The organism is Paraburkholderia bannensis NBRC 103871, from assembly GCF_000685015.1.
Classification (GTDB): domain Bacteria; phylum Pseudomonadota; class Gammaproteobacteria; order Burkholderiales; family Burkholderiaceae; genus Paraburkholderia; species Paraburkholderia bannensis.
In genome coordinates, this window is the sequence record NZ_BAYA01000014.1 from 1 (window position 1) to 56,446 (window position 56,446).

General features: G+C 66.3%; 49 protein-coding genes and 1 pseudogene. 35 read left to right on the forward strand and 15 right to left on the reverse strand.

The window, feature by feature from the left end; genetic code table 11:
* Positions 1–9 precede the first annotated feature (9 nt).
* The 4 genes and pseudogenes from hpnK to BBA01S_RS21120 all read left to right on the forward strand — a co-directional run bounded on the left by hpnK (position 10) and on the right by BBA01S_RS21120 (position 3,815).
* Positions 10–897 (forward strand): hopanoid biosynthesis-associated protein HpnK, encoded by an 888-nt coding sequence (hpnK, locus tag BBA01S_RS42050; protein ID WP_042297671.1) that lies wholly within the window; start codon positions 10–12, stop codon positions 895–897.
* Positions 891–1,934 (forward strand): annotated as a pseudogene (locus tag BBA01S_RS42055) (lysylphosphatidylglycerol synthase domain-containing protein); the annotation flags it as partial. The gene hpnK and the pseudogene BBA01S_RS42055, both read left to right, overlap by 7 nt.
* A 246-nt stretch (positions 1,935–2,180) precedes the next feature.
* Positions 2,181–2,741: a hypothetical protein gene (locus BBA01S_RS21115; protein WP_027818195.1), complete on the forward strand. Its 561-nt coding sequence runs from the start codon at positions 2,181–2,183 to the stop codon at positions 2,739–2,741.
* A 42-nt stretch (positions 2,742–2,783) separates the two neighbouring features.
* On the forward strand, positions 2,784–3,815 hold the full coding sequence (locus BBA01S_RS21120) for a patatin-like phospholipase family protein (protein WP_407668329.1): 1,032 nt from the start codon (positions 2,784–2,786) through the stop codon (positions 3,813–3,815).
* 2 nt (positions 3,816–3,817) lie between these two features.
* Here the strand turns inward: BBA01S_RS21120 and BBA01S_RS21125 are convergent, their stop codons facing one another.
* The gene (locus BBA01S_RS21125) at positions 3,818–4,429 is read right to left on the reverse strand and encodes a histidine phosphatase family protein (protein WP_027818197.1); all 612 of its coding nucleotides are present in this window, start codon (positions 4,427–4,429) and stop codon (positions 3,818–3,820) included.
* Positions 4,430–4,698: 269 nt separating this feature from the next.
* Between BBA01S_RS21125 and BBA01S_RS21130 the strand changes: the two genes are divergently transcribed.
* From BBA01S_RS21130 to BBA01S_RS21205, 14 genes are all read left to right on the forward strand, one after another.
* Positions 4,699–4,920 (forward strand): CbtB domain-containing protein, encoded by a 222-nt coding sequence (locus tag BBA01S_RS21130; protein WP_027818198.1) that lies wholly within the window; start codon positions 4,699–4,701, stop codon positions 4,918–4,920.
* 12 nt (positions 4,921–4,932) lie between these two features.
* Positions 4,933–5,676 carry a CbtA family protein gene (locus tag BBA01S_RS21135; RefSeq protein WP_027818199.1) on the forward strand — a complete coding sequence of 248 codons (744 nt, stop codon included), beginning with the start codon at positions 4,933–4,935 and terminating at the stop codon, positions 5,674–5,676.
* Between the two features lie 348 nt (positions 5,677–6,024).
* Complete coding sequence (locus BBA01S_RS21145; protein ID WP_027818200.1) at positions 6,025–6,714, forward strand: ABC transporter permease; 690 nt, start codon at positions 6,025–6,027, stop codon at positions 6,712–6,714.
* 28 nt (positions 6,715–6,742) lie between these two features.
* Complete coding sequence (locus BBA01S_RS21150; RefSeq protein ID WP_027818201.1) at positions 6,743–7,456, forward strand: ABC transporter permease; 714 nt, start codon at positions 6,743–6,745, stop codon at positions 7,454–7,456.
* Positions 7,457–7,495: 39 nt separating this feature from the next.
* Positions 7,496–8,308, forward strand: a complete 813-nt coding sequence (locus BBA01S_RS21155) for an ABC transporter ATP-binding protein (RefSeq protein ID WP_027818202.1) — start codon at positions 7,496–7,498, stop codon at positions 8,306–8,308.
* 177 nt (positions 8,309–8,485) lie between these two features.
* Complete coding sequence (locus tag BBA01S_RS42060) at positions 8,486–9,466, forward strand: GlxA family transcriptional regulator (protein WP_245641547.1); 981 nt, start codon at positions 8,486–8,488, stop codon at positions 9,464–9,466.
* Positions 9,467–9,698: 232 nt separating this feature from the next.
* Positions 9,699–10,916, forward strand: a complete 1,218-nt coding sequence (locus tag BBA01S_RS21165; RefSeq protein WP_027818203.1) for an aspartate aminotransferase family protein — start codon at positions 9,699–9,701, stop codon at positions 10,914–10,916.
* 59 nt (positions 10,917–10,975) lie between these two features.
* The gene (gene aruF / locus BBA01S_RS21170) at positions 10,976–12,076 is read left to right on the forward strand and encodes an arginine/ornithine succinyltransferase subunit alpha (protein WP_027818204.1); all 1,101 of its coding nucleotides are present in this window, start codon (positions 10,976–10,978) and stop codon (positions 12,074–12,076) included.
* Positions 12,073–13,200 (forward strand): arginine N-succinyltransferase, encoded by a 1,128-nt coding sequence (gene astA, locus BBA01S_RS42065; protein ID WP_084162421.1) that lies wholly within the window; start codon positions 12,073–12,075, stop codon positions 13,198–13,200. The genes aruF and astA overlap by 4 nt, the downstream gene beginning before the upstream one ends.
* Positions 13,201–13,214: 14 nt before the next feature.
* On the forward strand, positions 13,215–14,678 hold the full coding sequence (gene astD / locus BBA01S_RS21180; RefSeq protein ID WP_027818205.1) for a succinylglutamate-semialdehyde dehydrogenase: 1,464 nt from the start codon (positions 13,215–13,217) through the stop codon (positions 14,676–14,678).
* A gap of 9 nt (positions 14,679–14,687) precedes the next feature.
* Complete coding sequence (astB, locus tag BBA01S_RS21185) at positions 14,688–16,052, forward strand: N-succinylarginine dihydrolase (protein ID WP_027818206.1); 1,365 nt, start codon at positions 14,688–14,690, stop codon at positions 16,050–16,052.
* Positions 16,036–17,082, forward strand: coding sequence for a succinylglutamate desuccinylase (astE, locus tag BBA01S_RS21190; protein ID WP_027818207.1), 1,047 nt, complete (start codon positions 16,036–16,038; stop codon positions 17,080–17,082). Before astB ends, astE begins: the two co-directional genes overlap by 17 nt.
* A gap of 219 nt (positions 17,083–17,301) precedes the next feature.
* Complete coding sequence (locus tag BBA01S_RS21195) at positions 17,302–18,102, forward strand: ABC transporter substrate-binding protein (protein WP_027818208.1); 801 nt, start codon at positions 17,302–17,304, stop codon at positions 18,100–18,102.
* Between the two features lie 351 nt (positions 18,103–18,453).
* On the forward strand, positions 18,454–19,788 hold the full coding sequence (locus BBA01S_RS21205; protein ID WP_027818209.1) for an EAL and HDOD domain-containing protein: 1,335 nt from the start codon (positions 18,454–18,456) through the stop codon (positions 19,786–19,788).
* A gap of 75 nt (positions 19,789–19,863) precedes the next feature.
* On the opposite strand, the gene BBA01S_RS21210 is transcribed toward BBA01S_RS21205, so the two are convergent.
* Both BBA01S_RS21210 and BBA01S_RS21215 read right to left on the reverse strand, forming a co-directional pair.
* The gene (locus BBA01S_RS21210; RefSeq protein ID WP_042297677.1) at positions 19,864–21,306 is read right to left on the reverse strand and encodes an HDOD domain-containing protein; all 1,443 of its coding nucleotides are present in this window, start codon (positions 21,304–21,306) and stop codon (positions 19,864–19,866) included.
* Positions 21,307–21,360: 54 nt separating this feature from the next.
* On the reverse strand, positions 21,361–23,397 hold the full coding sequence (locus tag BBA01S_RS21215) for a putative bifunctional diguanylate cyclase/phosphodiesterase (protein WP_027818211.1): 2,037 nt from the start codon (positions 23,395–23,397) through the stop codon (positions 21,361–21,363).
* Positions 23,398–23,842: 445 nt separating this feature from the next.
* Here BBA01S_RS21215 and BBA01S_RS42070 point away from each other — a divergent pair, with 445 nt between their 5' ends.
* The 5 genes from BBA01S_RS42070 to BBA01S_RS21245 all read left to right on the forward strand — a co-directional run bounded on the left by BBA01S_RS42070 (position 23,843) and on the right by BBA01S_RS21245 (position 27,624).
* Positions 23,843–25,237, forward strand: coding sequence for an EAL and HDOD domain-containing protein (locus tag BBA01S_RS42070; RefSeq protein ID WP_084162423.1), 1,395 nt, complete (start codon positions 23,843–23,845; stop codon positions 25,235–25,237).
* 215 nt (positions 25,238–25,452) lie between these two features.
* Complete coding sequence (locus tag BBA01S_RS21230) at positions 25,453–26,013, forward strand: peroxiredoxin (protein WP_027818212.1); 561 nt, start codon at positions 25,453–25,455, stop codon at positions 26,011–26,013.
* A gap of 178 nt (positions 26,014–26,191) precedes the next feature.
* Positions 26,192–26,659, forward strand: a complete 468-nt coding sequence (locus BBA01S_RS21235) for a hypothetical protein (RefSeq protein WP_027818213.1) — start codon at positions 26,192–26,194, stop codon at positions 26,657–26,659.
* 113 nt (positions 26,660–26,772) lie between these two features.
* Positions 26,773–27,312 carry an outer membrane protein assembly factor BamE domain-containing protein gene (gene bamE, locus BBA01S_RS21240; RefSeq protein ID WP_027818214.1) on the forward strand — a complete coding sequence of 180 codons (540 nt, stop codon included), beginning with the start codon at positions 26,773–26,775 and terminating at the stop codon, positions 27,310–27,312.
* A gap of 60 nt (positions 27,313–27,372) precedes the next feature.
* A complete protein-coding gene (locus BBA01S_RS21245) occupies positions 27,373–27,624 on the forward strand; it encodes a YkvA family protein (protein WP_027818215.1) in 252 nt (83 codons plus the stop codon).
* Between the two features lie 41 nt (positions 27,625–27,665).
* On the opposite strand, the gene BBA01S_RS21250 is transcribed toward BBA01S_RS21245, so the two are convergent.
* Positions 27,666–28,301: a LysE family translocator gene (locus BBA01S_RS21250; protein WP_156966024.1), complete on the reverse strand. Its 636-nt coding sequence runs from the start codon at positions 28,299–28,301 to the stop codon at positions 27,666–27,668.
* A 150-nt stretch (positions 28,302–28,451) separates the two neighbouring features.
* Here BBA01S_RS21250 and BBA01S_RS21255 point away from each other — a divergent pair, with 150 nt between their 5' ends.
* Complete coding sequence (locus BBA01S_RS21255; RefSeq protein ID WP_027818217.1) at positions 28,452–28,904, forward strand: Lrp/AsnC family transcriptional regulator; 453 nt, start codon at positions 28,452–28,454, stop codon at positions 28,902–28,904.
* A gap of 76 nt (positions 28,905–28,980) precedes the next feature.
* Here the strand turns inward: BBA01S_RS21255 and BBA01S_RS21260 are convergent, their stop codons facing one another.
* From BBA01S_RS21260 to BBA01S_RS21275, 4 genes are all read right to left on the reverse strand, one after another.
* Positions 28,981–32,295, reverse strand: coding sequence for an efflux RND transporter permease subunit (locus BBA01S_RS21260; RefSeq protein WP_027818218.1), 3,315 nt, complete (start codon positions 32,293–32,295; stop codon positions 28,981–28,983).
* 4 nt (positions 32,296–32,299) lie between these two features.
* Positions 32,300–35,449, reverse strand: a complete 3,150-nt coding sequence (locus tag BBA01S_RS42075; RefSeq protein ID WP_042297644.1) for an MdtB/MuxB family multidrug efflux RND transporter permease subunit — start codon at positions 35,447–35,449, stop codon at positions 32,300–32,302.
* Between the two features lie 5 nt (positions 35,450–35,454).
* Positions 35,455–36,849 carry an MdtA/MuxA family multidrug efflux RND transporter periplasmic adaptor subunit gene (locus tag BBA01S_RS21270; protein WP_027818219.1) on the reverse strand — a complete coding sequence of 465 codons (1,395 nt, stop codon included), beginning with the start codon at positions 36,847–36,849 and terminating at the stop codon, positions 35,455–35,457.
* A 450-nt stretch (positions 36,850–37,299) separates the two neighbouring features.
* The gene (locus tag BBA01S_RS21275) at positions 37,300–38,154 is read right to left on the reverse strand and encodes an IclR family transcriptional regulator (protein ID WP_027818220.1); all 855 of its coding nucleotides are present in this window, start codon (positions 38,152–38,154) and stop codon (positions 37,300–37,302) included.
* A 744-nt stretch (positions 38,155–38,898) separates the two neighbouring features.
* Between BBA01S_RS21275 and BBA01S_RS21280 the strand changes: the two genes are divergently transcribed.
* The gene (locus BBA01S_RS21280; RefSeq protein ID WP_027818221.1) at positions 38,899–39,816 is read left to right on the forward strand and encodes a LysR family transcriptional regulator; all 918 of its coding nucleotides are present in this window, start codon (positions 38,899–38,901) and stop codon (positions 39,814–39,816) included.
* Between the two features lie 133 nt (positions 39,817–39,949).
* Positions 39,950–40,687, forward strand: a complete 738-nt coding sequence (locus BBA01S_RS21285) for an SDR family oxidoreductase (RefSeq protein WP_027818222.1) — start codon at positions 39,950–39,952, stop codon at positions 40,685–40,687.
* A gap of 70 nt (positions 40,688–40,757) precedes the next feature.
* Here BBA01S_RS21285 and BBA01S_RS21290 read toward each other — a convergent pair whose 3' ends face one another.
* Positions 40,758–41,960: an ammonium transporter gene (locus BBA01S_RS21290; protein ID WP_027818223.1), complete on the reverse strand. Its 1,203-nt coding sequence runs from the start codon at positions 41,958–41,960 to the stop codon at positions 40,758–40,760.
* Positions 41,961–42,399: 439 nt separating this feature from the next.
* On the opposite strand from BBA01S_RS21290, the gene BBA01S_RS42080 reads away from it, so the two are divergent.
* A complete protein-coding gene (locus BBA01S_RS42080) occupies positions 42,400–44,220 on the forward strand; it encodes a sensor histidine kinase (protein WP_084162425.1) in 1,821 nt (606 codons plus the stop codon).
* Here the strand turns inward: BBA01S_RS42080 and BBA01S_RS21300 are convergent.
* A complete protein-coding gene (locus BBA01S_RS21300; RefSeq protein ID WP_027818224.1) occupies positions 44,192–44,518 on the reverse strand; it encodes a hypothetical protein in 327 nt (108 codons plus the stop codon). The genes BBA01S_RS42080 and BBA01S_RS21300 overlap by 29 nt on opposite strands.
* Positions 44,519–44,664: 146 nt before the next feature.
* Positions 44,665–45,246, reverse strand: coding sequence for a DJ-1/PfpI family protein (locus BBA01S_RS21305; RefSeq protein WP_027818225.1), 582 nt, complete (start codon positions 45,244–45,246; stop codon positions 44,665–44,667).
* 59 nt (positions 45,247–45,305) lie between these two features.
* Here BBA01S_RS21305 and BBA01S_RS21310 point away from each other — a divergent pair, with 59 nt between their 5' ends.
* The 5 genes from BBA01S_RS21310 to BBA01S_RS42090 all read left to right on the forward strand — a co-directional run bounded on the left by BBA01S_RS21310 (position 45,306) and on the right by BBA01S_RS42090 (position 50,398).
* A complete protein-coding gene (locus BBA01S_RS21310; protein ID WP_084162427.1) occupies positions 45,306–45,857 on the forward strand; it encodes a GNAT family N-acetyltransferase in 552 nt (183 codons plus the stop codon).
* 2 nt (positions 45,858–45,859) lie between these two features.
* The gene (locus BBA01S_RS42085; protein WP_042297645.1) at positions 45,860–46,381 is read left to right on the forward strand and encodes a hypothetical protein; all 522 of its coding nucleotides are present in this window, start codon (positions 45,860–45,862) and stop codon (positions 46,379–46,381) included.
* A gap of 106 nt (positions 46,382–46,487) precedes the next feature.
* Positions 46,488–46,961, forward strand: coding sequence for an Rrf2 family transcriptional regulator (locus tag BBA01S_RS21320; protein WP_027818227.1), 474 nt, complete (start codon positions 46,488–46,490; stop codon positions 46,959–46,961).
* A gap of 85 nt (positions 46,962–47,046) precedes the next feature.
* Positions 47,047–47,691, forward strand: a complete 645-nt coding sequence (locus BBA01S_RS21325) for an NAD(P)-dependent oxidoreductase (protein WP_027818228.1) — start codon at positions 47,047–47,049, stop codon at positions 47,689–47,691.
* Positions 47,692–47,872: 181 nt separating this feature from the next.
* Positions 47,873–50,398 carry a mechanosensitive ion channel family protein gene (locus tag BBA01S_RS42090; protein WP_084162429.1) on the forward strand — a complete coding sequence of 842 codons (2,526 nt, stop codon included), beginning with the start codon at positions 47,873–47,875 and terminating at the stop codon, positions 50,396–50,398.
* Between the two features lie 20 nt (positions 50,399–50,418).
* On the opposite strand, the gene BBA01S_RS21335 is transcribed toward BBA01S_RS42090, so the two are convergent.
* Positions 50,419–51,024 (reverse strand): cysteine dioxygenase family protein, encoded by a 606-nt coding sequence (locus tag BBA01S_RS21335; protein ID WP_042297646.1) that lies wholly within the window; start codon positions 51,022–51,024, stop codon positions 50,419–50,421.
* Between the two features lie 125 nt (positions 51,025–51,149).
* On the opposite strand from BBA01S_RS21335, the gene BBA01S_RS21340 reads away from it, so the two are divergent.
* The gene (locus BBA01S_RS21340; RefSeq protein WP_027818230.1) at positions 51,150–51,608 is read left to right on the forward strand and encodes an Lrp/AsnC family transcriptional regulator; all 459 of its coding nucleotides are present in this window, start codon (positions 51,150–51,152) and stop codon (positions 51,606–51,608) included.
* A 116-nt stretch (positions 51,609–51,724) separates the two neighbouring features.
* Positions 51,725–51,916: a hypothetical protein gene (locus BBA01S_RS21345; RefSeq protein ID WP_027818231.1), complete on the forward strand. Its 192-nt coding sequence runs from the start codon at positions 51,725–51,727 to the stop codon at positions 51,914–51,916.
* A gap of 43 nt (positions 51,917–51,959) precedes the next feature.
* On the opposite strand, the gene BBA01S_RS21350 is transcribed toward BBA01S_RS21345, so the two are convergent.
* Positions 51,960–54,476 (reverse strand): FUSC family protein, encoded by a 2,517-nt coding sequence (locus BBA01S_RS21350; RefSeq protein WP_027818232.1) that lies wholly within the window; start codon positions 54,474–54,476, stop codon positions 51,960–51,962.
* Positions 54,477–54,590: 114 nt separating this feature from the next.
* Positions 54,591–55,274 (reverse strand): VC0807 family protein, encoded by a 684-nt coding sequence (locus BBA01S_RS42095; RefSeq protein WP_063750560.1) that lies wholly within the window; start codon positions 55,272–55,274, stop codon positions 54,591–54,593.
* 254 nt (positions 55,275–55,528) lie between these two features.
* Between BBA01S_RS42095 and arfB the strand changes: the two genes are divergently transcribed.
* Positions 55,529–55,933, forward strand: coding sequence for an alternative ribosome rescue aminoacyl-tRNA hydrolase ArfB (gene arfB, locus BBA01S_RS21360; protein WP_027818233.1), 405 nt, complete (start codon positions 55,529–55,531; stop codon positions 55,931–55,933).
* Positions 55,934–56,120: 187 nt separating this feature from the next.
* On the opposite strand, the gene BBA01S_RS21365 is transcribed toward arfB, so the two are convergent.
* Positions 56,121–56,381 (reverse strand): hypothetical protein, encoded by a 261-nt coding sequence (locus BBA01S_RS21365; protein ID WP_027818234.1) that lies wholly within the window; start codon positions 56,379–56,381, stop codon positions 56,121–56,123.
* Positions 56,382–56,446: the final 65 nt, after the last annotated feature.

Sequence of the window (56,446 nt, forward strand, 5' to 3'; positions counted from 1 at the left end):
CCGTCTGCGCTGCCCGAAGCCGCACGCGCGCTCATCTTCACCGCCGACGATTTCGGTCTGCACGAGCGCGTGAACGCGGCCGTCGAGCACGCGCATCGCGACGGCGTGCTCAACGCCGCGAGCTTGATGGTGGCCGCTCCTGCTGCCGCCGACGCAGTCGAGCGTGCGCGTCGCCTGCCGACGCTGCGCGTGGGCCTGCACCTCGTGCTCGCCGACGGCGCGTCGATGCTGCCGCGCGAGCGCATTCCCGCGCTCGTCGATGAAGCAGGGCGCTTCGGCGACAACATGGTGCGCGACGGCGTGCGCTTCTTCTTCCTGCCGCACGTGCGCGCGCAGCTTGCGCAGGAAATTCGTGCGCAGTTCGAAGCATTTGCGGCGACCGGCCTGGCGCTCGATCACGTCAATACGCACAAGCATTTCCATCTGCATCCCACGGTGCTGTCGCTGATCCTCTCGATTGGGCGCGAGTTTGGTTTGCGCGCGATGCGCCTGCCGCTGGAGGCGGGTGCGCCGTTCGCGTTGCGGCCGTGGCTGGCGCTCGTGCGCGCACGCCTCGCGCGGGCGGGCGTGGCGCATAACGACTACGTGGTCGGTATCGCCGATACCGGAGCGATGGACGAAGCCGTGTTGCTCGACGCCATCGCGAACCTGCCGGCGCATGGCGTCGGCGAAATCTACTGCCATCCCGCGCAGGCGCCGTTGGCGGGCGAAGGCCCGATCACGGCGTCGATGCAAACCTACCGTCACGCCGACGAGCTCGATGCGCTGCTCTCGCCGCGCGTGGCCGAAGCGCTCAAGCGCAGCGGCGTGCGTCACGGCGGCTTCACCGATGTGTTCTTCGCAGCGCAGGCGCAGTCCGCAGCAGCGGGCGTGCGGGAGGCGCGGGCGTCATCATGAAGTGGCTTCAATGGCTGGGCCTGCCGGTCGGAATCGCCATTCTGATCGGCCTGGTGGTGCACGACGGCGCGCACGACGTGATGCGCGTGATCGGCACGGCCGGGCCGGTGCTGCTCTGGCTCGTGCCGTTCCACGCGCTGCCGCTGCTGCTTGATGCTTACGCGTGGCATCTGCTGCTCGACAAGCGGGCGCCGCTGAGCTTCCTCTGGTGGATCGCGACCGTGCGCGAAGCGATCAACCGTCTGCTGCCCGCCGTGGGCGTGGGCGGCGAGATCGCCGGCGTGCGCCTCGCGCGCTGGAAGGTGCGCGGCCACGACAAGGACAGCGAAGCGCAGGCCACCAGCGAAGTTACCGCCTCCGTGATCGTCGAAGTCTTTGTGACGATTGCGGTGCAGTACGCGTTTTCTGCGCTCGGCGTCGTGCTGATCGTCGCGGCGACGGGGCAGTCCGGCTCGTTGCGCACCATCGTAACGATTGCGCTCGCGTTGCTGCTGACCGCGCCGCTGCCGCTGCTCGCCGTGATCCTGCTGCGGCGCGGCGGCGTGTTCCACGCGATCGAGCGCTGGGCCGGGCGGCTGCTCGGCACGGATCATCCGGTCATCCAGGGCATCGACGGTCAGCGGCTCGACGCCGATCTCGACCGCCTGATGTCGCGTACCGGCCTGATGTTCCGCGCGTTCTTCTGGCAGCTCGGCGGCTATATGCTGGGCGCCTTCGAGACGTGGTGGGCGCTCGCGCTGCTCGGCCATCCTGTCTCGGTGGGAGACGCGCTCGCCATCGAGGCCATCACCCAGGCCGTGCGGCATGCGGCCTTCATGGTGCCCGCGGGCCTCGGCGTGCAGGAGGTGGCCGTGGTGCTGCTCGCGCAACTGTTCGGCGTGAGCCAGGAGGTGGCGTTCTCGCTCGCGCTCGTCAAGCGCATGCGCGAGGTCGTGTTCGGCGTGCTGGCGCTGCTGTCGTGGCAGGCCGCTGAGATCGTGCGCACGCGCCGCTCGTTGCGCGCGGCACGGCTGGCAGACCAGGCAAAGCTGGCAGACCAGGCAAAGCTGGCAGACCAGGCAAAGCTGGCAGACCAGGCAAAGCTGGCAGATCAGGCAAACCCCGCAGACGCCACGAATGGGGCGCCAGCCCACGCATCGCCGCGGGCGGCGCGCCACGACCGGGCCCTTTGAAGGTACATTGTGGGAAGTAAGTGCACGCTGAGCCTTGTGCTCCGCGTGCGCGCCACATTCAACCCGACGCGCTCGCCGACCTTTCACGCCATGTCGCCCACGCATCGTTTCATGCGGTCGCTGACCGCCGGAATCGCCATGCGGTCGGCGCTTGCGCTCTACGGCTGCGACGCTGTGCGGCTCGATTCGATGCTCGATACCCTGCGCCAGGCCTTCAAGGTCTTTTTCGATTCGGTGAAGCCCGATGTCTTGCTGCTCAAGGGGCTGACGCCGGGCGTCTCCACGCTCGAACAGGTGCGTGCGCAGATGGGCAAGCCCGAAACCGAGCGCGTGTTCGACGACGGCTCGCGTCGCCTCGAATATCCGCGTGGCCCGCAGGGGCTCAAGACGTACATGGTCGATATCGCACCGAACGGGCGGCTCGTGGCCATCACGCAGGTGCTCACCGCGGAGCACTTCGCGAAGGTGCACATCGGCATGAACCAGGACGAGGTGCGTAGCCTGCTCGGCAAGCCAGGCCAGGTGGCCGCTTACCGGCTCAAGCAGGAGACGGTGTGGAGCTGGAAGTGGCTCGAAGGGGGCGTCACGCCCGAGGCGTATTTCAACGTGCATTTCGGCCCGGACGGTCGGGTATCGACGACGTCGCGCTCCGATGTGATGCGCGGACATTGAACGCAGGATCTTCAACACTGGACGCAGGAGGCGCACATGGCAATGCATCGGCGACGTCCCCCGCGCGTGGGGCTCGTGCTGGGCGGCGGGGCGGCGCGCGGCTGGGCGCATATTGGCGCGATTCGCGCGCTGGAGGAAGCCGGCATCAAGCCGGATGTGGTGTGCGGCACGTCGATTGGCGCGCTGGTCGGTGCTGTCTACGCAAACGGCGACCTCGACTGGCTGGAGGACTGGGTCGGCAAGCTGACCTGGCAGACCGTGGTGCGGCTGCTCGACCTGCGCTTTTCGGGCGGCCTGCTGGGCGGGCGCAAGGTCATCGACCTGTTCGCGCAGCAGTTCAACGGGCGCGCGATCGACGACCTCAAGATGCCGTTCACGGCGGTGGCCACCGAACTCGATACCGGCCGCGAAGTCTGGCTGCGCGAGGGCGGCGTGGTGGACGCGGTGCGCGCCTCGATTGCGATTCCCGGCATTTTCACGCCGATCTGGCATGACGGCGTGTGGCTCGTCGACGGCGGCCTGAGCAACCCGGTGCCGGTGTCGGCGGCGCGCGCGATGCGCGCGGACACCGTGATCGCGATTGATCTCAACCACGACATTCTCAATGGCCGCGACCTGGGCGGCGCAATCGACACGGTGCCGCGCGAGACGCCGGTGGAAGCGCCGGGCGCCAATGCGACCAACGGGAGCAATGGGGCCAACGCAGCCAACCCGGCCGCCGATGCGATGCCCGCCGAGCCCGCGCCGCTCTTACGCCGCAACGGCAAGCGTTTCCCGAGCTGGCTGCAACCGGCGGGGCCTGCCACGCTCGGCAGTCCGGATGTGCGCGTCGCGCCGCCGCCCAGCACGCGCGTGCCGTCGATGCTGAGCTCGATCGCGCAGAGCATCGACATCATGCAGGTGCGCATCACACGCAGCCGCCTGGCGGGCGAGCCCGCCGACGTGCTGATCCAGCCGCGCCTGGGCGGCATGGGGATCTTTGACTTTCATCGCGCGGGGCCGGCCATCGCGGAAGGGCGCGCGGCGGTGCAGTACATGCTCCCGGCGATCAAGGCGCAGCTAGGGCTGGACTAGCCTCACGGCGTCGCTGCGATCCAGACCCAGCCGTTCGCGTTTCGTCGCAGCGCCGTGACCGACAGCGGCGCAATTTCCAGCTGGCGGAAGGTGGAAGAAGGCGCGCCGAGCGCGTGCAGTACCGCTGCGCGGATCACGCTCGCGTGGGTGAAGCCGACGATGGGCGCGTGGGTGCCGGCGGGCAGGGCGTCCAGCCAGGCGCTCACGCGCTGGCGTACATCGTCGAACGATTCGCCGCCGCCGGGCGGCCGGAACGCCGGGTCGCGAGTCCAGGCGGCGAGCGCTTCGGGGGTCTCGTTCGCAATGTCGGTCAGGCGGCGACCCGTCCAGGCGCCGAACGCCGTATCGGCCAGCGCTTGCTCAATTGCGGCGTCGAAGCCTGCTGCATGTGCGCTCGCCTGGGCGATGGAAGCGGGGCTCACCAGCGCGCGCGCAACATCGCCGTTTTCAGTCACAGTCGCGTACCAGCGCGTGCGCCATGCTTCGACCGCCGCTTTCGCACGCGTATCTAGCGCGTCAACAACCGCACCATCGTCCGCCCTCGCCGCAGCCAGCACCCCCGCCCGCAAGTCCGCATTCGCCGCGTGACTGACCAGCCAGACCTTTGTCGCCATCACCGTTTCCTTACTCGCCGTTTCATCGCGTACTACCTCTGCGTCGCGCCACTCTGACGCAGCGCGTAGAATACAGGCTCCACGTCACGCGGAAGCCGGTGCAAGCCCGGCACGGTCGCGCCACTGTGACCGGTTGTTTTTGCCAGCTAGCTGTTCTAGCAGCCCGCAGTCCCGCAAGAAGCAAACGGAAGTCAGACCCGCATGACGTGCGCACACCTGAAACACTCATCAACGACCAGACGGGGCGCGTAACCCCAGGAGAAGTCACCATGTCCGAAGCCGTCCTCAACACGGCCCACGTGCCGGCCGCCACGCCCGCACCCATCCCGCTGCGCGAGATCCTGCCCTGGGCGATTTTCGCTGGCCTCATGCTGCTGCTCGCGCTGTACTTCGTCGGCGCGGAACAGGGCGCGACCTCGCTGATTCCGGGCATGTACGTCCACGAATTCGTTCACGACGGCCGCCATCTGCTTGGCTTCCCGTGCCACTGACCGGGAGCTGACATGGTAGGCAAGCTGTTGGTACGCGGGATGCTCGCAGGCATCGCCGCGGGACTGCTCACGTTCTCGTTCGCCCGGATCGCGGGCGAGCCGCAGGTCGACCAGGCCATCTCCTTCGAGGAAAAGGCCGATGCCGCCAAAGGCGAAGCGCCCGAGCCGGAACTCGTCAGCCGCGCAGTGCAGGCGAGCTACGGGCTCTTCACGGGCGTGATGGTCTATGGCGCGTCGGTCGGCGGGCTGTTCGCACTCGTGTTCGCGTACGTGCGCGGGCGCACCGGGCCGGTCTCGGCGCGCGCGCTGTCGGCATGGCTCGCGCTTGCGGCCTTCGTTGCGATCTACCTGGTGCCGAACATCAAGTACCCCGCGAATCCGCCATCGGTCGGCGACCCCGACACGATCGGCTATCGCACCGGCCTGTTCTTCCTGATGATCGCGATTTCGATTGCCGTCACGGTGTTCTCGCTCAAGGTGCGCGGCGCGCTGGTTGCGAAGTGGGGCGGCTGGAATGCGTCGATCGCGGCCCTCGTGCTGTTCGTCGTCGTGATCGGCGCGATCCAGACTGCGCTGCCGACGATCAACGAAGTGCCTGGCGCGTTCCCGGCGGTGCTGCTGTGGAAGTTCCGCACCGTGGCGATCGGCATGCAGGCGATCCTGTGGAGCGTGGTGGGCCTGCTGTTCGGCGCGCTGGCCGAGCGGCTGGAGCGCGTCAACGTGCGCGGCGGTGCGCTGGCGGGACGCAGTGTCTAAGCGCGCATGAGGGGTACGTAAGGGTATCCCCGCAGACATCACGAAGACTTGCGGCGTCGCGCTTCTATCGAAAAAGCGACCCGAAACTTGTCAAAACCCACGCAACGCCCCGCTAGCCGGGGCGTTGTCTTTTCAGCTTTCAATTTCATCGCACCCCTGACAGCGCGGGCGCAATGCCCGCCTGGCTGCGCACAGAGCGCAACGCGGCCGCAATGCTGCGCCGCAACATCGCGGCCGCACCGGTTTGAGCAATCTTTTTGGCCTTGCGACGATCCGCGCCAATCCCCCAGGCACCACGCATGAGCGTTGAGCGCCCGGGGTCGAACAACGACTTTCCCGGAGACGCGCGTGATCCTCTATGGCTTTGGCCCGGTGCTGCTGGCCGGCACGATCCAGACGATCGAACTTTCGCTGCTCTCGCTCGGCGTGGCCGTGCTGCTCGGTCTCGCGGGCGCGGCGGCGAAGCTCTCGTTCAACCGGCCGCTGGCGGCCATCGCGACGGCCTACACGACGCTGATCCGTTCGGTGCCCGACCTCGTGCTGATGCTGCTGCTGTTCTACAGCATCCAGATCGGCGTGAACGAGGCTACCGACGCGCTCGGCATGGCGCAGATCGACATCGATCCGTTCGTCGCGGGCGTGCTCACGCTCGGTTTCATCTACGGGGCGTATTTCACGGAGACCTTCCGCGGCGCGTTTCTCTCGGTGCCGCGCGGCCAGCTCGAAGCGGGCCACGCTTACGGCATGAGCGGGGCGCGCGTGTTCGCCCGCATCATGTTCCCGCAGATGATGCGCTTCGCGCTGCCGGGCATCGGCAACAACTGGCAGGTGCTCGTGAAGGCGACGGCGCTGGTGTCGATCATCGGTCTCGCCGATGTCGTGAAGGCCGCCCAGGATGCGGGCCGCAGCACCTTCAACCTGTTCTTCTTCCTCGTGATTGCCGCAGCGATCTATCTGGCCATCACGACCGTCTCGAACCTCGCGCTGATCTGGCTCGAACGCCGCTATTCGGCGGGCGTGCGCCACGCGCAACTGTGAGCGCACGCAGCCAAGGGAGCCTCAAGCGATGAACGAAATTCTTCAGCAATTCGGCCGCGCGTTCCTCTACTGGGACGGCGAACATGTTTCCGGCCTGGCGATGACGCTCTGGCTGCTCGTGATCTCGGTGGCGTTCGGCTTTGTCTGCGCGGTGCCGCTTGCCGTGGCGCGCGTGTCGAAGCGCCGCTGGGTCTCGCTGCCGGTGCGCTTCTACACCTACGTGTTTCGCGGCACGCCGCTTTACGTGCAGTTGCTGCTGATCTACACCGGCGTGTACAGTCTCGCCTTCGTGCGCAGCGAGCCGCTGCTCGACGCGTTCTTTCGCAGCGGCCTGAACTGCGCGATTCTCGCGTTCGCGCTCAACACCTGCGCCTATACGACCGAGATCTTCGCAGGCGCGATCCGCGCGACCTCGCATGGCGAAGTGGAAGCCGCGCGCGCCTACGGCATGAGCCCCTTCACGATGTACTGGCGCATCATCCTGCCGTCGGCGCTGCGCCGCGCGCTGCCGCTGTACAGTAACGAAGTGATCCTGATGCTGCACGCCACCACGGTGGCCTTCACGGCGACGGTGCCCGACATCCTCAAGGTCGCGCGCGACGCCAACTCGGCCACGTATCGCTCGTTCGAATCGTTCGGCCTCGCGGCGCTGATCTACTGTGGCGTATCGTTCGTGCTGGTGGCTGCGTTCCGCCGCGCGGAAAAGCGCTGGCTCGGCTACCTCGCCGTGCGCTCGCGCTAAATCGATCCGTTTGAATCAAGCACATTTTTGGAGACCATCTTGCCTCAGACGACGACCCACGCCGCGACCCAGAGCGGCGACGCGCAAAGCAAACTGATCGCGCGCGATATCCACAAGCGCTACGGCGATAACGAAGTGCTCAAAGGCGTGTCGCTCGATGCGAAGAAGGGCGACGTCATCAGCATCATCGGCGCGAGCGGCTCGGGCAAGAGCACGTTCCTGCGCTGCATCAATTTCCTCGAAAAGCCCAACGCCGGCGAGATCGTCGTGGACGGCGAAGCCGTGCGCACCAAAGCGGGCCGCAATGGCGACCTCGACGTAGCCGATCACAAGCAGTTGCAGCGCATCCGCACCAAGCTCGCGATGGTGTTCCAGCATTTCAATCTCTGGTCGCACATGAACGTGCTCGAGAACGTGATGGAAGCGCCGCTGCACGTGCTGGGCGTGCCGCGCAAGGAAGCCGAGGAGCGCGCGCGCGAATACCTGGAGAAAGTCGGTCTCGCACCGCGCGTCGAAAAGCAGTATCCCTCGCATCTGTCGGGCGGCCAGCAGCAGCGCGTGGCGATTGCGCGGGCGCTGGCGATGCATCCGGACGTGATGCTGTTCGACGAGCCGACTTCGGCGCTCGACCCGGAACTGGTGGGCGAAGTGCTCAAGGTGATGCAAAAACTCGCCGAGGAAGGTCGCACGATGATCGTCGTGACCCACGAAATGGGCTTTGCGCGCAATGTCTCGAATCATGTGATGTTCCTGCATCAGGGCCGCACCGAAGAGCAGGGCGCACCCGCCGATGTGCTGGGCGCGCCAAAGAGCGAGCGCCTGCGCCAGTTCCTTTCGGGCAGTCTCAAGTAAGCTGCCGGCATCCGAGTTTTTGTTGTCCCGCCGATGAATCGCCCCGCAGCTCCCGCTTCCGTTTCAACGCCTGCGCCCGCCGCATCGACTGCGCCGGGCGCAGGCGCGCCCGCGCGCGCGACACGCGCTTCGCAGGCCACCACCCAGGTGGCCATCGTGGCGCTGCCGCCCGTGTCGATGTCGGGCGTCGGCCCGATCGTCGATGCGCTCAATCTCGCCAACGAGATCGATGGCCGCGCGCTTTATCGCTGGCAGATGGTCTCGTGGAACGGCCGCCCCGTGCCGCTCGCGGGCGGCGCGCAATGGCCCGCCGACGCCGCGTTCGGCGACGGCCTCGCCTGCGACTGGCTGATCGTCGTGACCGAGCGCTACCAGCAGTTCGCCGACTATCGCCTGTTTCTCGCGAGCCTGGCGCGCGTCGGGCAGCGCACGCCGCTCGTCACCGGCATTCACCACGGCGTGTGGTGGCTGGCGATGGCAGGGCAGTTGCAGGGTTACCGCGTGGCGGTGAACTGGGAGACGTACCAGCAATTCGCCGAGCAGTTCGAGCGCACCATCGTCACGCAGCACATCTATGAGATCGACCGCGATCGCGCGACCTGTGCGGGCGGCCAGGCGACGCTCGATTTCATGCTGGCGATGATCGGCCGCGAGCACGGCCCCGAACTGGTCGACCGGATCGCCGACGCGATGGGCGCGAGCACGCTGCGCAGCGGCGACGAGCGCCAGCGCATCCCGTTCGTGACCGCGCCCGGCGAGCGCCATCCGCGCCTGAACGATGCGCTCATGCTGATGGAGGCGAATATCGAAGACCCGCTCACGACCGACGAGATCGCCGGTCACGTGGGCGTATCGCGCCGTCAGCTGGAGCGCCTGTTCCGCCAGTACCTGAACGCGATGCCGTCGAAGTACTACCTGGGCCTGCGTCTTGCGAAAGCGCGTTCGCAATTGCAGCGCACGAGCAAATCGGTGGTGCAGATCAGCCTGGCGTGCGGGTTTTCGTCGGCTGCGCATTTTTCCAACGCGTATCGCGAGCGCTTTGGCGTGACGCCGCGCGAAGACCGGCGCAACTGGATCGAGCGCCAGCACGGCGGCACGCCCGGCGTCGTGCAGGAGCCGCGCGCAGGCGCGCTCGTGGAGCCGCCGGAGCGCGACTGAACGCAACTAGGCGCGACTGAATCTGCGCGGGCTCATGCCGCAGGCGAATCGAAGGCAAACCTGCAAAAAAGCCGCATCCGACGAAAAAACGCGTCGCCCATGCGCAAGACGTTTGCCGCAGGGTTGCCTACACTGCAAGCCATACGTACTCCATCCGCGCGCAGCGGCTTCCTGCAAGATGCGCGCCGTGAACGACACCATTCGAGCCAACTCGAGCCAAAGAGGATTCGCCATGAACGACCAGACTGTGAGCCGCCAGACTTTCGACGAAGTGATGGTGCCGTGCTTCTCGCCCGCGCCGTTCGTCCCCGATCGCGGCGAAGGCTCGCGCGTGTGGGACACCGAGGGCCGCGACTACATCGACTTCGCCTGCGGCATCGCCGTGACGTCGCTTGGCCATGCGCATCCGGAACTGCTCAAGGTGCTGCACGAGCAGGGCAGCAAGCTCTGGCACATCGGCAACGGCTACACCAACGAGCCGGTGCTGCGACTCGCGAAGAAGCTTGAGTCGCTGACTTTCGCCGACCGCGCGTTCTTCGCCAATTCGGGCGCGGAAGCCAACGAAGCCGCGCTCAAGCTCGCGCGCCGCGTCGCCTTCGACCGCCACGGCGAACAAAAAGCCGAGATCGTCTCGTTCACGCAGTCGTTCCACGGCCGCACCTTCTTCACCGTGAGCGTGGGCGGCCAGCCCAAGTACTCCGAAGGCTTCGGCCCGATCCCGCAAGGCATCATCCATCTGCCGTACAACGACATCGAAGCCGCGAAGCGCGCGATCGGCCCGCAGACCTGCGCCGTGATCGTCGAGCCGGTGCAGGGCGAAGGCGGTGTGATTCCCGCCGATCCGGCCTTCCTGAAAGCGCTGCGCGAAGCCTGCGACGCGCACGGCGCGCTGCTGATTTTCGACGAAGTGCAGACCGGCGTTGGCCGCACTGGCACTTTCTACGCCTACGAAGACACGGGCGTCACGCCCGACATCCTCACCACGGCCAAGGCGCTCGGCAACGGCTTTCCGATTGGCGCGATGCTCACGACCGAGGCGCTTGCCGCGCACTTCAAGGTGGGCGTGCACGGCACGACCTACGGCGGCAATCCGCTGGGCGCAGCCATCGCGCACAAGGTCGTCGAGCTGATCAGCGATCCGGCGGTGCTGGCGGGCGTGCGCACGCGTGGCGAAGCGATCCGCGCGAAGCTCGCGGCCATCAACGAGCGTTTCGACGTGTTCCGCGAGGTGCGCGGCAAGGGCCTGCTGATCGGCGCGGAACTCCACGCGCGCTACGCGGGCCGCGCGAAGGACTTCAACACGGCGGCGGCCAACCGCGGCGTGATGATGCTGATCGCCGGCCCCGATGTGCTGCGTTTCGCGCCGTCGCTGATCATGCCGGAAGCCGACCTGAACGAGGGCTTCGCGCGCCTCGAACTGGCCTTCGAAGACGTGCTGGGCAAGCGCTGAACCAGTCTCAAGCCAGCATCAAGCCAGCGCAACGCCACTCAAACGATTCAGGACTGACGATGCTATTCGTTCGCCCCGCAAGGCTCTCCGATCTCGATGCGATCGCCCACATGGCGCGCACCGCGCAGCCCGTGCTGCACTCGCTGCCGCACGACCGCGCGGCGCTGGAAGCGCGCATCGCGCTGTCCGAGGACTCGTTTCGCGCCGATGTCGATTTTCCGGGCGAGGAGTTCTATCTCTTCGTGCTCGAGGATTCGACGACGGGCCGCCTCGTCGGCACGTCGAGCATCGTCGCGGCAGCGGGTTACGCCGAGCCGTTCTACGCGTTCCGCAATGACGCGCTGATTCACGCCTCGCGCGAGCTGCACGTGAACCGCAAGATCCACGCGCTCACCATGTCGCACGAACTCACGGGCAAGAGCCGCCTCGCGGGCTTCTATATCGATCCCGCGCTGCGCGGCGACGCGGCGGCGCACCTGATGTCGCGCGCCCGCATGATGTACGTGGCGATGAACCGCCGCCGCTTCACGCCCGAGGTGTTTTCGCTGCTGCTCGGCGTGACCGACGACCAGGGCGTGTCGCCGTTCTGGGAGGCGGTGGGGCGCAAGTTCTTCGGTCGCGATTTCAAGGACATCGAAATGGCCTCGGGCGGCAGAAGCCGCACCTTCATCGCCGAAGTCATGCCCGCGTATCCGATCTATGTGCCGCTCCTGCCCGAGGCCGCGCAGCGCGTGCTGGGCGAGCCTGACCCGAGCACCTTGCTTGCCTACGAGATCCATCTGGAAGAGGGCTTCGAGCCGGACGGCTACGTCGATATCTTCGACGCGGGCCCGGTGCTGACCGCGCAGGTCGATCGCACCGCATCGGTTGCGGGCAACCAGACGCGCACGGTGCGCGAGAGCGCCGCGCAGGCGGTGGAAGGCGTGGCGTGCCTGGTGGCGAGCCAGCAGGGCGGCGAATTCCGCTGCGCGCTGGCGACGTTGCCCGCAGCGCCGGCGGCCGCCGCGCCGCGCGGCGCGCATGCCGTGCACGGCGACGCACCGCTCGACGCAGCCACGCGCGCCGCGCTCAATGTGCAGGATGGCGAAACGGTGCGCTGTGCGCCGCTTTATCGCCAGGACGAAGACAACGAGGATGCATCGATGGGAGAGACGCAATGATCGTAGTACGCGTCGTGCAGACGGGCGATGTGGACGCGCTCGTCGCGCTTGCCCAGGAAACCGGCCCCGGCCTCACCACGTTCAAGCCCGACCGCGACGCGCTCGCCGCGCGCATCGAGCGCACGCGCCGCACGCTGGCGGGCGAGGCGAGCGCCGCCGAAGCCGGCTACTTCTTCGTGATGGAAGACACGGCCACCGGCGACGTGGCGGGCGTATGCGGCATCGAAACGGCGGTAGGCCTCACGCAGCCGTTCTACAACTATCGCGTGAGCACGGTGGTGCACGCGAGCCAGGATCTCGGCATCTGGACGCGCATGCGGGCGCTCAACATCTCGCACGACCTGACCGGCTATGCGGAAGTCTGCTCGCTGTTTCTCTCGCCGCGCTATCGCACGGGCGGCATGGGCGGCTTGCTGTCGCGCTCGCGCTTCATGTTCATCGCGCAGTTCCGCGACCTGTTCCCGGAGCGTATCTGCGCCGAGCTGCGCGGCCATTTCGACGCGGAAGGCACTTCGCCGTTCTGGCGCGCGGTCGGTTCGCACTTCTACCAGATCGACTTCAACGCCGCCGATTATCTGAGCGCGCATGGCCGCAAGTCCTTCCTGGCCGAGCTGATGCCGCGTTACCCCGTCTACGTCGAGCTGCTGCCCGACGAGGCGCAGGCCTGCGTGGGCCTCACGCACTCGGATACGGTGCCTGCGCGCCGCATGCTCGAAGGCGAAGGGCTGCGTTACGAGAACCACGTCGATATCTTTGATGCGGGCCCGGTGCTCGAATGCCATATCGCCGACTTGCGCACGGTGCGCGAGAGCGTGCTGGTGCCGGTGCGAATCGGTACAGCGGGCACAGCGGGTACAGCGGGTACGGCGGGTACGGCGGGTACGGCGGGTACGGCGGCGGAGCAGGGCAACGTGCGCTCGCTGGTGTCGAACACGTCGCTCACCGATTTCCGCGTGGGCTTCGCGCCGGGTGTCGTGCAGGACGGCGCGTTCACGCTGAGCGCGCAGGAAGCGGCGGCGCTCGACGTCAAGGCAGGCGACCTGGTGCGCGTGCTGGACGCCACGCATGCATCGCAAACTGCGCGATCGTCGCAAACGTCACGCACGGCAGCAAAGCAAGGCTGAAAACAAGGATGACCATGAACGAGCTTTTCATCGATGGGCAATGGTGCGCGGCAAGCGGCCCCGCATTCGCTTCGCGCAATCCCGGCACCAACGAAACCGTGTGGAGCGGCAACGCCGCCAATACCGACGATGTCGACCGCGCCGTGAGCGCCGCGCGCCGCGCGTTTCCCGCGTGGGCGCAGACCCCGTTCGAGACGCGCTGCGAGATCGTCAAGCGATTCGCGGCCCTCGTGACCGAACGCAAGGAAGACCTCGCGCGCGCGATTGGCCGCGAGACCGGCAAGCCGCTCTGGGAAGCCCGCACCGAAGCCGCGTCGATGGCCGCCAAGGTCGCCATTTCGATCACGGCCTACGGCGAGCGCACCGGCGAAAAGCGCAGCGACATGGCCGACGGCGTGGCCGTGCTGCGCCATCGCCCGCACGGCGTGGTGGCGGTGTTCGGCCCGTACAACTTTCCGGGTCACCTGCCCAACGGTCATATCGTGCCCGCGCTGATCGCCGGCAATGCGGTCGTGTTCAAGCCTTCCGAACTCGCGCCGGACGTTGCGCGCGCAACGGTTGAGCTGTGGCGCGAAGCGGGCCTGCCCGCAGGCGTCATCAATCTCGTGCAGGGCGAGCGCGACACGGGCATTGCCCTCGCGAACCATCGCCAGATCGACGGGCTGTTCTTCACGGGCAGCTCGGACACGGGCACGCTGCTGCATCGCCAGTTCGGCGGGCGTCCGGAGATCGTGCTGGCGCTGGAGATGGGCGGCAACAATCCGCTCGTCGTGGCGCCGGTCGAGGATATCGACGCCGCCGTGCATCACACGATCCAGTCGGCGTTCCTGTCGGCGGGGCAGCGCTGCACCTGCGCGCGCCGCATCCTGGTGCCGTCGGGTGAATTCGGCGACCGCTTTATCGCGCGTTTCGTCGAGGTGTCCTCGCGCATCGCCGTGGGCGAATACAACGCCGAACCGCAGCCTTTCATGGGCGCGGTAATCTCGGCGCGCGCGGCGGCGAAGCTGATCGACGCGCAGACGCTGCTGCTCTCGCGCGGCGCGAAGGCGCTGTTGCCGATGCAGCAGCGCGACCCGGCGCTCGGCTTCGTCACGCCCGGCATCCTGGACGTGACGGGCGTGGCCGACCTGCCCGATGAGGAACACTTCGGCCCGCTCGCGCAGATCATCCGTTACGCCGGTTTCGACGATGCCATCGCCCAGGCGAACAACACGGCCTATGGCCTGTCCGCTGGCCTGCTGGCCGACGATGCCGCGCTCTGGCAGCGCTTCTCGCACGAGATCCGCGCGGGCATCGTCAACTGGAATCGCCCGACCAACGGCGCGTCGAGCGGCGCGCCCTTCGGCGGCCCGGGCCGCTCGGGCAATCATCGCCCCAGCGCCTTCTACGCCGCCGACTACTGCGCGTGGCCGATGGCCTCGGTGGAAAGCGCACAACTGCTTATGCCCGCGAGCGTCTCGCCGGGCCTTCAATTCTGAGGATCGACGATGAGTAACTCCGCCAAGCTGGCCGCAACGGCGCTCGAAGCGAATTTCGACGGACTCGTCGGCCCCACGCATAACTACGCCGGTCTGTCGTTCGGCAACGTCGCCTCACAGAACAACGAGAAGTCGGTCGCCAACCCACGCGCCGCCGCGCAACAGGGCTTGCGCAAGATGAAGCGCCTCGCCGACCTGGGCTTCGCGCAGGGCGTGCTGCCGCCCCAGGAGCGCCCGTCGATTCGCCTGCTGCGCGAACTCGGTTTCAGCGGCAAGGATGGCGACGCCATCGCACGCGCCGCGAAGGACGCGCCCGAACTGCTCGCGGCGGCCAGCTCCGCCTCGGCGATGTGGACGGCGAACGCGGCGACCGTGAGCCCGTCGGCGGACACGCCCGAGCGCCGCGTGCACTTCACGCCCGCCAACCTGTGCAGCAAGCTCCATCGCGCCATCGAGCACGAGTACACGCGCCGTACGCTCGGCGCGATCTTCGCGGATCCGTCGCACTTCATGGTGCACGACGCGCTGCCGGGCACGCCCGCGCTTGGCGACGAAGGCGCGGCCAATCACACGCGTTTTTGCGCGGAATACGGCGTGCGCGGCGTGGAGTTCTTCGTCTATGGCCGCAGCGAATATCGCCGCGGGCCGGAGCCCAAGCGCTTCCCGGCGCGCCAGACCTTCGAGGCGAGCCGCGCGGTTGCGCAGCGTCACGGCCTGACGGAAGCCGATACGGTGTTCGCGCAGCAAAGCCCCGACGTGATCGATGCGGGCGTGTTCCATAACGATGTGATCGCCGTCGGCAATCGCACCACGCTGTTCTGCCACGAGCGCGCGTTCGTCGATCAGCAGAAGGTCTACGAGGAACTGCGCAGCAAGCTGGGCGCGCACGGCACGCCGTTCAACGTGATCGAAGTGCCCGACGCGCAGGTGAGCGTGGCGAACGCGGTGTCGTCGTATCTGTTCAACAGCCAGCTGCTGAGCCGCGCCGATGGCAAGCAGGTGCTGGTCGTGCCGCAGGAATGCCGCGAGAACCCGCACGTGGCGATGTATCTCGACGAACTGACCGCGAAGACCGGCCCGATCGACGAGGTGCTGGTGTTCGACCTGCGCGAGAGCATGAAGAACGGCGGCGGCCCGGCTTGCCTGCGCCTGCGCGTGGTGCTCGACGAGGCTGAACGCGCGGCCGTCGCGCCGGGTGTGTGGATGAACGACACGCTGTTTGGCCGACTCGATACGTGGATCGAAAAGCATTATCGCGACCGCCTCGCGCCGCAGGATCTGACCGATCCGGCGCTGCTGGTGGAGTCGCGCACGGCGCTCGACGAGCTCACGCAGATTCTTGGCCTGGGGTCGCTCTATGACTTCCAGCGCTAAAGACGTGCTGGCGGATTTTCTCGGCGCGACACTCGCGGGCGTGCGGCCCGCTGAAAGCACGCAGGGCGTCTGCGCGAACGGGGCGGTGCGCTGGCAGTGGCAAGAAGAAGGCGTGCTGCTGCTGGAGCCCGCGCAGAGCGATGAGTCGACGCGCAGCGTGCTGCTCTCGGCAGGCGTGCACGGCGACGAGACCGCGCCGATCGAGCTGCTCTCGAAGATCGTCGCGGATATCGCGGCAGGGCGGCTTGCGCTGACGTGCCGCGTGCTGGTCGTGCTGGGCAACGTCGCGGCGATGCGCGCGGCCACGCGCTATGAAGACGACGATCTGAACCGTCTGTTCGGTGGCCGTCACGCGCGCGTGCCGCAAAGCCGCGAAGCGCCACGCGCCGTGGCGCTCGAAGCGGCGGCGCAGCGCTTTTTCGCCGCTGCGTCCACGGCGCCGGGCGCGCGCTGGCACCTCGACATGCATACGGCGATCCGCGCCTCGGCGTTCGAGCAGTTCGCGTTGCTGCCGTTTGTGGACAATACGACCGGCGGCGCGCCCACGCGCGCGATGTTCGACTGGCTCGCCGATGCACGCATTGCCGCCGTGCTGATCCACACGGAGAAGGGTGCGACCTACTCGTCGTTCACGGCCGATCATTGCGGCGCGACGGCGTGCACGCTGGAACTCGGCAAGGTGCGTCCATTCGGCGAAAACGATCTCGCGCGCTTCGCCCATGCCGATGCCGCCGTGCGCAGGCTGGTTGCGGGCGCAACGAAAGAGGCCGCACCGATGCCGCGCGTCTTCACCGTGATCGGCCAGGTCACGAAGCAGAGCGACGCCTTCGCGCTGCACGTGGCCGCCGACGTGCCGAACTTCACGCCGTTCGCGCGCGGCACCGTGCTTGCCGAGGATGGCGCGTATCGCTACGTGGTCGCGCACGACGAGGAGCGCATCGTGTTCCCGAATCCGGCCGTGAAGCCGGGCCTGCGCGCGGGCCTGCTCGTGGTCGAGACCACGGACGAAACGCTCGCGTCACTGGTTTGAAGCGCCGCGCACTTGCGCATCCACGACACCCAATTGCAACTTCGCGCCAGGGCCGTTTGACAGGCTCGCGCCGCGGGCGCGGTACAATCGCGCCCCTGCGGTTGCTGCGGCGCATCAGAAAGGGTGCGATCGTTTGAGCCGCATTTTTGGCGCAGCGATCCTGTGCCGCGCCCCGCATATCGACGGAGCGCACCGTATTTCGACTGGATAGAGACACTGATGAACATGAACTGGAACAAGCTGGCCACCTTCGCGCTCTGCACGGCCGTCACCTTCGGCGCGGGCGCGTCACTCGCGCAAGCCGCCGACCTCAAGGAAATCCGCTTCGGCGTCGAGGCGTCGTATGCGCCGTTCGAATCGAAATCGCCGAGCGGCGAGCTGCAAGGCTTCGATATCGACGTGGGCAACGCCGTCTGCGCGAAGCTCAAGGTGAAGTGCGTGTGGGTGGAAAACTCGTTTGACGGCCTGATCCCGGCGCTGCAGGCGCGCAAGTTCAACGCCATCAACTCGGACATGACCATCACCGATCAGCGCCGCCAGGCGATCGACTTCACCGATCCGATCTACGCGATCCCCAACCAGATGATCGCGAAGAAGGGCAGCCCGCTGCTGCCGACGGCTGATTCGCTCAAGGGCAAGCACGTGGGCGTGCTCCAGGGCACGATCCAGGAAACCTACGCGAAGGCCAAGTGGGCGCCGGCTGGCGTCGACGTCGTGCCGTACCAGACCCAGGACCAGATCTACGCCGATCTCGTTTCGGGCCGTCTGGACGCTGCATTCCAGGACGCCGAAGCCGCATCGAAGGGCTTCCTGAACAAGCCGCAAGGCGCAGGCTTCGCGTTCGCGGGCCCGCAGGTCGTCGATGCGAAGCTGCTCGGCGAAGGCGTGGGCTACGGCGTGCGCAAGAACGACGCGGCGCTCAAGGCAGCGCTCAACGGTGCGCTCAAGGACTTGAAGGCCGACGGCACGATCGACAAGATCGCCGCCAAATACTTCGACGTGAAGGTCGTGCTGAAGTAAGCGCACGACGCTGAAGAAGTCACCCGCAGGACACGATGCCGGCCAGTCTCGACTGGCCGGTATTTTTTACTGGATAAATAATTTGGCATCCTGATTAATGACGAAATAATCCCTGTATTGCAGGTCGTTTTCATCGTTCAGCCGACTGAAAATTTCTTCGAATTGAGTGTCCACTTCATATGCCGGACGTATCCGCCAGGATAGAATTGGAAAGATAGAAAGAGGCCGCAGCTGCAGCGTTTCAGCGTGAAATTGCACCTGAAAGCGCGCGCGGCGAGCAAGAACGAGTCGAACGAGAGACCAACAAACGACCTTGGCGCCGCTTCAGGCACGGCGCCTCGCGGGGGACCCATGAGCATCAGTGCCGCAGACCGGCAGGTCATGTCGGGCGTCGAAGGCGATCCATCCAGCGGCCAGTTGGCCGATCCCTACCAGGTATATTTCGCGCGTCAGCCGATGCTCGATCGCGACGGCATGCTGTGCGCGTACGAGACGCTGCCGCGTGTGATCCGTGGCGCCGTCGAAGGCGAGGTGGATCCGCGCGCAAGCGCAGGCGCCGCGCTCATCAAGGCGTTCAACGCGCCGGCCCTGCGCGCCTCGCTGAGCGGTCATCCCGCGTGGCTCGATGTGACGCGCGAAGCGCTGTTCGACGACCGGCTGCTGCGCCTCGCGCCCGATCGCGTCATGCTTGAACTGCCGGTCGGCATCGGCGCCGATCCTGAACTGATCGCGCGCCTCGTTACGCTGCACGCCAAGCGTTATCGCTTCGCGCTCGACAATGTGACGAAGGCCGACGAATCGTTCGCGAAGCTCCTGCCCTACGTGGAAGCGATCAAGCTCGATACCCAGGACATCGCGCCCGCGCTGCTGCCGAAGTTCACGAGCGTGCTCAAGTCGGCGGGCAAGATCCTGGTCGCGCTCAACGTGGAGACGCCCGAAGCGCACGATCGCGCCCATGCGCTCGGTTTCGACCGCTTCCAGGGCTATTACTTCGCGAAGCATCAGGGTGGCTCGCGCCGTGCGAGCGCGCCGCGCCAGGCGCTGCTGAACCTGCTGCAACTGCTCGCTTCGGAACCCACGGTGATGCAGCTCGAATCGGAGCTCAAGCTCAATCCGGTGCTCGTGATGCACCTGATGCGTCTCGCCAATTCGAGCAGCTACGCGCTGGGCCGCAAGGTCACGACGCTGCGCGAGGCGATCAACGCGACGGGCACCAATCGCATCGCGCGCTGGACGCAACTGCTGCTGTACGCCGACGGACGCAAGGTCAAGCTCGAAGACGATCCGCTGCTGCAGCTGGCCGCCACGCGCGCGCGCTTCATGGAACTCGCCACGGCCATCGTGCCGGAAGCCGGGCAGAGCGAAGAGGACGCGGCGTTCCTCGTCGGCGTGTTTTCGTTCGTCGATGCGGTGTTTGGCGGCTCGCTGGAGAGCGCGCTGGAAGTGCTGCGGCTAAGCAAGCCGATCCGTGCGGCCATTTCGCATCGCGAAGGCGTGCTGGGACGGTTGCTCGACGTGATCGAGGCGCTGGAGTATGGCGACTGGGCGGCTGTCGATATGGCGTGCGCGCAGCTAGCGCCGCTCGATGCGGGCGCAGTGGCCGCGCTTGCGCTCGCTTCGGCGGAGTGGGCGGGCATGGCCGACCGCAACGCCGAGGCGCAAGGACTGGAACGTATCGAAGATTGAGCGGCGAGGGCGGCTGAGGCCGCCCGAAGGTGCCGACGCGCGCCAGCGCAAAGCTGGCGCGGGCGGGCAGCAAGTTCAGGCCTTGACGGGATGCGCCGCGAAGAAGCGCGCGAGTTCGTGCGCGAGCCCGTTGAGCGCGCTCATTTCCTTCTGCGAGATGCGGCGCGGTTCCTGGCTCATCAGCCAGTCGCCGTAGACGAGCGCCACGGGCGCGTCGCCCGGCACCGCCACCGGCAGCAGCACGAAGGCGCGCGTATCGTCGAAGCGCGCGCGATACCAGCCCGGCAGGCGCGCCAGCATCTTCGGGTCGCGCGCATTCTCGATGAAAATGCCCACCGAATTCGCGATCGCCAGATGGAACACATCGGGCTGGAACGCCGCGCTGAACGACAGCTTCTCCAGCCCTTCTTCCATCTGCGGGCCGAAGCCGCGCTGCGCCTCGAACATGTTCGCGCCGCGTCGCACGAACACCACCGTGCGCGCGAAACCCAAACCGGCGAGCACGGTTTCCGTGGCCAGCGTGAGCGCCGTATTGAGCGAGCTATCGGGCGGCAGCGAGCGCAGGTCTTCCACGCCCGCCGTGATGCGCGCCTCGGGATCGAGCGCCTCGCGCGCGATCGCATCGGCGTTGGCGCGCAGCTCGACGATCTCGCGCATCACGCCGTCGTCGGCTTCCTCGCGCGCGAGCGCCAGACTCATCTGCACCAGTGTTTCCGGATCGGTCGACAGCGCGCGGCCATAGAAGTGCGCGAGGTCGGTGATGTGCTCTTCGCGCGTTTCCTCGGTGAGGCCGGGCGTGGTCAGCACGCGCGCGACTTCAGTCGAATAGTTGGTGATCGCGCGCAGCCACTGCACATTGAGCGGCTCATTGCCGGCCGGATCGAATTCGCCCATGCCTTCGCGGATCGCTTCGGGCAGACGCCAGCGCGAGGCCGCATCCTGGCCGATCTCGGCGAAGGTCACGCCCAGCACGTCGATGCAGGCTTCGTCCTCGCCCACGCCGTTGTCGCATTCGCGGCGGATCTGATCCCACTCGGGTTCGAGATAGAACACCACCAGCAGCTTGCCGACCTGACGCATCAGCGTGCAGACCACGGCTTCTTCGCCCGCGCGCAGGTCGCCGCGCTCGGTGAGCTTGCGCGCGACGAAACCCGACAGCATGGTGCGGTTGAGTTCGAGCTTGGCGTCGATGCGGCGCGGCGCGCTGTGATGGAAGTGATCGACGATCTTCAGGCCGACCACGAGATGGCCGACCGCGTCCATGCCGAGCACCATCAAGGCGCGCGTCACGGTGGTGATATTGCCGCCGAAGGCCATGTACATCGCCGAGTTGGCCAGACGCAGCACCTTCTGCGTGAGCGCGAAGTCCGACAACACGACCTTCACGAGTGCGCTGAAGTCGTAGTCGTCGTTCGTCATGGCGGCGACTGTGGTGCGCAGCGATTGCGACAGCATGGGGAAGTCCCCGCGCTCGTTCATGCGAGCCCAGAGCCGGTCGAGCAGGACAGCCTTTACCATCTGAACCATGTCAATTTCGCTAATGCCCAGCGTGTATCGATATCGGTGTCGGCATCAGTGCACGCGATGAACGTGCAGGGTGCGCGACTCGAAACGCTTCGAGAGCTCCTCGGACGGCAACGCCTTGCAGACGAGCCATCCCTGGATATGGTCGCAACCCATCTTCGTGAGCAACTCGCGCTGCGCCTCGGTCTCGACGCCTTCGGCGACGAGTTCGAGTTCCAGCGTGCGCGCAAGGCCCACGACCGCGTTGACGATCGCCTGATCGTTACGCGAGGTGAGCAGGTTCTCAACGAAGCTGCGGTCGATCTTCAGTTTCGAAAGCGGAAAGCGCTGCAGGTACGCGAGACTCGAATACCCCGTGCCGAAGTCATCCACAGCAAAGCGGATGCCCAGGCCCGTCAGTTCTTCGAGCAGCTTGACCGCGTGCTGCGGATCCTGCATCAGCAGGCTTTCGGTAATTTCGAAGACCAGCCGACGCGGATCGAGCCCGGTGAGCTGGATCGCCTCCTGTACGCTGTCCTTGAAACGCGGATTGCGGAACTGCTGCGGCGAGACGTTGACGGCGATGTACTGCAAGGCAATGCCTTGCTCGTCCCATTGCGTCAATTGCATGCAGGCCGCTTTCAAAACCCAGTTGCCGAGATAATTAATCAGCCCGACGGATTCCGCAAGCGGAATAAACGTTGAAGGCGGCACGAGACCGTGCAATGGATGTTGCCAGCGGATCAGCGCTTCGACCCCGACCACACCGCGCGTCGCGCTGCTGGTAATGGGCTGGAAGTGCAGCGAGAACTCGCCGTTGCGCACGCCGTCGTAGAGATCCGACTCAAGCTTGAGCAGCAGCGCATCGGTCGGATCGTTGTCGGGTACATGCAACATCAAGGTGTTGCCGCCGGCGGCCTTGGCCGTCTGCAGCGCCTGGTCGGCGCGGCGGATCAGCGGCGTCGTGTCCGGATGGCCGTCTGCCGGCGCATCGGTTGGCGCGGCTTCGGCGTTCGAAGCCGTGCTGGCCTGGATGCGCTGATCCGGATGGAAGGCAATGCCGATGCTCGCGGACAGATGCACGGGCTGGTCGCGGAACGTATAGGGCTGCAGCACGGAAGTGAGCAGGCGGCGCGCGAGCGCTTCGGCGGCCACGCGGATGTCGCCCGGTTCGCCGCGCAGTTGCGGCGTGATCAGGATGGCGAATTCGTCGCTGCCGATGCGGGCGATCAGTTCGCCTTGCAAGGCGAGATGGCTCAGGCGGCGCGCGGTCTCGCGCAGCAGTTCGTCGCCCGCGTCGTAGCCGAGCGCGCGGTTCACGCGCTGATAGTCGTCGAGGTCGAGCAGCAGCAGGGCGACCGGCACGCCATGCGCGTCGGCTTCGGCCTGGGCGCGTTCGAGCGCGGGGCCGAGCGCGGCCTGGTTCGGCAGGCCCGTAAGCGGATCGTGATGCAGCGCATGCGTGAGGCGCGCCTGCGCGCCTTGCCATGACGAGACGTCGAAGCCCGCAATCGCGAAGCCGTCCATGCCGGCGTAGGACGCGCGCTGCACGCGCAGCTCCACCGCCATCGGATAGGTCAGGGCCTTGATGAGATCGACCGTGGTTTTCTCGACGCCGCCGCTTTCCAGCGCACGCACGAACAGGGCGTCGAGGCGCGCGAGATGTTCGGGGGCGACCAGGTCATGCAGCGTCGCGCCGAGCAGGAACTCGCGGTGGTAACCGGCAAAGCGCAGGCTCGCGTCCGAAACGTAGAGGAAACGCAGGTTGCGGTCGACGTGCACGAGGAAGTCCACCGCGGCGGCGGTCTGCTCGAACGAGCGCGAGACGGCGTCGGAGTGCGGGACGGGCAGGTTCGGCACGGGTGCGCCGCCGGGGTTGGCCGGGGTGGACGGGTTGGACATGAGGCCCGCGTGTCCCGGATGGCCCGATGCCGCCTGGGCATAGGCCGTGCCGCCCATGTCAGAGGCGGCGGGCACGAGCGGCGCGCCATTCGCCGCTGCAAGCGGAACGCCGGGTGCGCCAGCGCGGCCGGCGCGTGCCCGCAGGCGGTCCATGACCGTGCGTAGCCAGCCCGGGCGGGGCGCGGTGATCCTGTTCGCTTCCATGTGTATCGCTGGCAACCTGTTTACTAGTCGGCGTGTATGCGTCGTTCGTGTCAGTCGCGCGGCGTGCGGCCACCGGCATGACACGCCCCATCAGACCAAGATATCGACCACTCGAACGAAATCTTTAGTGGCTGGACAGAAAAATCGCCCAGATGGCCAGCTCCCCGCCAAGCCCGATGCCAGCACGCCCAGATTCGGTTAAAGTGGCGCCGGTCGGACGTCCCCGGCGATGCAGAATGCATGCTCAGCGCCCCGCGCGCAAGAGTTTAGGTTAGTCTTTTGCTTCAGCCTGATACGAACCGGGGCGCCAGACCGGCCATTTTCCAGTACGTCAATTTTTGACCGGTTATTGTCCGATCAGGTTCGCGAAACCGGAACCCATGCAAGTGGGGGCCGCGCGCACCGGGTCTTCGAGACCGAATTTATTCGCCCGAGTCTTTTCGCCATGTCCGATTCATCGTCAGCGTCCGCACGACCGGAGCCTCCGGCCGAGCCAGGCGATAGTGGCTCCGGCACTCCGCAGTCCAGCCTGCCCGCGCAGTCGGATTCATCGTCCGCGTCGCAGAGTGCCGCGCCGTCTGCCCTGAGCGCCACGGTGCAGCCGTTCGTCTATCTGGGCCGCCAACCGATCCTCGACCGCAACGGCGCGCTCAGCGCCTATGAGCTGCTGTTCCGCAGCGGCCCGCAGAATCGCGCCGATGTCTTCGACGACGCGCTCGCCACCGCCCAGGTGATGACGCGCACGATGGGCCAGCTTGGCGTGCCTGCCGTGCTGGGACACCATTACGGCTACGTCAACATGAGCCGCGAGCTGCTGTTCGACGACATCGTCCATCTGTTGCCGCCCGATCGCTTCGTGCTCGAAGTGCTGGAGCATGTGGGCTTCGACACGGCCGTGCTGGAGCGTCTCGCGCAGTTGCGCCGCGCAGGCTACCGCATCGCCTTCGACGACGTGACCGCGCTCACCGACAGCCTGCGCCGCGCGCTGCCGTACGCCGACATCATCAAGATCGACCTGATGCAGACCGAGCGCGCGGCGCTGCCCGCGCTCGCCGCCGCCATCGCCGCCGAAGGCAAGACGCTGATCGCCGAGAAAGTCGAGACGCGCGAGGACTTCGAGTACACGCGCGACCTGGGCTTCGACCTGTTCCAGGGTTACTTCTTCGCGCGCCCGCAGGTGCTGCGCGCGCCGAAGGTGCGGGCCTCGCGTCTTGCGCTCGTGCGCCTGCTTGCGCTGGTGGCGGGCGACGTCGGCATCGCCGAACTCGAAGCCGAGCTGCGCAGCCATCCGGGCGTGGTGGTGCAGCTGCTGCGTCTCGTCAATTCCAGCGCCTATGCGCCGGGCCGGCCGATCTCGTCGCTGCGCGAAGCCGTGCTTGCGGCGGGCACGCGCCAGATCGCGCGCTGGGCGCAGCTGCTGCTCTATGCGAGCGGTCGCGACCTGCCGTGGAGCTCGGATCCGCTCGTGCAGCTTGCGGGCACGCGCTCGCACTTCATGGAACTGGCCGCGCGCAGCCTCGCGCCGAACGACGCCGATTTCGCCGATGCGGCTTTCATGACCGGCATCTTCTCGCTGGTGCACGTGCTGGTGGGCTCGACGCCCGCGCACACGCTTGAGCGCCTCGGGCTGTCGCGCGAGATCAGCGAAGCCGTCGATGGCCAGCGCGGCGAGCTGGGCATGCTGCTACGTGTGGCCGAAGCCGCCGAACAGGGCGACGACCAGCTCGCGCAGTCGCTTGTCTCGCAGGCGGGTGGGCGCTTCGAGGCGCTCACGCCGCCGTTGCTCGGCGAACTGAACCTGTGGGCGAGCGCGTGGTTCTCGGCCTATGCCGATGGCTGAAAGGCGCGTGTAACGTCCGTTTGGCACGCTTGAGGCATGTCTAAGGCACGCCGTTTGCGCATCGCAAGCCGCAATCGGCGCCGCCGCGCATGAGGCCCGCCGCCGCGTTCTGCGCGCGCGGGCCGAGTGTGATCCAATAGGGGCGCTCGCCGCGACGCAAGGTCTGTGCATCTGCACGTGCGGCGATCCGTTCAAGGACCACGAGGAAATCCGACATGAAACCGAGGTATTTCGCGGCCGCCGCAGCGCTCGTGTGCGCGGGACTTTCGCTGTTCGCGCTCAGTGCCCAGGCCACGCTCAAGCCGGGCGACCCGGCGCCCGACTTCACGACCCAGGCGTCGCTGGGCGGCAAGACCTACACCTATTCGCTCGCCTCCGAACTCAAGAAAGGCCCTGTGGTGGTGTACTTCTATCCGGCCGCATTCACGAAGGGTTGCACGATCGAAGCGCATGAATTCGCCGAAGCCGTGGACGAGTACAAGAAGTACGGTGCGACCGTGATCGGCGTTTCGCACGACAACATCGACACGCTGACGAAGTTTTCGGTGAGCGAGTGCCGCAGCAAGTTCCCGGTGGCCGCCGACGAGGATTCGAAGATCATCAAGTCCTATGACGCGTCGATGCCGCTGCATGCGTCGATGGCCAATCGCGTGTCCTACGTGATCGCGCCGGACGGCAAGGTCATCTACGAGTACACGAGCCTGTCGCCCGACCAGCACGTCGAGAACACCCTGCGCGCCGTGAAGGAATGGGCCGCGCAGCATCCTCAGCAATAGGCGGGCAGCGACTGCGGCGATATCGCGTCAATCGGCGTGCATGACGGCCTTGCGGTGAGACAAGTTCTCGCCGCCGCGCCGATGCCACGAGCATGAGGCGCTGGTATCGTGCGGTTTTTCCGCTCTGTCTCCCGGTTCGCGCGCACGCTTTGCCGCGTGCGCGCCGTCCGTTTCCCGTATGCCCATATTCGTCCTGCTGTTTGTATTCGCCGCGCTGGTTTATGGCGCGGTCTGGTCTTATGACGCCATCGCCGCGCAATTCGGCACCGGCGTCGCGATTGGCGCCGCCGTGGTGGCGGCGGCCATCGTCAGCGCGCTCATTGCTCACTGGCTGCGCCGCCGCCGCGACATCGCGCCCAACCTGCGCGGGGAGGGCGACTGGACGCATCGCGTCACCGGCCCGTGGGGCGAAGCGCGGCTGGCCGCCGACAAGCGCCTGTGCGAAATCACGCAAGGCGAGGAACACGGCGCCTACATCTTCGCGGATATGCAAGGCGCACAGCCCGAGCGCGATGCGAACGGCTGGCACGTCGCACTGCGCGTGGCGGACGCCCGCAAGCCGCTCTGGCAATTGCCCATGCCCGGCGAGCGCGAGGCGAAGCGCTGGTCGCGCATTTTTACGCTGGCGATCGCGCAGAAGCTTTGAACTGCCCATGAACTGACCAGCGAACTGACCAGCGAACTGACCAGCGAACTGACCAGATTTGTAACTGCCTGATTCTTATGCTTGATTTCTCACTGTTCGGTCATAGATCGCCCATGCTGCGCACCTGTTTTCTTGGCCTCGCGCTTGCGCTGAGCGCACCGCTTTTCACCGCCTGTGACCAGCAGAAAGTCGCGGATGCCGTCAACGCGATCAAGCCCGATTCGATGGCGTTCGGCGGCCTGAAGATCGGCGAGTCGACGGTCGAGGACGTGCGCCGCCAGGCCGGCAAGCCCGAGATCGTCTGGCAGAACGACGATGGCACGGAACGGCTCGAATACCCGCGTGGCCCGAACGGCCTGAACACGTGGATGCTCGACTTCGACGCCGACGGCAAGCTCGTCGCCATGACGCAGGCGCTGACTGCGCAGAATATCGCCCAGGTGGTGCCGGGCATGACCCAGGACGATGTGCGCCGCCTGCTCGGCAAGCCGGCCGAAGTCGCGAAATACGCGCTCAGCCACGAGGAAGTGTGGAGCTGGCACTGGGCCGAAGGCGGCGTGACCGGCGATGGCATGTTCAATGCGCACTTCTCGCCAGACGGGCTGGTGGTGCGGACTTCGCGCTCGGATGCGCCGGGGCATGGGACGCACTGAAGTTGCATTCAGGTTGCACTGAAGCGGTCGTGAGCGCTTGATTGCGCGGAGGGTGAAGTGATGAAGCGTCTGTCGTTGCTGTGGAACGTCGTGAAGGGCGATGCGCGGGTGCTGTGGTACGCGCTGCGCCAGCCCGGCAGGCCGGTGTGGCTGCTGCCGGCGACCGTGCTGCTCGGGCTTTATGCGCTCGATCCGTTCAATATCGCGCTGCCGGTGGCAGGCGTGATCGACGACGGCATCATCGTGCCGCTCGTGCTGCATCTGCTCGTCAAGTGCCTGCCGATGGAGATGAGGCGGGCGGGGCGGGCTTGAGGGGCTTGAGGAGATTGTGAGTGGACATGGCGCCCACGCCCTCAAGCGTGGCGCACCACCGCAAACACCTGTTCCGCGAACAGCACCAGCGCCACCAGGATCATCGCCGCGCCCGATAGCTGGCTGACGACGCGCGCGGCCTTCGGGCGCGTGCTGAGCACCGCTTTCGACCCCAGGCCGACGACCGAATACACCGACGCGCAATTGAGCATGTGCAGCGCGCCGAGCACCACGATCTGCACGGACACCGACCATCCCGCGCCGGGGCGCGTGAACTGCGGCAGGAGCGCGACGAACAGCAGGATCGCCTTCGGATTCAGCCCGCTGATCGCAAAGCCGCGCATCGCCCAGCCCTGGCGGCTTTGCTGGCCTTGGTCGTCGCCGGCCGAAAGCTGCGACGCGGGGCGCAGCAGGGTCTTGACGCCCAGCCAGAGCAGGTATGCGCCGCCCACCACGGTCAGCACGGAGAGCACCGCAGGCACGCTCGTCACCAACGTCCCGACACCTGCCGCGACCACCAGCGTGATCGCCAGATAGCCGAGCAGCATGCCGCCCACCGCAGGCGCGATCACGCGTCCGCGCAGGCCGGCGGAAATCGCATAGGCCCAGTCCGCTCCCGGCACCATGACGAGAGAGAACGAGACGATCCAGAACGCGGTCAACAGACTTGCTTGCACTGCTGTACTTCCCTTTATTTCCGATGATGCGCGCTGCGTCTATCCCCCTGGAGGACGCGCGCGCGGAGGTCGCAAATATTAGGGTTTTGGAGCAGGGAAGTGCTCCCTAAATCTTGTCAGCAGACGCTGAACGGCGCTAATATTTCGCGCATGGACGCCATAGACCGCAAGATTCTTGCTGAGATCCAGCAGGATGGACGACTTTCAATCACCGAGCTGAGCGAGCGCGTGGGCTTGAGCCTTTCGCCATGCCAGCGGCGGCTGCGCGCGCTCGAAAGCGCAGAGGTCATCAGCGGCTATCGGGCGACGATCGAGCCGTCGGCGGTCGGGCTGAATTTTTCGGCGATCGTGTTCGCGACGCTGCGCGAGGGCAGTAGCGAAAACGTTCACGATTTCGAGGATGCACTCGTCGACATTCCCGAGATCACGCGAGCCGAGCGCCTGTTCGGCGAACCCGACTACATGCTGCATGTCGTCACGCGCGACCTGAAGGCGTTCCAGACGCTCTACGACCGCCGCCTGTTGCCGCTGCCTTCGGTGCTGCGGCTCACGTCCACGCTCGTGATGAAGAGCATCTTCCAGGATCGTCCGCTGCCGCTTTGACGAAGGGCGCGCGCCATAAAAAAAGCGGCTGAAGCTTTCGCCCCAGCCGCTTTCGCTTCTTGCCGCATCGATCCGCTTATTCCACCGCTCGCGGCGGCGGCGCGATCTTGCCGCGTTTTGCGTCCCACCAGACGCGCAGGCGATCCATATACAGGTACACCACCGGCGTCGTATAGAGCGTGAGCATCTGGCTCACGATCAGCCCGCCGACAATCGAAATCCCCAGCGGCGCGCGCAGCTCGGCGCCTTCGCCGCTGCCGAACGCCAGCGGCAGCGCGCCCAGCAGCGCCGCGAACGTCGTCATCATGATCGGCCTGAAACGCAGCAGGCACGCCTGGAAGATCGCATCGCGCGAACTCAAACCCTGGCGCGACGCCTCGATCGCGAAGTCGACCATCATGATCGCGTTCTTCTTGACGATGCCGATGAGCAGGATCACGCCAATCAGCGCGATGATGCTGAACTCCGTCTTGAACAGCAGCAGCGCGAGCAGGGCGCCCACCCCCGCCGAAGGCAGCGTCGAGAGAATCGTGAGCGGATGGATATAGCTCTCGTACAGGATGCCCAGCACGATATAGACGGCCAGCAGCGCCGCCAGGATCAGGATCGGCTGGTTGTCGAGCGACTGCTGGAACGCCTGCGCCGTGCCCTGGAAGCTGCCGTGGATGGTCTGCGGCATGCCGATCTCGGCCATCGTGTCGTAGATGGCCTGGGTCGCGTCGGAGAGCGACTTGCCCGGCGGCAGGTTGAACGAGATCGTCGACGCCACGAACTGGCTCTGGTGATTCACCGACAGCGGCGTCGTGCCCGGCCCGAACGAGGCGATGGCCGACAGCGGAATCATCGTTTCCTTCGAGGTGGACACGGCAGCGCCCGACGACGCGCTCGACTTGCCGCTCGCGGCGAGCGAGTTGGTTGCCAGGTTGCGCGCCGAATCGGCGGCAAGGGCCGCGGCGCTCGAACTGGTGGTGCCGCTCGTGCCGCCCGTCGATGCGCTCGACGTCGCGGTCGTGGGGCCGCTCACCGTGCCCGCCGTCGCGTTGGTGCTTTGCGCGCCGCTCGCCGTGCCGCCCGAGGTGCTGACCCAGATCTGGTTGAGCATCTCCGGGCTCTGCCAGTACTGCGGCGCGACTTCCATCACGACGTGGTACTGGTTCAGCGGGTTGTAGATCGTCGAGACCTGGCGCTGGCCGAACGCGTCATAGAGCGTGTTGTCGATCTGCGAGGGCGTGATGTTCAGCCGCGCGGCGCTCTTGCGGTCGATCGTCACCATCGCTTCCAGGCCGCCTTGCTGCTGGTCGGAATTCACGTCGGCGAGCTCGGGCCGCGCCTGCAGGGCTTCGGTGAGCTTCGGCCCCCACTTGTAGAGATCGGTGGTGTTGTCGGCGAGCAGCGTGAACTGGTACTGCGCATTCGACTGCCGACCGCCCACGCGAATGTCCTGCACCGCCTGCAGGAAGGTGCGCGCGCCCGCTACGTCCGAGAGCGGCCCGCGCAACTGCGCGATCACCTGGTCGGCGGACAGCTTGCGCTCGCTCTTGGGCTTGAGCGAGATGAACATGAAGCCCGCGTTGGTCGCGCGCCCGCCCGTGAAGCCCGCCACCGAATCGACGGCCGGATTCTGCTGGACGATGCGCTGCATCTCGGCGAACTTCACCTTCATCGCCTGGAACGAGGTGGACTGGTCGGCCTGGATGCCGCCGATCAGCCGGCCCGTGTCCTGCTGCGGGAAGAAGCCCTTCGGCACGATCACGTAGAGCACGACGTTCAGCGCGATGGTGGCGAGCAGGATCGCGAGGATCAGCAGCGGCCGCGCGAGCGCCCAGCCGAGCGTGCGCTCGTAGCCGCCTTGCAGGCGCATGAAGCCCCGTTCGAGCCACTGTGCGAAACGGCCTTCCTCCTTCTTTTCGTGCCGCTCCTCAAGCAGGCGCGAGCACATCATCGGTGTGAGCGTGAGCGAGACGGCCAGCGACACCGCAATCGCCAGCGACAGCGTGAGCGCGAATTCGCGGAACAGGCGCCCGACGATGCCGCCCATCAGCAAAATCGGCAGGAACACGGCCACCAGCGACACGCTGATCGAGAGCACCGTGAAGCCGACTTCGCGTGCGCCGAGCAGCGCTGCCTGCATGCGCGGCACGCCGTTTTCGATGTGCCGCGAGATGTTTTCCAGCACCACGATCGCGTCGTCGACGACGAAGCCCGTCGCGATGGTGAGCGCCATCAGCGAAAGGTTGTCGAGCGAGAAGCCCATCAGGTACATGGCCGCGAAGGTGCCGATGATCGAGATGGGCACGGCCACGCTCGGGATCAGCGTGGCGCGCCAGTTGCGCAGGAACAGGAACACCACCATCACGACGAGGGCGACGGCGATGATGAGCGTGCGCTCGGTGTCCTTGAGCGACGATCGGATCGTCACCGAGCGGTCGGAGGTGGGGATCACTTCGACGTCGGCGGGCAGCGAGGCCTTCAGTTGCGGCAGCATCGCGATCACGCGGTCGACGGTCTCGATGATGTTCGCGCCGGGCTGGCGGTAAAGGATCACCAGCACCGAATGCTTGCCGTTGGTCAGGCCAAGGTTGCGCAGGTCTTCCACCGAATCGACGACTTCGCCCACGTCCGAGAGCTTCACGCCCGCGTTGTTGCGGTAGGCGATCACAAGATCCTTGTACTGGCTGGCCTTGCTCGCCTGGTCGTTGGTGTAGAGCTGGAAGCGCTGCGGGCCGAACTCGATGTCGCCTTTCGGGCTGTTGGCGTTGGCGGAGGCCAGCGCCGCGCGCACGTCTTCCAGGCCGATGCCGTAGTGAAACAGCGCGTGCGGCTCCAGCTCGATGCGCACCGCCGGGTTGGCGGAGCCGTTCACGTCGACTTCGCCGATCCCGTCCACCTGCGAGAGCGACTGCTGCAAGACCGTCGCCGCCGAGTCGTACAGCTGGCCCGGCGTGAGCGTGGGCGAGGTGAGCGCGAGAATCAGGATCGGCGCATCGGCGGGGTTGACCTTGTGGTACGTCGGGTTCGAGCGCAGGCTCGTCGGCAGGTCGGCGCGCGCGGCGTTGATGGCGGCCTGCACGTCGCGCGCGGCGCCGTCGATGTCGCGATTGAGGCCGAATTGCAGCGTGATGCGCGTGCTGCCCACCGAGCTTTGCGAGGTCATCTCGCTGACGTCGGCGATCGAGCCCAGGTGCCGCTCCAGCGGGCTCGCCACGCTGGTTGCGACGGTTTCCGGGCTCGCGCCCGGCAGCGTCGCCTGCACCGAGATGGTCGGGAAGTCCACCTGCGGCAGCGGCGCCACCGGCAGTTTCGTGAACGCGAACAGGCCGGCCAGCGCGATGCCCAGCGCAAGCAGCGTGGTCGCGACGGGGCGAGAAATGAAGGGGCGCGAGAGATTCATCGCGTCAATGCTCCGCGTCCGGCGAAGGCGTCGGCGGTGTCGGCGGCGTCGGTGGCGTTGGATTGGATCCGCCGCCAAAGCGCTTGCGCATGCGCGCCGCGAGCGCGTCGAAGGCCAGATAGATCACCGGCGTCGTGAACAGCGTGAGCGCCTGCGACACGATCAGGCCGCCCGCGATCGCGATGCCCAGCGGGCGCCGCAATTCCGAACCCGCACCCGTGCCGAGCATCAGCGGCAGCGCGCCGAGCAGCGCCGCCATCGTCGTCATCATGATCGGGCGAAAGCGCAGCAGGCACGCCTGATAGATCGCCTCGCGCGGCGCCTTGCCTTCGTTGCGTTCGGCGTCGAGCGCGAAGTCGATCATCATGATCGCGTTCTTCTTCACGATGCCGATCAAGAGCACGATGCCGATGATGCCGATGATGTCCAGATCGTGCCCGGTGATCATCAGCGCAAGCAGCGCGCCGATCCCCGCCGAGGGCAGCGTCGACAGAATCGTGATCGGATGCACGAAGCTCTCGTAGAGCACGCCCAGCACGATATACATCGTCACGATGGCCGCAAGGATCAGGAACAGCTCGTTCGAGAGCGACGCCTGGAACGCCAGCGCCGCGCCCTGGAAGCGCGTCTGGAACGAGCCTGGCAGACCGATCTCCTGCTCGGCCTGCTGGATCGCCTTGACTGCCGCGCCCAGCGATGCGCCCGGCGCGAGGTTGAACGACACGGTCGTGGCCGGGAACTGCGACAGGTGCGAGACCAGCAGCGGCGCGGGCCGCTCGTGGAACTTCGCAATGGCCGACAGCGGCACCTGGCCCGTCGTCGACGTCGAGGAGGGCAGGTAGATCGAGTTCAGCGAATCGGTGTAGTGCTGCATCACCGGATCGGCTTCGAGGATCACGCGGTACTGGTTCGACTGCGTGAAGATCGTCGAGATGATGCGCTGCCCGTAGGCATCGTAGAGCGCGTTGTCGACGGTCGCGGGCGTGATGCCGTAGCGCGCCGCGCTCGCGCGGTCGATCTCGATGAACACCGACGAGCCCTGATCCTGCAGGTCGGTCGCGACATCGGCGAGTTCCGGCACCTGCTGCAGGCGGCGCACGAGCTTGGGCACCCAGGTCGTGAAGTCCTGGATGTTGGGCGTCGTGAGCATGAACTGATACTGCGTCGGGCTTACGGTCGAGTCGATCGTCAGATCCTGCACCGGCTGCATGTAGAGCGTCGCGCCCGGCACATGCGCGGTCGATTGCTGGAGATCGCGGATGATCTCGCTCGCGGTCTCGCTGCGGTCGTCGCGCGGCTTCAGGTTGATGAGCATGCGCCCGCTATTGAGCGTGATGTTCGAGCCGTCCACGCCGATGAACGACGTCAGGCTCTCGACGTTCTCGTTCTTCAGGATCTCGTTGGCGAGCGCCTGCTGGCGCTCGGCCATCGACGCATACGAGACCGACTGCGGCGCCTGCGTGATTGCCTGGATCACGCCCGTGTCCTGCACCGGGAAGAAGCCCTTGGGCACCACCACGTAGAGAAAGCCCGTGAGCACCATCGTGATCGCGAACACCAGCAGCGTGAGGCGCTGGCGCGCGAGCACCCATTCGAGCGCCACGCCATAGCGGCCGATGATGTAGTCGAAGAACGCGTGCACGCGCGTCTCGAAGCGGCGGCTTTCGGTGGGCGGCGTGTGGCGCAGCATCTTCGCGCACATCATCGGCACCAGCGTGAGCGAGACGATCGCCGAAATCACGATGGTCACGGCGAGCGTGATCGCGAATTCGTGGAACAGGCGCCCGACCACGTCGCCCATGAAGAGCAGCGGAATCAGCACGGCGATCAGCGAGACCGTCAGCGAGATGATGGTGAAGCCGATCTGCTTCGAGCCCTTGAGCGCGGCTTCGAGCGGCGTGTCGCCGTCCTCCACGTAGCGCGCGATGTTCTCGATCATGACGATGGCGTCGTCCACCACGAAGCCGGTCGCGATGGTCAGCGCCATCAGCGAGAGGTTGTCGAGCGAGAAGCCGCACAGGTACATCACGGCCAGCGTGCCGATCAGCGAGAGCGGCACCGAAAGACTCGGAATGATGGTCGCGTAGATGTTGGCGAGGAACAGGTACATCACCAGCACGACCAGCACGACCGACATCAGCAGTTCGAACTGCACGTCGCGCACCGAGGCGCGGATCGTGGTGGTGCGGTCGGTGACGATCTGCACGTCGAGCGACTGCGGCAGCGATTCCTGCAACTGCGGCAAGAGCGCCTTGATGTTGTCCACGACCGCGATCACGTTCGCGCCGGGCTGGCGCTGCACGTTCAGGATGATCGCGGGCGTGTCGTCGACCCACGCGCCGAGCTTGGTGTTCTCCGCGCCCTGGATGATGTTGGCGACGTCGGTGAGCATCACCGGACGGCCGTTGCGATAGGCGATCACCGCGTCCTTGTAGGCGTCGGCGTCGGTGAGCTGGTCGTTTGCGTTGATGGTGTAGGCGCGCGTCGGGCCGTCGAAGTTGCCCTTCGGCGTGTTGACGTTCAGGTTCGAGATGCTGGTGCGCAGGTCGTCCAGGTTCAGGCCGTAGGCCGCGAGCGCGCGCGGGTTCGCCTGGATGCGCACGGCAGGGCGCTGGCCGCCCGACAGGCTCACCAGACCCACGCCCGCGACCTGCGAGATCTTCTGCGCGAGACGCGTGTCGGCGAGATCCTGGATCTGCGTGAGCGGCAGCGTCTTCGAGGTGATCGCGAGCGTGAGGATTGGTGCGTCGGCGGGGTTGACCTTGGCGTAGATCGGCGGCGCGGGCAGGTCGGAGGGCAGCAGGTTGCCGGCCGCGTTGATGGCGGCCTGCACTTCCTGTTCGGCGATGTCGAGCGGCAGGTCGAGGCTGAACTGCAGCGTGATGACCGAGGCGCCCGCCGAGCTTTGCGACGACATCTGGTTGAGCGACGGCATCTGGCCGAACTGGCGCTCAAGCGGCGCCGTGACCGAGGACGTCATCACGTCCGGGCTCGCGCCCGGATAGAAGGTCTGCACCTGGATGGTCGGGTAATCGACTTCAGGCAGCGCGGACAGCGGCAGGAAATGCAGGGCGACGAGACCGACCAGCATGATCGCCGCCATGAGCAGCGCCGTGCCGACCGGGCGCAGGATAAAGGCGCGGGACGGATTCATGCGGCTTACTGGCCCGAAGTCTCAGAGGCGTGGCGGCGATGGTGGTGCGCGCCTGACGCGCCCGAAGCGGCGCCGGCCCAGGAAGCGCCCGATGCCCCTGATGCACCTCTCGCGCCCGAAGCGTGCTTCGGATGGGCGGCGGGAATCGTGATCTTCGCGCCTTCGCGCAGGCGGTCGGAGCCGTCGATCACCACGCGCTCGCCCACGGCGAGCCCCGAGGCGATGCTGGTGCGCTCCGCGTCGACCGGGCCGACCTTCACGACGCGCACCGTCACGGTGTTGTCGGGCTTGACCACATACACATACTGGCCCTGCGAGCCGTTGAGCACGGCCGAGGTCGGCACGATCACGGCGTTGTGGATCGTATCGACGAGCAGGCGCGCATTGACGAACTGGTTCGGGAACAGCGACTCGTCGCTATTGGCGAAGCTCGCGCGCAGCTTGACGGTGCCCGTGGTGGTGTCGATCTGGTTGTCGATGGTCTGCACGAAGCCGTTTTGCAGCAGCGTCGTGTTGCTGCGGTCATAGGCGGCCACGGACATCTTCGTGCCCGCGTGCAGCTGCTTCATGATCGACGGCAGATTGTCTTCCGAGGTCGTGAAGATCACGCTGATCGGCTGCAACTGGGTGAGCACGACGAGACCGTTGGTGTCGCCGGACGTCACATAGTTGCCCGGATCGACCTGGCGCAGGCCGACGCGGCCCGACACCGGCGCGGTGATGCGCGCGTAGGTGAGGTCGAGCTTGTAGGTGTCGATGTTGGCCTGATCGGACTTGACGGTGCCTTCGTATTGCTTGACGAGCGAGGCCTGCGTGTCGACCTGCTGGCTCGCGATCGAGTCCTGCGCGAGCAGCGTCTGATAGCGCTTGAGGTCGAGGCGGGCGGTGGCGAGCAGCGCCTGGTCGCGCGCGAGCTGGCCTTCGGCGTTGGAGAGCGAAATCTGGTACGGGCGCGGATCGATCTGGGCGAGCACGTCGCCCTTGTTGACCATCTGGCCTTCCTGGAAGTTGACGCTTTGCAGCGTGCCCGATAGTTGCGTGCGCACCGTGACGTCGGCCAGCGGCGTGACCGTGCCGAGCGCGGTGATGACGATGGGCATGTCGCCGGCCTGGGCCGTCGCCACGCTTACCGGCTGCGGCATGCTGGCGAACGCGCCGCCGGCGCCGCCGCGCCCCATGTGACGGCCGCCGCCGCCGCTGGCGGCATTGGGTGCGCCCGCACCGCCGTTCGGGTTGCGGTTCCAGGGCTGCCAGCGCCACAGCACGATGGCCGCGACGATCAACACGACCGCGATCGCAATCAGCTTGCCGCGGCTCTTGCGCGGTGCCGCAGTGCCCGTGGCGGGCGAGGGCGGCGTATCTCGACGAGGTGAATCCGGGCGCTTTTCTTGTTGATCCATCGGTCAGGTCGGTTGCGTGTAACGGGGTAACGGCGACGTGCGTAGCGACGACGTGCGTGCCGGTTGTGCGGTTTGGCGCGTGCGGGCACGAGGCAAAGGCTGCGGCTGCGGCCAGGTTTGCCGATGCTACGCGAGTTGCGCGCAAGCTTGATGTCAGGTGGCGGCTGGCTGGCCCGCGAGGGCGGCTGGCGGAGGACGAAGGACGATGTGCGGGCGCCGCCACGCAAGCGTGCGCGCTTGCGACGGCGTACTAATGACTGACCGACGCCTTACCGGCGGCTCACGCCACCCGAAAAGCATGATGCTACGTTGCGCCCTTTGTTACCGTCCAGTGCCGTATCTTTCGAGGCGTTACGGAGGTTACAGGACGTATCGGCCGTGTGTAAGGATTTGGGCGTTCGGGTGTCGGTCTTTATTGATCAGAGCCTCGTGGAAGTGCCCGCGTGAATGCTACGCGGGCCGCACGGGCGCGGGCAGGCATGCCGTGCCGCCGATTTCACCGGCGATGCGCTCGACGCATTCGCGCAGCAGCGGCACCGCGTGCGAGACCAGCCAGTCGCGCGGGCACTGCTGGGCAGCGCCGCCGCAATTGATGGCGTAGAGCTCGCCGTTGGGGCCGGCAAAGGCGCCCGCGATGGCGTTCAGGCCTTCGTACCACTCGCCGATGGCCATGGCGTAGCCCTGCGCGGCGGTCTCGGCGAGCGCGGCGTCCAGGCGGCTGCTGACGAAGCCCCAGTCGTTGCCCGCGGCGGCCTGCAGGGCGGTGCTCAATTCGGCGCGCGAAGCCGTGTCGAGCGCCACCAGATAGGCGCGGCCCACGGCCGTGCGGCTCATGTCGATGCGCGAGCCGACTTCGAGACGCGAAACGAGCACGGCGGAGCGCGGCCGGATCGCGTCGATCACCACCATGTCCAGCCGGTCGCGCACGGCGAGGTGCACCGACAGCGCGGTGCGCTCGGCCAGACGCGTGAGGAAGGGGCGCGCGCGTTCGCGCAGGTCGGCGTTGCGCAGGAAGCCGCTCGACAGTTCCAGCACCGACGACGTCAGCACGAAGCGTTCGCTATCGGGCAAACGGGCCAGGAAACCGGTGGAGACGAGCGTGCCCGTCAAGCGCGAAAGCGTCGCTTTGGGAATGCCGGTAAGCTCCGTCAGTTCGCGATTGCCGAGCGGTGCTTCGGCGGCGGCGATGGCGCGCAGGACGGCCAGGCCGCGCGCGAGCGCGGTGACTTCCGCGGTGACTTCGTCGGCGCTGCCGTCTTTGGCGTCCCGCGCCGCTTCGCCGCGGGAGGGGGAGTTGGAGGTCATCGGCAAAGCTCTCAGGTGTGGTTGTTGGTTTGTCGTGTTGTTGTGTGTGTTTTCTGGAACACTATTTCAACTTTTATTGCATCGTGTGCAAATTCGATACGCATGGCAGAAGGGGCGAAATCCCGGCGCAAAGCCCATCTGTCGGACGAAAGCCACGTGGAGCGGGGAAACGCGGGCCATATCGGTATCTAAAAAACATAATCCGTTATGTTTGATAGTTCGCGTAATCTGGCGAGATTTTGCTTGACTTAGTCAGCATATGGGTAAAAAATGGAATCTAATTTCGACAGGATCTGAAATCCTGACTACACGCAAGAAAACAGGCTTTTTTGCACCAATATTGCGCGTAGTTTCGGTTTCGGCGGTCATGGCGCAGTCGTATGGAAAGGGTTTGAATTGTTTCGATGACGTTTTAAAGCATCGGCCTGAACCCGGAACCTCGCGAACCTTGCGGGGTTTTTAAGTGTCTCGGGTTATGCATAACGCATAAATCACGATTCCCCTCCACGATTGGCTGCCGGCCCCATCCAGTGGTCGATTACCGGCTCTCAGGTTCTAGCACGGCCCTCGGAATGGCTAGAACTTTTCAAAGCGTCACGTTCACACGTGGCGCTTTTTTTTCGCTGTGCGCCAGCGCACATCGTCCCTCAATTGCGCTGATCACTCTCACTTCATGGCCATGCCCGGCGCACGTGAAGGGGCGCTCACGTACTATCGCCACGCACCCGTTCGATGGAGCGGCACATGTTATCCGAAGATGAACTGGCCTTGCTTGAAGCAATCCGCGAGAGCGGCAGTCTGTCGCGTGCCGCCGCGCGCCTGAACAAGGCGCCTTCGACCGTCTCGCATGCGGCGCGGCAGCTTGAGGCCCGTTTCGACGCGCTGCTGTTCGACCGGCGCAGCTATCGCCTGCAACTCACGCCCGCGGGCCAGTTGCTCGCCGACGAGGCGGCGCGGCTGATGCAGGACGTCGCGCGCATGACGCAGCGCGTTCGCCAGGTGGCGAACGGCTGGGAAGACCGTCTTTGGATCGTCACGGACGAAATCCTCGAATTCGAACTGCTGATGCCGGTCGTGCGCGACTTCGACGCGCTCGACTCGGGCGTGAGGCTGCGCTTTACCCACGAGGTGCTGGCGGGCACCTGGGAAGCATTGCGCGACGGTCGCGCCGACCTGATCGTCGGTGCGACCAACGAGCCGCCCGCGATCGCCGGCCTGCACTGGTTCGAGCTGGGCGTGATGGAGTGGGTGTTCGCGGTGGGGGCGCGCCATCCGCTGGCCGCTGTGGCCGAGCCGCTCACGCGCGAGCGCATCCTGGCCGAGCGCAGCGTGGCGGTGGCCGATTCGTCGCGCCATACGCCCGGGCGCGCGTACGGGCTGCTGGGCGGCCAGGACGTGCTGGCGGTGCCGACGATGCGCGCCAAGATTCTCGCGCAGCGCGATGGGCTGGGCGTCGGCTGGGTGCCGCGCGAGCGTGCCGCGAAGCTGCTCGCCAGCGGGGAGCTTGTCGAGAAAGACACCGCAAGCCCGCGCGAGCCGAACGTGCTCTACGTGGCGTGGCGCGCCGGGCGACCCGGCCGCGCGCTGCAATGGTGGATCGACCAGTTGCGTCAGCCGCGTCTGGCGGCTCGGCTGGTAAAGGGGATTGAAGTCAGCGCCTGACGTGCGAAGTCGGCAAGATGTTCGAAGATTTCGTATATGTCCGTCGTGGAGGTTGTACGGCAACACAGTTGAGTCTCGGCACTATGACGTTACGGTCCAGCACGGGCCACCCTTCCCAAACCGGAGAAACGCCATGAAACGCTTTGCCAATAAAACTGTCCTCGTCACCGGCGGCACCAGCGGTATCGGTCTTGCCACCGCACAAGCCTATGCAGCCGAAGGCGCACGTGTCGTCGTGACCGGCCGCGACGAAGCCGCGCTTGACGCCGCCCGCAAGATCCTCGGCGCCGATGCGCTGGCGTACCGCAACGACGCCGCGTCGCCCGCCGCCTCGCGCGAACTGGCCGCTGCGCTGAAAGAAGAGGGCGTGAGCCTGGACGCCGTGTTCATCAACGCCGGTGTCGCGAAGTTCGCGCCGTTCGACCAGGTCGACGAAGCGCTCTGGGATCAAAGCTTCGACATCAACGTGAAGGGCGCGTACTTCCAGATCCAGGCGCTGCTGCCGCTCCTGAACAAGGGCGCTTCGATTGTCCTCAACGGTTCGATCAACGCGCATATCGGCATGCCGATGTCGTCGGTCTATGCGGCGAGCAAGGCAGCGCTGGTGTCGTTCGCGAAGACGCTGTCGGCGGAACTGCTGCCGCGCGGCGTGCGCGTGAATGTCGTCAGCCCCGGCCCCGTGACCACGCCGCTGCACGGCAAGATCGGTATGGACGACGCCACCAAGGAAGCGCTCGCTGCCCAGATCCCGCTCGGACGCTTCGGCACGGCGGCGGAGCTGGCCTCGACGGTGCTGCACCTGAGCGCGGCGGAATCAGCGTTCATCGTCGGCACCGAGATCATCGTCGATGGTGGCATGAGCCAGCTTTGAGCGTAAAAAAAGCGCGGGCGGTGAAGACCGCTCGCGCTTTTACGTCAGGGCGTCGCTGAACGCGATGCAATCAGGAGACGGTCTCGCGCTCCGGCGTCGCGCTGATCTTGTGGATCGAGAGATCCGCGCCGTTGTATTCGTCTTCCTGGTCGATGCGCAGGCCCACGGTCGCGCGCAGCACGCCATAGACCACGAAGCCGCCGACCGACGCCATCACAATGCCGGCCAGCGTGCCGACGATCTGCGCGCCCAGCGACACGCCGCCGATGCCGCCCAGCCAGCGCGCGCCGAAGATCCCCGCCGCAATGCCGCCCCACGCGCCGCACAGACCATGCAGCGGCCACACGCCGAGCACGTCGTCGATACGCCAGCGGTTCTGCACGCAGGTGAACATATAGACGAACAGCACGCCCGCGACCGCGCCCGTCGCCAGCGCGCCGAGCGGATGCATGATGTCCGAGCCCGCGCAGACGGCCACGAGACCCGCGAGCGGCCCGTTGTAGGTGAAGCCCGGATCGTTGCGGCCCGCGGCCCACGCCGCGAGCGTGCCGCCCACCATCGCCATCAGCGAGTTCACGGCGACGAGGCCGCTGATCTTGTCGATGGTCTGCGCGCTCATCACGTTGAAGCCGAACCAGCCCACCGCGAGCACCCATGCGCCGAGCGCGAGAAACGGAATGCTTGAAGGCGGATGCGCCGCGATACGACCATCGCGCGAATAGCGGCCATGACGCGCACCGAGCAGCAGCACGGCCGGCAGCGCGACCCAGCCGCCGAACGCGTGCACGACGACAGAACCCGCGAAGTCGTGGAAGGGCACGCCGAACACATGCGTGATCGCGTCCTCGAAGCCGAGGCGGTTGTTCCAGACCATGCCCTCGAAGAACGGATAGATGAAGCCCGTGATGACGAAGGTCGCGAACAGTTGCGGATTGAACTTCGAGCGCTCGGCGATGCCGCCCGAGACGATCGCCGGAATCGCCGCCGCGAAGGTCAGCAGGAAGAAGAAGCGCACCAGCTGATAGCCGTTGTGCTCGGCCAGCAGCGTGGCCGGCGAGAAGAACTGCACGCCGTAGGCGATTGTGTAGCCGATGAAAAAATAGGCGATGGTCGAGACGGAAAAATCCACGAGGATCTTCACGAGCGCGTTGACCTGATTCTTCTTGCGCACGGTGCCGAGTTCGAGAAACGCGAAGCCTGCATGCATCGCGAGCACCATGGCGGCGCCCAGCAGCAGAAATAGCGTGTCGGTACCGCTTTTGAGATTGTCCATCCTTGCGTCCTGCATTTGCCCTAAAGGAGCGCGTTAAGAGCAAGTTATGGGCCAGGTGTGCGCCAGGATGGTGCCGACAGGATCCGTGTTGCGCCCGAGCCAGGCATTCTGGCAGTGCGCGTGTGCACCGCAGAGGGACTCGAACGGTGTCTCGTGCGCTGACATCGCGCGTGATGGTCATGTTGGTGCGCGGCTTTTGCGGTGCGGCCAGGCACACTTTCAGTGCGTGCGTGCAACGTTGGTGAGCGGACGTTCCAGAGTGGGGCGTATTATTCGTTTTTCCTTTCTGAATCAGTGGCTTGTCGGCTATTCGAAATAATAGGATAGCGCGCTGGACGGCGGGTTCTGCTCCGGCAGTTAGCCCGCACGCGGGGCGCAAACGCCGACATAATGGCGAATCGACATTTTCCGCCGTCCTCACGCTCCGAACCGCCACTCAATGCGCCTCACCACCAAAGGGCTGTTGCTGATCGCGATACCCGCCGTTTTCGAGTTGACCTTGCTGTCGGCCATCGTCAAGGCCGAGGCCGACGCGGAAGCCGCCGAGCGCATGGGGCAGCACAGCCAGGAAGTGCTGGCGCAGGCGGGCCGCGTGCTGGAGCCGGTGCTCGTCGAGTCGGTCAAGCTGCGCGGCGCCGTGGCCGCGAATAACGCGGCGTTCTCGACCCCGGTCGGCACCTGGATGGACGTGGATCGCCGCATCGACCGGCTGGTCGATCTGGTCTCCGATAACCCCTCGCAGGTCGCGCGCGCCGTGCAGATCCGTCAGACGGTGCAGGGCTACCGGCAGTGGTCGGATCGCATCCAGGATCTGCTGCACTCGGGGCGGCGCGCCGATCTGGTCGAACGCTTTCGCACCTTCGCCGATTTCGACGTGCTCGATCGCGTGCGCACCCAGGTCAGCGCGTTCCAGACCGAGGAGCGGCGCCTGGACGTGATGCGCGTGAGCGCCGCCGAGCAGGCGCGCGCGCAGCAGCAGACGCTGGTAATGACGGCGGTGATCGGCTCGATCATGCTGGTGGCGCTCGCGGTGTGGCTCTTTACGCGCGGCGTGCGGGGGCGGCTCGATGCGCTCTCGGACAACGCCGGGCGGCTTGCCGGCAACGAGCCGCTCGCGCCGCTCACGAGCGGCAACGACGAAATCGCCCAGCTCGATCTCACGCTGCACCAGATCAGCCAGCGTCTGGTGGAGGCGGAGCGCCTGCGGCTGGGTTTCCAGGCCGACCTCGCGCGACGCGCCGAACAACTGGCGTCGATCAACGAAAACCTGCGTCAGCAGACCCAGGAAAACGAGATGTTCATTCACAGCGTGTCGCACGATCTGCGTGCGCCGCTCGTGAACCTGCAAGGCTTTTCGCGCGAACTCAATCATGCCTGCGACGACCTGCGCGAACGCGTGGCGAATTCGTCGCTGTCGCCCGAGGCGCGTGAGCGCGTCGAGCGCGTCATCAACGAGGATATCGCCGAGGCGCTGCGCTACCTGCAAACGGCGGTGCTGCGCGCCTCGCACATCATCGACGCGTTGCTGCGCCTCGCGCGCGTGGGCCGCGTGGAGTACCGGCGCCAGCGCGTGAACGTGCAGGAACTGGTGCAGCGCGTGGTCGACGCGATGCATGCCTCCGTGCGTGCGCGTCAGGCGCAGGTGAGCGTGCGCACGCTGCCGCCCGTGTGGGGAGACCCGACGGCGCTTGAGCAGATCTTCGCGAACCTGATCGGCAACGCGCTCAATTACCTCGATCCGTCACGCGAAGGGCGCGTCGAGATCGGCACCGCCAATGCGCCGCCGGGCGTCGAGTCACTGCAGATTTTCTATGTGCGCGACAACGGGCTGGGCATTCCCGAGGTGGCGTTGCCGCGCCTGTTTCAGGCGTTTCAGCGCATGCACGGCAATGTCGCGCCGGGCGAAGGGATTGGTCTCGCGCTCGTGCGACGGATGGTCGAGCGGCACGGCGGGCGCGTGTGGGTGGAGTCGGTGGAAGGCGAAGGGACGACGTTTTATCTGTCGCTGCCCGACGCGCTGGCGGTGGTGCCGCCCGCGCCCGGCGAGGCTGCCGCGCTGATGGCGGCACATGAACGCGAATTGCGCGGCGGCGATGCCGACGAAGGCGAGGAGCTAGCCGTGATGAGCAGCGGGAGCGCGGCGTCGCAGGCAGGTGGGTTGCCGGGCGGCTGGCGTGCAGGAATCGGGAACCAAATCGGGACTCAAATCGGCGCGCAAATCAGCACGCAAATCAGCACGCAAACAGACGGCGCTGCTTGAGCAACTGGTGTCCGCGCACCGACCACAGGCATCCCGCCAGGGCAAGCACGAACACGACGACCAGCGCGCCGCGCGGGCTCAGATAAGGCGCGACCGGAATCTCTCCTGGTGCGGCGAAAGTGCGCTGCAGCATCAGCAGCGCGGCCCATAATGCGACCGCCGCCTGGATCAGCATGCGGCGGCCGCGCACGTGGCGCGCGCGTTCAGTCGAGGTGCCGCGGCGGCTCGAGTTGCGGCAGAAGAAGGCGATTGCCATCAAGACAATCGCGAGAAGAACGATCCAATCCGTGAGCGCCATCGCGACACACTCCAGTGTTATGACAATACGTAAAGGCGTTATTGTCGGGAGTGCAGATCGGCGCCTGGATCAGAGCGTTCCTAATATCTCGCGCGTTTAAGTTAAAGATTGTTAGAGCTGAATCCGTCTTCAGGATCGAGCAGGCTTCACGGTTCGATGCGCGTGCCGAGCAGCGCGAGGAACTGGCGCAGCCATTCGGGATGTGCGGGCCAGGCCGGTGCGGTGACGAAGGGCGCGTCGGTCACGGCGCTGTCGATCGCGATGTCGGCATATTCGCCGCCCGCGAGCCGCACTTCGGGCGCGCAGGCCGGATAGGCCGAAATCCGCTTGCCGCGAATCACTTCGGCGGCGGCGAGCAACTGGGCCGCGTGGCAGATCGCTGCGATCGGCTTGTTCGCGCCCGCGAAGTATTGAACGATCTCGATGACTTTCGGATTCAGGCGCAGATATTCGGGCGCGCGGCCGCCGGCAATGGCGAGGGCGTCGTAGCTCTTTGGATCGATTTCGTCGAAGCTCGCGTTCAGCGCGAACTGGTGGCCGGGCTTTTCGGTATAGGTCTGATCGCCTTCGAAGTCGTGGATCGCGGTCTTGATGCGCTCGCCGGCCTTCTTGCCGGGACACACGGCGTCCACCTTGTGGCCCACGGCCTGGAGTGCCTGAAACGGCACCATCGTTTCATAGTCTTCGGCAAAGTCGCCCGTGAGGAAGAGGATCTTCTTGACTGCCATCGCTTGACTCCTGGTTGAGATGGTGGAACGGTTATTGCGCTTTTGGAGTCTACTCCAGCATGATCGACGATCTCGCGAACACGCCCACGGGCTTGACGACGGCTACGGATCGCGCCGCGCAGCACATCGTCTGGCGCGCATACGAGCCCGGCCGGGACGCACAGCCGCTTGCTGAGCTGTTTCGCTCGGCTGTTCTGACACTTGCCGCATCGCACTACGATGCGGCCCAGCGCGAGGCATGGGCCGCGGTGGCGGACGATCCGGCCGACTTCGATGCGCGCCTTGCGCGCGGGGTGACGCTGGTGGCGGTGGCGGGGAGCGAGTACGCAGCATTTGGTCAGCTCTTTCCCTGCGACCACGTGGAAATGCTTTATGTCGCGCCCGCCTGGAGCCGACGCGGCCTGGCGTCGGCGCTGATTGCGCGTCTTGAGGCGCTAGCGCGCGAGGCCCAGGCGCTCACGCTCGACACCGACGCGAGCGCGCTTGCGCGGCCCGTGTTCGAGCGCGCGGGGTTTTCTTTGGTGGCGCAGGAATCGGTGCGCCGCGGCAGCGTATCATTGCCGCGTTTTCATCTTTGCAAGCCGCTCAAGGCGGTGCTTTTTTCAGGATGACCATGTCATTGAAGTTATCGAAACGTTGGGCAAGTTGGGCAGGCGTGCCGGCGGTGGTGTGCGTGGCGCTTGCCGTCGCGGGCTGCGACAAGCAGAACGCGCCCGATCTCAGCAAACAGTCGGCGGACGCCGTGCAGCAGGCCGCGCAGAGCGCCGCGAGCCAGGCTGCCGCGCAGGCGGCGAAGACGCTCGACCAGGCGGCCAGTTTCGTGAACCAGCAGATCGGCGCGGCGCAGCAAAAGCTCGACGAAACGGCTTCGCAGACGCAGGCGCAGATCCAGCAGAAAAGCGATAGCGCGAGCGCGTCGATTACCGACAGCGCCAACGGCGCGAATGCCGCCAGTGACGAGCTGGCGTCGCAGGCGCGCGGCCAGTGGCGCGACGCGGCCAGCGCCGCGCATGCGCTGCTCGGCAATGCGGCTGCGGCGACGGGCACGGGCCTCTCGCTGGCCGGGCGCTCCTTGCAGCGCTGGGCCGCGAGCAGTTCCGCAGCGGCCAGCGCGGCGTCGGGTTCGAGCCAGTGAGCCGGATTGGGCGGGGCGCGGCTAGACTGGCCCGCTTGACGAAGAAAATTAATGTATCTATGATGGTTACACTTTATTGCGCCGTGCCAGTCGCGGCCGATGTGTCGTGAACACGAGCAGCCGTTTCGCCTTTGCCGTTCATGTGCTTGCGCTGCTCGCCTTGCAGGAGGGCGAGCCGCTGTCCTCGGACATCATCGCGGGCAGTGTGAACACGAATCCCGCGTTGATCCGGCGGCTGTTATCGATGCTCGCCAGCGCGGGCCTCACGTCGTCGCAACTGGGCGCGGGCGGCGGGGCGCTGCTGGCGCGCGAGCCGCAGGCGATCACGCTGCTGGACGTCTATCACGCGGTGGACGACGCGCAGCTGTTTGCCATGCATCGCGAGGAGCCGAATCCGGCCTGCATGGTGGGGCGGCACATCCAGGTGTCGCTGCGCGGCATCATCGACGATGCGCAGCGCGCGATGGAAGCGTCGCTGGCGGCGCGCACGCTGGAGCAGGTCGTCGACGAGATGCGGCGCAGCGAGCGCAAGCTCGAACGCGGTAAAAGCGCACGCGGCGCGGCAGCAGGCGCACGCTGAACACCCAACGGGGCAATGCCCCGTTTTTTGGACACTTAAATGTAACTATTGTGGTTACATAAATATCTCGACCAGGAGTCAGGAAATGAGCAAATCGCTGAAGATCGCCCTGTTTGGCGCAACCGGTATGGTGGGGGCGCGCATCGCCGCCGAAGCGGCACGTCGCGGCCATCAGGTGAGCGCACTCGTGCGCCAGCCTGAGCGCGTCGCGGCAGGCCCGAACGTGACGGCTGCGAAAGTCGACCTGCTCGACGCCGCGCAGGTCGCCGCGGCCGTGCGCGGGCACGACGTGGTCGCGAGCGCCTACGCGCCGCCGATGAGCCAGCTGGGCGACCTGCAGACCGCAAGCCGCGCGCTGGTCGACGGCACGCGCGCGGCGGGTCTCAAGCGCCTCGTCGTGGTGGGCGGAGCGGGCTCGCTCGAAGTCGCGCCGGGCAAGCAGCTCGTCGATACCGAAGGCTTTCCCGACGCGTACAAGCCGATCGCGCTCGCGCACCGCGACGCACTCGCTGACTACCGCACGGTCACGGATCTCGACTGGACGTTCTTTGCCCCCGCCGCGCTGATCGCCCCCGGCGAGCGCACCGGCGCGTTCCGTACCGGCGCGAACACGCTGATCGCCGACGCCAACGGCGACAGCCGCATTTCCGCCGAGGACTACGCCGTTGCCTTCGTCGATGAGCTGGAGCAGGGCCGCTTCATTCGCCAGATCGCGACCGTCGCGTATTGAGCGAAGAAGGAGCGAAGAAGCAGTAAAGGGGCAGCAAAGGGACGCCACGAACGCGCGTTGAAGCGAATGCCGGGTTGCCACAAGCACACTTGCATTCGCTTGCAATTTCTACCGACCGGTGCGCGACGTGCCGTGGGCGAGTGCGGCTACACTGGAACGTCCTGATTTCGCCCCTACGTCCATGAATCCATGTTCCGGACGGGACGGCGCGGGCGCTCAGGCGCCCGCTTTGCGTTCCGGCCCGCTTGCGCGCGCGGTAAGACTGATCGAGCGCCCGCTTCACCGCCTGCTCGTGCTGGGCATGTGGCTCGCGCTCGGCTGGGGCGCGTTCGTTTCTGCCTCGGCGCTGGCGGCGGGGCCGGCCGCGGCTCCCGTGCCGGTGCTGCCCGCACTGCAAAGCCTCATCACGGGCGCGCCCGCGACGGCGTCGGGCGCGTCCGCCGCCGATGCCGCCTCCGCACCATCGGCCGCGAGCCAGGCCGAATTCAACCGCTCGCTCGACAGCGTGATCTCCACGCTCGACAACGAACGTCAGCGCAACGCGCTCGTCTCCCAGCTCAAGAAGTTACGCAACGTCTCGCAGAACGCCGCGCCCGCACCGGCTTCCGGCGTCGCGGCGGTGACCTCGGGCCTGCTCGGCGCCATCGCTTCGGGACTCGCATCGGTCGAAAGCGACGCGCGCCACGGCAGCAGCCCGCTGCACTACTGGGGCGGCCGCTTTAGCGCGGCGGGCGTCGAGATCTACGCGCTCGCCTCGGGTGGAGAGGGCGAAAGCCCGGGACGCATCATCTTCGACATGGTCGCGATGCTGCTTGGCTGGGGCGCCTGCGCGGCCATCCTGCGCTGGCTCGAACGTCGCCTGCTCAGGCGCTTTTCGGTGGACACGGGCCTGCGGCCCAATCCCACCACCATCGAATTGCTCGTCTTCGTGCTGCATCGCGTCGCGCCGTGGATTGTCGCGTTCGTCGGCGCGCTGGTGGTCGAGCGCGCCATGCCGCAGGCGCTCGGGCGCACGCTCGGCGTCGTGATTGCGTATGCGATCGTGGCCGGCGCGGTGTTTTCGTCGATCTGCCTGATCATGTTTTCGCTGTTCGGCTCGGGACACCGGCGCATCGCGGTGCATGTGGTGATTCGCGATGCGCGCAAGCTGCTTTGGGCCATCGGCGTGTGCGCCGCGCTCGGCGATGCGGCCACCAACTACGAAGTCGCCCATCAGCTTGGCGTGAGTCTCGCAGCGCTGGTGTCGACCTTCGCGAACATGACGGCCGCCGTGCTCACGGCCGTGTTCGCGATTGGCTTCCGGCGCCCGGTCGCGCATCTGATCCGCAACCGCAGCTATCAACTTCGCCGCGACCACAAGGCGCTGACCGAAGTCTTCGACGTGCTCGCCTCGCTCTGGCAGTTGCCGATGCTGCTGCTCGCCGCGGCGTCGATCACCGCGACGCTCGGCGGCCTGAACAGCAACGAGAACGTCCTGCAGATTTCGGTCGTCACGGCGCTGTTGCTGGTGCTCGCGTTCTTTCTCTCGGCGGTGGTGCTGCGCATCACGCGGCCCGACCTCACGCGCGTGCGGCGGCGCTCGCCCTATCTGCGCCGGCTGCTGCGCTTCGCGGGTACGCTGCTCGTGCTGTTCATCTGGCTCGCGTATTTCGAGTCGTGCGCGCGGCTCTGGGACATTTCGCTCGCGCGCATCATCGAGGCCAGCGTGGCCGCACGCGGCATCGCTCACGCGATTTTCGCGATTCTGGCGACCGTGTTCCTGGCGTGGCTCGTGTGGATCGTGATCGATACGGCGATCCTCGAAGCGCTCAATCCGAGCGGCCCGCGCACCAAGGGCCGCGCGCCCAGCACGCGCGCGCGCACCATGCTGCCGCTCGTGCGCAACGCGCTGCTGGTGTCGATACTGACGATCGCGGGCATCATCACGGCGGCCAATCTCGGCATCAACGTGACGCCGCTGCTGGCGGGCGCGGGGGTGATTGGTCTTGCGATCGGCTTTGGCGCGCAGTCGCTCGTCACCGACCTGATCACGGGCCTCTTCATCATCATCGAAGAGACCATTTCAGTGGGCGACTGGATCGATCTCGACAACGGCCACGCGGGCACCGTCGAGCATCTGTCGATTCGCACCGTGCGCCTGCGCGACGGGCAAGGCGCGATTCATTCGATCCCGTTTTCGCAGATCAAGATTGTGAAGAACCTGTCGCGCGATTTTGCGTTCGCGGTGTTCGAAGTGCGCGTGCCGTTCGCCGTCGACCTGGACACGGTCACGCGCATGATCCGCGAAACGGGCGCCGAACTGGTCGCCGATTTCCGTTACCGGCGCGAGATACTGGGGCCCGTCGAAGTCTGGGGCCTCGATCGCTTCGATCCGAACTGGATGGTCGTGAAAGGGCAGATCAAGACGCGCCCGCTGCAGCAGTGGAGCGTCGCGCGCGCCTTCAACGCGCGCCTGAAACGGCATATGGACGAGGCGGGTATCGAAATGCCCATTCCGCAGATGCAGGTGCATATGTCTTCGCGCAGCGAAGACGAGCCGCAGCACGAAGCGCCGGGCGAAGAAGCGGCGGCGGGGCCGTCGCAGCCGGAAGACGCCGCGACGCGCGCCGTGGCGCGCGATGCGTCGCACGAGCCGCGTCCCGCACCGCCGCCGACCGGCAGCCCGGAAGGCGCGCCGCCGCAGATTCCCACGGCCGGGCGCAACTAGGCAGCGGGAGCGGTATGGCGTCAGGCGGCGTGCAGGGTGACGAGCGGCACGACGTCGTTGACGCCGCTGGCGATCTGCTCCGGCGGCACGCCGTAGACGTGCAGCGAGACGCACGGCTGGGCGGCGTCGCCGACCGCACGCGAGAGCCGATGAATGCCTGCACGCCCGCGTCCGCCGAAGGCCGTCGCACCGGCTGCACGCGCATGCGAGCGCAGCACCGACGCACCGTCGCGCACCGTGTCCCATCGGTAGAGGGTTTCGGTCAGCGTGCCTTCCAGCACCGCATAGCCGCACCACGTATGGTGCGCGTGGATCGGGCTCGCCTGGCCCGGCAGCCAGACCAGCGCGGCGACCGCATAGCGCCCCTGCGGGCAGGCCGCGATCAGGTGCCGCCGATAGCGCGTCGCACCGCTTTCGCGCTGCGCGGGCGTGACGAGCGCGGGCTCGGCCAGCGCCAGCGCGAGCGCCGAGCGTACGCCGCGCGCGAAGTGGGCACAGCGCGAGGGATCGTCGGGCGTGCTGCAGGCGTCGAAGGCCGCGTCGAGCGCGGCGCACAGACGCGCCACGGCGGCTTCGTGGTCGGCAGCGGCGGCCAGCAGCCGCGCGGGATCGGTAGGGGCGTTCATGGCGTTTCTCGTCGCGTTGGTCGATATAGAGAGTTATACCGGCGCGCACCCAGAAAGAGTTTCCATTCTTTTTTACGATTGCGGCGTAAGATAGAAGAAATTTCTATGTTACGGGGTAGCGAGGAATGGATATCATCGACAGAAAGCTCGTGGAGCTGCTGCAGCAGGACGCGACCATGCCCGTCGCGGAACTCGCGCAGCGCGTCAATCTCTCGCAGACGCCGTGCTGGAAACGCGTGCAGCGGCTCAAGGAAACCGGTGTGATCCGCGCGCAGGTGGCGCTGTGTGATCCGAAGAAGCTGGGCGTGGGCACGACGGTGTTCGTCAACGTGCGCACCAATCAGCACACCGAGGCATGGGCGCAGACGTTCACACGCGCCGTGCAGGATATTCCCGAGATCGTCGAGTGCTACCGGATGAGTGGCGAGACCGACTATCTGCTGCGCGTCGTGGTGTCCGACATCGACGACTTCGATCGGGTCTACAAGCAACTGATCCGCTCGGTGCCGCTATTCGACGTGAGTTCCAGTTTCGCGATGGAGCAGATCAAGTATTCGACGGCGATGCCGGTGCGGGGCACCTGAAGTACTGCGAAAAGGCCATGTCGTGATGCCCGCTATTCCACGAACCGCAAGCCGTCTGCAAGGCGTCGCGGCGTAGAATGCCCGATCTCTCTCCACTGCCGGGCAGGCCACGATCCATGAACGATACGCGCAAGAAGAACCCCACCTTTGGCGTTGGCGTGATGATCGTGGTGGTGGTGCTCATCGTGATCGGCACCGTGCTGTTCAATGCGCTGCGCAGCAAGCGCGAGTACGACGCAACGGTTGGCGCGCAGCAGGCTTCGAGCGCCGCCGCAAGCGCGCCGCAGGCGAGCGGCGCGTCGCAATAACGTTAGCTGGACAGCGCCGCGCGACGCCGCGCAGATTGCGCGGTCACTCTTGCGGCAGGTGGATCAGGCTCGCGTCCTTGCGAATCAGCCAGGACGCCGCAAGCATCTGCTTGCACTGGTGCGCGAGCAGCTTCAGGTCTTGCGCTAGTTCGCTCGCAGCACCCAGCGCGCGTTCCGTTTCCACCACCAGCGTGTCGAGATCGCGCGTCAGGCGTCGCGTCATCTCGATCTGGTCGTCGGGCACCGGCGTGCCCGCTTCGGCGGCGACGAGGTTATCGCGCACGCAGTTCAACGCCTGGTCGAGCGCATCGAGCTTCACATTGGGCGCGAGTTGATCGGCATTCACGGCGCTGCGCAGCAGCGGGGCGGACGCCGTGATCTGCGAGGCCAGCACGTGGCTGCGCACCAGCAGATCGTTGAGCTCGGGCACGAACTTCTGCGCCGACTTCGGTTCGAGCATCATGCGCTGGAACGCCTGGCCGAGGTTCGCGAACGCGACGTGCACGTTCTTGCGCGCAAGCCGATAGCGGAAGTCGCGCGCGAGCGAGGGCACGGCGGAGCCTGCTGAAGGCGATGGTGTCGATCCCGATGCACCGGTGGCGGCGTTCATTTGCGCATTGGCCTGCGCCGACACCTTCGCGCCCACGGCGGCGACCGGCCCAGGCCCCGGCGGCAAGCTCGTTGCGGCCGCACCTTCGAGCGCAAGCGCTTCCTGCTCCTGGGCCACCTGGCTCACCTGCGTCGCTTGAGCGGGCACGCGCGCCGCCGCTTCCGTGAGCATCGGCCCGGCGAAAGCAGGCTGTGCGCTGGCCGCGTTCATGTTCGCGCTCACGTTCATGCTCGCGCGGCCGCTCCACCAGCCGCTCGCCTCCAGGTAACTGCGCGTCGCGGCGATCATGTCCTGCACGAGCTTGCCCATCAGCCGGTATTCCCAGTAGGGGAACAGATGGCTCGCGCCAATCGCGATCATGCAGCCCACGACGGTATCGATCGCGCGCTCGCCGATGATGCGCATGCTGCCCGGCGCGAGCAGATGGAACATCAGCAGCACATACGCCGACGTGAACACCACGCTCGCCGTGTAGTTGAACAGCAGCAGGCTGTAGCTCATCACCATCGCCGCGAACATCGACACCAGCAGCACGAGCGGCTGCTTCACGAGCAGGATCAACGCGATGCTGGCCACGCAGCCGATCAGCGTGCCGACGATACGCTGCGCGTTGCGCTGGCGCGTGAGCGAGTAGCCGGGCTTCAGGATGATGATGGTCGTCATCACGATCCAGTAGGCGTTGGTGAGCGGCAGCAGCCGCCCGAGCCAGAAGCCCGCGGCCACGGCGATCGTCACGCGCAGCGCGTGACGAAAGCTCGGCGAGGCCATCGTGAGGTTCGAGAAAATCTGCAGCCACGAGACGCGCCGGTTGGTCACGAAGCGCGTGAGGGCTTCGTCGATGCGCAACTCGGTTTCGGTCGTCGGCACTTCGCTCGCGAGGCTGCGGCGCATGCGGTCGATCAGGCGCGTCGCGCTCCAGATCCGGCGAAACGACGCCGAGATCGCGGCGTAGGCTTCCGGATCTTTGGTCGGCAGGTCGCGGCGCTTGAGCATTTCGAGTTCGAACTCGATCGCGCGCAGCTCGGCTTTCACGTTGACGTTGGCGCGCGGCGCTTCGTTCTGCAAAACGGCGAGGCCGATGTCTTCGAGATCCGCTGCGGCCTTGCGGATCAGGTCGCGATAGAACACCAGCAGGTCTGAGCCGCCGAAGGTGTTGCGCACGAGCGGGTAATCGGTATGCGCGCCGACAAACAGTTCGTGCAGATCGACCGTGTTGATGAACAGGTTGAAGTGCATCGCGCGGCGCGCATCGATGCGCCCGCTACGCAGTTTGGGCAGGTTGCGCAGCACGATGTCGCGCGCCGCATCCTGGCGCTCGACCGCCGCAATCTGCTTGGCGACGAGGTTGCGGTAACACTCGTCGAGATCGTTGTCGAGATCGAAAAACTGCGCACGCGCGAGCAGATAGTCGGCGCAGGCGAACACGCTTTCGGCGAGCGCCTGCTGTTCGATGCGATCGAGCATCAGGCGGCTCACGAGCGTCGACCAGCCCGTGTACCACAGGCCGCCCAGCAGGATCCACGCGGCGTTCACCAGGGCCTGGTGCGGCGTGAAATGCTCTTCGAGCGTCATCACCATCATGAACAGCGTGGCGAAGCTGATCTGCGGCCAGCGGTTGCCGTAGACGACGATCAGCGACAGCACGAAGGTGAGTGGAACGACCGTGGCCCAGAGCGCGATGGGGCTGAACGTGGCGAGGCCCGTAGCGTACGCGGACAGAAAACCGATCACGCTGCACGCGAGCATCTCGTTGCGCTTGTATTTGAGCGGGCCGGGCATGTCGACCACGCAGGCGCCGAGCGCGCCCGTCGAGATGGTGAAGCCCAGATCGCTCTTGTCGAGCACGAACAGGCACAGGATGGCCGGAAGCGAGATGCCGACCGCGATGCGCAAGCCGCCGTAGAAGTACTGGCTATAAAGGAACTTCCTGATTTCTACGGAGTAGCGCATCGACTGCCATGGTGTTCGGATGCGGACGAAAGCGCCGCGGACTGTGGCGCTGAGTTTAAATGATTTCGGGCGCGATCCGTCCGTCTCTGTATTCGGGGTTTCCCGCGCGCGCCGTCAACCTGCGGCGCCCCCGGAAGCATCGGTCGAACCCAGCGTAGAACCGGCGGCATCGCCGAGCAGGCCGTGCGTGCCACGGATGCGGCGCATGCGCGTGCGATACCAGAAAGTCCACGCGAGCAGCGCGCCGAACATGCAGTAGCCCAGGATCGGCGACACCACGAGAAAGCGCTCGATGGGCCAGGTGGCGGCCAGATACGTGCGCAGCGACGCATCGCCAATTAGTCCGACGCCCCACACGAGGGTGAGCAGGCGCATGGCCGCGACGAAGCTGCGGTTCTCGGCCCAGAGCAGTTCCAGCCGGGCGACGCCTTCGCTCGTCTCGCGCGCAACCGTGGCGCGCGTGAGATAGAACACGATCGGCCGGCGCGCCAGCAAGGAAAGCAGAAAGGTCACGCCGATGGCGCCCGTCGAAAAGCTCTCGCGCATCAGCAGCGCGCGCGTGCCGCCGCCGAACGCCATGGCGACCAGTGACAGGACGATGCCGAGCAGGATGACCGCCGACAGTGCATCGACGCGCCTGAAGCGCACGAGTTCGACGATCGTCCACGCCAGCGGCGGAACCGCCGAGGCAATCAGGCCGCCGACTTCGCCCCCGTAAGGAACGGCTAGCCGGTACGCGACCCAGGGCAGCAGCAGATTGACCGCCAGTTCGGCGACGAATGCTGGACGCACTTTCATGGGATGCGCTCTCCATAAAAAGATGAACGAAGTATGGTTCAAGCGCCGCGCCTCGGCAAACGGGCCGCGAATGGATCGCAAACCGACCGCGAGCCGACCGCGATGAACCGGGGCGTGCGCTGGACACATGGTTCGTCGTGATGCATCCGGCGTGCCCGGAGAAGTGGCGGCTTGCCGGGGCGCATATCGCGGCATGGCGCTTCGTGCGACACTGCGAGGCTTCCAGGTCTGCCTCGATTCATCCTTCAGCCGCCATGTCCGACCGTCTGTCCATCCCGCCCAATGAAGTTGAACTCGTCGCCGTGCGCGCGCAGGGCGCGGGCGGCCAGAACGTCAACAAGGTGTCGAGCGCGATCCATTTGCGCTTCGATATCCGCGCTTCATCGCTGCCCGAGGTCATCAAGATGCGCCTGCTCGCGCTTGCCGACCGGCGCATCACACACGAAGGCGTCGTCATCATCAAGTCGCAGGAATACCGCACCCAGGAGCAGAACCGCACGGCCGCGCTCGCGCGCCTCGATGCGTTGATCGACAGCGTGAGCGTGACGCGCAAGGCGCGGGTGGCGACGCGGCCCACGCGCGCGTCGAAGATGCGGCGCCTGGACGGCAAGGCGCGTCGCAGCGAGGTCAAGACGGGGCGCCAGCGCGTGGCGGAGTGACAGGAGAGCATTGCTGCGGCGTTGCGCACGCGGGGCGCGCAAGCACGCGCCATTGCGGCGCTGAGCGGGTGATGCGGGTGTAATGCGGGGGTGTTGCTGGTGTGTTGCTAGCGTGACACGGGTGGGCGGCGCGCGACCGTCGCGATCGCGCGCCTGATTTTGGCGCGGGGTGCGTCTGAGTTGCGTCTTAGTGCGTGGTATCGGGCACGTCGAGGATCAGGATGATCGTCCAGTCGGCATCGCCTTCATGGTGATACTGGCGCTCGGCCACGATGAACGGCTGCTGCTTGCCTTCCGGCCCGAGGAACAGCACATCGCCTTCCATCGGGAGGCATTCGACCGGGGGCAGTGCGAGGAAAGCCTCGGTGCCCTTGCCGCGCGGCATCAGCTTTTCGATCTTGCGGGATGCCGCTTCGGTCCATTCGATGTCGAGCTGGATGTTGCTCATGGATGTTTCTCCGCGCATGTCGCGCACAAAAGTAGGGGAATTCGAGGTGCGCGACTTTAGCATAA

Excerpts from the sequence above, each read along its gene's own strand:
- BBA01S_RS21115 (WP_027818195.1), top strand. The coding sequence starts at position 2,181 with ATGCGGTCGCTGACCGCCGGAATCGCCATGCGGTCGGCGCTTGCGCTC.
- BBA01S_RS21120 (WP_407668329.1), top strand. The coding sequence starts at position 2,784 with ATGCATCGGCGACGTCCCCCGCGCGTGGGGCTCGTGCTGGGCGGCGGG.
- BBA01S_RS21125 (WP_027818197.1), bottom strand. The coding sequence starts at position 4,429 with ATGGCGACAAAGGTCTGGCTGGTCAGTCACGCGGCGAATGCGGACTTG.
- BBA01S_RS21130 (WP_027818198.1), top strand. The coding sequence starts at position 4,699 with ATGTCCGAAGCCGTCCTCAACACGGCCCACGTGCCGGCCGCCACGCCC.
- BBA01S_RS21135 (WP_027818199.1), top strand. The coding sequence starts at position 4,933 with ATGGTAGGCAAGCTGTTGGTACGCGGGATGCTCGCAGGCATCGCCGCG.
- BBA01S_RS21150 (WP_027818201.1), top strand. The coding sequence starts at position 6,743 with ATGAACGAAATTCTTCAGCAATTCGGCCGCGCGTTCCTCTACTGGGAC.
- BBA01S_RS42060 (WP_245641547.1), top strand. The coding sequence starts at position 8,486 with ATGTCGGGCGTCGGCCCGATCGTCGATGCGCTCAATCTCGCCAACGAG.
- BBA01S_RS21165 (WP_027818203.1), top strand. The coding sequence starts at position 9,699 with ATGAACGACCAGACTGTGAGCCGCCAGACTTTCGACGAAGTGATGGTG.
- aruF (WP_027818204.1), top strand. The coding sequence starts at position 10,976 with ATGCTATTCGTTCGCCCCGCAAGGCTCTCCGATCTCGATGCGATCGCC.
- astA (WP_084162421.1), top strand. The coding sequence starts at position 12,073 with ATGATCGTAGTACGCGTCGTGCAGACGGGCGATGTGGACGCGCTCGTC.
- astD (WP_027818205.1), top strand. The coding sequence starts at position 13,215 with ATGAACGAGCTTTTCATCGATGGGCAATGGTGCGCGGCAAGCGGCCCC.
- astB (WP_027818206.1), top strand. The coding sequence starts at position 14,688 with ATGAGTAACTCCGCCAAGCTGGCCGCAACGGCGCTCGAAGCGAATTTC.
- astE (WP_027818207.1), top strand. The coding sequence starts at position 16,036 with ATGACTTCCAGCGCTAAAGACGTGCTGGCGGATTTTCTCGGCGCGACA.
- BBA01S_RS21195 (WP_027818208.1), top strand. The coding sequence starts at position 17,302 with ATGAACATGAACTGGAACAAGCTGGCCACCTTCGCGCTCTGCACGGCC.
- BBA01S_RS21205 (WP_027818209.1), top strand. The coding sequence starts at position 18,454 with ATGAGCATCAGTGCCGCAGACCGGCAGGTCATGTCGGGCGTCGAAGGC.
- BBA01S_RS21210 (WP_042297677.1), bottom strand. The coding sequence starts at position 21,306 with ATGGTAAAGGCTGTCCTGCTCGACCGGCTCTGGGCTCGCATGAACGAG.
- BBA01S_RS21215 (WP_027818211.1), bottom strand. The coding sequence starts at position 23,397 with ATGGAAGCGAACAGGATCACCGCGCCCCGCCCGGGCTGGCTACGCACG.
- BBA01S_RS42070 (WP_084162423.1), top strand. The coding sequence starts at position 23,843 with ATGTCCGATTCATCGTCAGCGTCCGCACGACCGGAGCCTCCGGCCGAG.
- BBA01S_RS21230 (WP_027818212.1), top strand. The coding sequence starts at position 25,453 with ATGAAACCGAGGTATTTCGCGGCCGCCGCAGCGCTCGTGTGCGCGGGA.
- BBA01S_RS21235 (WP_027818213.1), top strand. The coding sequence starts at position 26,192 with ATGCCCATATTCGTCCTGCTGTTTGTATTCGCCGCGCTGGTTTATGGC.
- bamE (WP_027818214.1), top strand. The coding sequence starts at position 26,773 with ATGCTGCGCACCTGTTTTCTTGGCCTCGCGCTTGCGCTGAGCGCACCG.
- BBA01S_RS21245 (WP_027818215.1), top strand. The coding sequence starts at position 27,373 with ATGAAGCGTCTGTCGTTGCTGTGGAACGTCGTGAAGGGCGATGCGCGG.
- BBA01S_RS21255 (WP_027818217.1), top strand. The coding sequence starts at position 28,452 with ATGGACGCCATAGACCGCAAGATTCTTGCTGAGATCCAGCAGGATGGA.
- BBA01S_RS21260 (WP_027818218.1), bottom strand. The coding sequence starts at position 32,295 with ATGAATCTCTCGCGCCCCTTCATTTCTCGCCCCGTCGCGACCACGCTG.
- BBA01S_RS42075 (WP_042297644.1), bottom strand. The coding sequence starts at position 35,449 with ATGAATCCGTCCCGCGCCTTTATCCTGCGCCCGGTCGGCACGGCGCTG.
- BBA01S_RS21270 (WP_027818219.1), bottom strand. The coding sequence starts at position 36,849 with ATGGATCAACAAGAAAAGCGCCCGGATTCACCTCGTCGAGATACGCCG.
- BBA01S_RS21275 (WP_027818220.1), bottom strand. The coding sequence starts at position 38,154 with ATGACCTCCAACTCCCCCTCCCGCGGCGAAGCGGCGCGGGACGCCAAA.
- BBA01S_RS21280 (WP_027818221.1), top strand. The coding sequence starts at position 38,899 with ATGTTATCCGAAGATGAACTGGCCTTGCTTGAAGCAATCCGCGAGAGC.
- BBA01S_RS21285 (WP_027818222.1), top strand. The coding sequence starts at position 39,950 with ATGAAACGCTTTGCCAATAAAACTGTCCTCGTCACCGGCGGCACCAGC.
- BBA01S_RS21290 (WP_027818223.1), bottom strand. The coding sequence starts at position 41,960 with ATGGACAATCTCAAAAGCGGTACCGACACGCTATTTCTGCTGCTGGGC.
- BBA01S_RS42080 (WP_084162425.1), top strand. The coding sequence starts at position 42,400 with ATGCGCCTCACCACCAAAGGGCTGTTGCTGATCGCGATACCCGCCGTT.
- BBA01S_RS21300 (WP_027818224.1), bottom strand. The coding sequence starts at position 44,518 with ATGGCGCTCACGGATTGGATCGTTCTTCTCGCGATTGTCTTGATGGCA.
- BBA01S_RS21305 (WP_027818225.1), bottom strand. The coding sequence starts at position 45,246 with ATGGCAGTCAAGAAGATCCTCTTCCTCACGGGCGACTTTGCCGAAGAC.
- BBA01S_RS21310 (WP_084162427.1), top strand. The coding sequence starts at position 45,306 with ATGATCGACGATCTCGCGAACACGCCCACGGGCTTGACGACGGCTACG.
- BBA01S_RS42085 (WP_042297645.1), top strand. The coding sequence starts at position 45,860 with ATGTCATTGAAGTTATCGAAACGTTGGGCAAGTTGGGCAGGCGTGCCG.
- BBA01S_RS21325 (WP_027818228.1), top strand. The coding sequence starts at position 47,047 with ATGAGCAAATCGCTGAAGATCGCCCTGTTTGGCGCAACCGGTATGGTG.
- BBA01S_RS42090 (WP_084162429.1), top strand. The coding sequence starts at position 47,873 with ATGAATCCATGTTCCGGACGGGACGGCGCGGGCGCTCAGGCGCCCGCT.
- BBA01S_RS21335 (WP_042297646.1), bottom strand. The coding sequence starts at position 51,024 with ATGAACGCCCCTACCGATCCCGCGCGGCTGCTGGCCGCCGCTGCCGAC.
- BBA01S_RS21340 (WP_027818230.1), top strand. The coding sequence starts at position 51,150 with ATGGATATCATCGACAGAAAGCTCGTGGAGCTGCTGCAGCAGGACGCG.
- BBA01S_RS21345 (WP_027818231.1), top strand. The coding sequence starts at position 51,725 with ATGAACGATACGCGCAAGAAGAACCCCACCTTTGGCGTTGGCGTGATG.
- BBA01S_RS21350 (WP_027818232.1), bottom strand. The coding sequence starts at position 54,476 with ATGCGCTACTCCGTAGAAATCAGGAAGTTCCTTTATAGCCAGTACTTC.
- BBA01S_RS42095 (WP_063750560.1), bottom strand. The coding sequence starts at position 55,274 with ATGAAAGTGCGTCCAGCATTCGTCGCCGAACTGGCGGTCAATCTGCTG.
- arfB (WP_027818233.1), top strand. The coding sequence starts at position 55,529 with ATGTCCGACCGTCTGTCCATCCCGCCCAATGAAGTTGAACTCGTCGCC.
- BBA01S_RS21365 (WP_027818234.1), bottom strand. The coding sequence starts at position 56,381 with ATGAGCAACATCCAGCTCGACATCGAATGGACCGAAGCGGCATCCCGC.